This window comes from Halomonas sp. (assembly GCF_052095695.1).
In the GTDB taxonomy this organism is placed as follows: domain Bacteria; phylum Pseudomonadota; class Gammaproteobacteria; order Pseudomonadales; family Halomonadaceae; genus Vreelandella.
Window position 1 is genome coordinate 1 of sequence record NZ_JBQDLQ010000011.1, and the last position, 55,545, is coordinate 55,545.

59 protein-coding genes and 1 pseudogene (1 of these 60 only partly in view) are annotated in these 55,545 nt (G+C 53.2%); 23 read left to right on the forward strand and 37 right to left on the reverse strand.

The genetic code is table 11. The annotated features are described in order from the left end of the window. Positions 1-140: 140 nt before the first annotated feature. The 5 genes from cysP to ACTH5D_RS03545 are packed head-to-tail and all read left to right on the forward strand — an operon-like array spanning position 141 to position 4,604. On the forward strand, positions 141-1,151 hold the full coding sequence (gene cysP / locus ACTH5D_RS03525) for a thiosulfate ABC transporter substrate-binding protein CysP (RefSeq protein ID WP_441668441.1): 1,011 nt from the start codon (positions 141-143) through the stop codon (positions 1,149-1,151). Between the two features lie 26 nt (positions 1,152-1,177). Beyond that, positions 1,178-2,032, forward strand: coding sequence for a sulfate ABC transporter permease subunit CysT (gene cysT, locus ACTH5D_RS03530; RefSeq protein ID WP_441668443.1), 855 nt, complete (start codon positions 1,178-1,180; stop codon positions 2,030-2,032). Continuing rightward, complete coding sequence (gene cysW, locus ACTH5D_RS03535) at positions 2,032-2,859, forward strand: sulfate ABC transporter permease subunit CysW (protein WP_441668445.1); 828 nt, start codon at positions 2,032-2,034, stop codon at positions 2,857-2,859. Before cysT ends, cysW begins: the two co-directional genes overlap by 1 nt. Then, positions 2,856-3,950, forward strand: a complete 1,095-nt coding sequence (locus tag ACTH5D_RS03540; protein ID WP_441668447.1) for a sulfate/molybdate ABC transporter ATP-binding protein — start codon at positions 2,856-2,858, stop codon at positions 3,948-3,950. The genes cysW and ACTH5D_RS03540 overlap by 4 nt, the downstream gene beginning before the upstream one ends. Positions 3,951-4,010: 60 nt before the next feature. Continuing rightward, entirely contained in the window at positions 4,011-4,604 is a 594-nt protein-coding gene (locus ACTH5D_RS03545) for a YajG family lipoprotein (protein ID WP_096279100.1), read from the forward strand. Positions 4,605-4,645: 41 nt separating this feature from the next. Here the strand turns inward: ACTH5D_RS03545 and ACTH5D_RS03550 are convergent, their stop codons facing one another. The 3 genes from ACTH5D_RS03550 to ACTH5D_RS03560 form a co-directional block, all read right to left on the reverse strand. Beyond that, the gene (locus ACTH5D_RS03550; RefSeq protein WP_441668449.1) at positions 4,646-5,278 is read right to left on the reverse strand and encodes a thiopurine S-methyltransferase; all 633 of its coding nucleotides are present in this window, start codon (positions 5,276-5,278) and stop codon (positions 4,646-4,648) included. Between the two features lie 51 nt (positions 5,279-5,329). Beyond that, complete coding sequence (locus ACTH5D_RS03555; protein ID WP_441668451.1) at positions 5,330-5,965, reverse strand: TIGR04211 family SH3 domain-containing protein; 636 nt, start codon at positions 5,963-5,965, stop codon at positions 5,330-5,332. A gap of 85 nt (positions 5,966-6,050) precedes the next feature. Further along, positions 6,051-6,380: a DUF1820 family protein gene (locus ACTH5D_RS03560; protein ID WP_441668453.1), complete on the reverse strand. Its 330-nt coding sequence runs from the start codon at positions 6,378-6,380 to the stop codon at positions 6,051-6,053. A gap of 219 nt (positions 6,381-6,599) precedes the next feature. Here ACTH5D_RS03560 and ACTH5D_RS03565 point away from each other — a divergent pair, with 219 nt between their 5' ends. The 3 genes from ACTH5D_RS03565 to ACTH5D_RS03575 are packed head-to-tail and all read left to right on the forward strand — an operon-like array spanning position 6,600 to position 10,702. Continuing rightward, positions 6,600-7,823: an ATP-grasp domain-containing protein gene (locus ACTH5D_RS03565; protein ID WP_441668455.1), complete on the forward strand. Its 1,224-nt coding sequence runs from the start codon at positions 6,600-6,602 to the stop codon at positions 7,821-7,823. Positions 7,824-7,853: 30 nt separating this feature from the next. Beyond that, on the forward strand, positions 7,854-9,902 hold the full coding sequence (locus ACTH5D_RS03570; protein ID WP_441668457.1) for a hypothetical protein: 2,049 nt from the start codon (positions 7,854-7,856) through the stop codon (positions 9,900-9,902). Positions 9,903-9,943: 41 nt separating this feature from the next. Next, positions 9,944-10,702: a TlyA family RNA methyltransferase gene (locus ACTH5D_RS03575; protein ID WP_441668459.1), complete on the forward strand. Its 759-nt coding sequence runs from the start codon at positions 9,944-9,946 to the stop codon at positions 10,700-10,702. Here ACTH5D_RS03575 and mscK read toward each other — a convergent pair. Beyond that, positions 10,699-14,070 (reverse strand): mechanosensitive channel MscK, encoded by a 3,372-nt coding sequence (gene mscK / locus ACTH5D_RS03580; protein WP_441668461.1) that lies wholly within the window; start codon positions 14,068-14,070, stop codon positions 10,699-10,701. The two genes, ACTH5D_RS03575 and mscK, sit on opposite strands and share 4 nt — an antisense overlap. A 155-nt stretch (positions 14,071-14,225) precedes the next feature. Here mscK and ACTH5D_RS03585 point away from each other — a divergent pair, with 155 nt between their 5' ends. The 4 genes from ACTH5D_RS03585 (at position 14,226) to ACTH5D_RS03600 (ending at position 16,371) form a co-directional block, all read left to right on the forward strand. Then, positions 14,226-15,269 carry a phospholipase A gene (locus ACTH5D_RS03585; protein ID WP_441668463.1) on the forward strand — a complete coding sequence of 348 codons (1,044 nt, stop codon included), beginning with the start codon at positions 14,226-14,228 and terminating at the stop codon, positions 15,267-15,269. Positions 15,270-15,348: 79 nt separating this feature from the next. Next, complete coding sequence (locus ACTH5D_RS03590; protein ID WP_441668465.1) at positions 15,349-15,681, forward strand: DUF883 family protein; 333 nt, start codon at positions 15,349-15,351, stop codon at positions 15,679-15,681. Beyond that, a complete protein-coding gene (locus ACTH5D_RS03595) occupies positions 15,681-16,085 on the forward strand; it encodes a phage holin family protein (protein WP_441668467.1) in 405 nt (134 codons plus the stop codon). The genes ACTH5D_RS03590 and ACTH5D_RS03595 overlap by 1 nt, the downstream gene beginning before the upstream one ends. Continuing rightward, positions 16,060-16,371, forward strand: coding sequence for a YqjK family protein (locus tag ACTH5D_RS03600; RefSeq protein ID WP_441668469.1), 312 nt, complete (start codon positions 16,060-16,062; stop codon positions 16,369-16,371). Before ACTH5D_RS03595 ends, ACTH5D_RS03600 begins: the two co-directional genes overlap by 26 nt. Positions 16,372-16,493: 122 nt before the next feature. Here ACTH5D_RS03600 and ACTH5D_RS03605 read toward each other — a convergent pair whose 3' ends face one another. Continuing rightward, the gene (locus ACTH5D_RS03605) at positions 16,494-17,678 is read right to left on the reverse strand and encodes an NAD(P)/FAD-dependent oxidoreductase (RefSeq protein ID WP_441668471.1); all 1,185 of its coding nucleotides are present in this window, start codon (positions 17,676-17,678) and stop codon (positions 16,494-16,496) included. Between the two features lie 94 nt (positions 17,679-17,772). Here ACTH5D_RS03605 and ACTH5D_RS03610 point away from each other — a divergent pair, with 94 nt between their 5' ends. Together ACTH5D_RS03610 and ACTH5D_RS03615 are read left to right on the forward strand one after the other, a co-directional pair. Then, positions 17,773-18,855 carry an efflux RND transporter periplasmic adaptor subunit gene (locus ACTH5D_RS03610; RefSeq protein WP_441668473.1) on the forward strand — a complete coding sequence of 361 codons (1,083 nt, stop codon included), beginning with the start codon at positions 17,773-17,775 and terminating at the stop codon, positions 18,853-18,855. Further along, on the forward strand, positions 18,855-21,977 hold the full coding sequence (locus tag ACTH5D_RS03615; RefSeq protein ID WP_441668475.1) for an efflux RND transporter permease subunit: 3,123 nt from the start codon (positions 18,855-18,857) through the stop codon (positions 21,975-21,977). Before ACTH5D_RS03610 ends, ACTH5D_RS03615 begins: the two co-directional genes overlap by 1 nt. A 146-nt stretch (positions 21,978-22,123) precedes the next feature. Here ACTH5D_RS03615 and ACTH5D_RS03620 read toward each other — a convergent pair whose 3' ends face one another. Beyond that, positions 22,124-22,552: a DUF3617 domain-containing protein gene (locus ACTH5D_RS03620; protein ID WP_441668477.1), complete on the reverse strand. Its 429-nt coding sequence runs from the start codon at positions 22,550-22,552 to the stop codon at positions 22,124-22,126. A 129-nt stretch (positions 22,553-22,681) separates the two neighbouring features. Between ACTH5D_RS03620 and ACTH5D_RS03625 the strand changes: the two genes are divergently transcribed. Further along, on the forward strand, positions 22,682-22,891 hold the full coding sequence (locus ACTH5D_RS03625) for a CPXCG motif-containing cysteine-rich protein (protein ID WP_441668479.1): 210 nt from the start codon (positions 22,682-22,684) through the stop codon (positions 22,889-22,891). Positions 22,892-22,897: 6 nt separating this feature from the next. Here ACTH5D_RS03625 and ACTH5D_RS03630 read toward each other — a convergent pair whose 3' ends face one another. The 4 genes from ACTH5D_RS03630 to ACTH5D_RS03645 form a co-directional block, all read right to left on the reverse strand. Continuing rightward, positions 22,898-23,737 carry an ABC transporter permease subunit gene (locus ACTH5D_RS03630; RefSeq protein WP_441668481.1) on the reverse strand — a complete coding sequence of 280 codons (840 nt, stop codon included), beginning with the start codon at positions 23,735-23,737 and terminating at the stop codon, positions 22,898-22,900. 28 nt (positions 23,738-23,765) lie between these two features. Next, positions 23,766-24,674, reverse strand: a complete 909-nt coding sequence (locus tag ACTH5D_RS03635) for an ABC transporter permease subunit (RefSeq protein ID WP_441668483.1) — start codon at positions 24,672-24,674, stop codon at positions 23,766-23,768. A 35-nt stretch (positions 24,675-24,709) separates the two neighbouring features. Continuing rightward, a complete protein-coding gene (locus ACTH5D_RS03640; protein ID WP_441668485.1) occupies positions 24,710-25,891 on the reverse strand; it encodes an ABC transporter ATP-binding protein in 1,182 nt (393 codons plus the stop codon). A gap of 95 nt (positions 25,892-25,986) precedes the next feature. Continuing rightward, positions 25,987-27,090, reverse strand: a complete 1,104-nt coding sequence (locus ACTH5D_RS03645; protein WP_441668487.1) for a polyamine ABC transporter substrate-binding protein — start codon at positions 27,088-27,090, stop codon at positions 25,987-25,989. A gap of 357 nt (positions 27,091-27,447) precedes the next feature. On the opposite strand from ACTH5D_RS03645, the gene ahpC reads away from it, so the two are divergent. Both ahpC and ahpF read left to right on the forward strand, forming a co-directional pair. Further along, positions 27,448-28,011, forward strand: a complete 564-nt coding sequence (ahpC, locus tag ACTH5D_RS03650) for an alkyl hydroperoxide reductase subunit C (RefSeq protein WP_235039814.1) — start codon at positions 27,448-27,450, stop codon at positions 28,009-28,011. Between the two features lie 118 nt (positions 28,012-28,129). Continuing rightward, positions 28,130-29,686, forward strand: a complete 1,557-nt coding sequence (gene ahpF, locus ACTH5D_RS03655; RefSeq protein WP_441668489.1) for an alkyl hydroperoxide reductase subunit F — start codon at positions 28,130-28,132, stop codon at positions 29,684-29,686. Positions 29,687-29,775: 89 nt separating this feature from the next. Here the strand turns inward: ahpF and phaC are convergent, their stop codons facing one another. The 5 genes from phaC to prmB form a co-directional block, all read right to left on the reverse strand. Beyond that, the gene (gene phaC, locus ACTH5D_RS03660) at positions 29,776-31,695 is read right to left on the reverse strand and encodes a class I poly(R)-hydroxyalkanoic acid synthase (protein ID WP_441668491.1); all 1,920 of its coding nucleotides are present in this window, start codon (positions 31,693-31,695) and stop codon (positions 29,776-29,778) included. A gap of 116 nt (positions 31,696-31,811) precedes the next feature. Further along, positions 31,812-32,222, reverse strand: a complete 411-nt coding sequence (locus tag ACTH5D_RS03665) for a phasin family protein (RefSeq protein ID WP_441668493.1) — start codon at positions 32,220-32,222, stop codon at positions 31,812-31,814. A 169-nt stretch (positions 32,223-32,391) separates the two neighbouring features. Further along, positions 32,392-32,838 (reverse strand): hypothetical protein, encoded by a 447-nt coding sequence (locus tag ACTH5D_RS03670; protein WP_441668495.1) that lies wholly within the window; start codon positions 32,836-32,838, stop codon positions 32,392-32,394. A 107-nt stretch (positions 32,839-32,945) separates the two neighbouring features. Continuing rightward, positions 32,946-34,037 (reverse strand): chorismate synthase, encoded by a 1,092-nt coding sequence (aroC, locus tag ACTH5D_RS03675; protein ID WP_235039819.1) that lies wholly within the window; start codon positions 34,035-34,037, stop codon positions 32,946-32,948. 13 nt (positions 34,038-34,050) lie between these two features. Next, a complete protein-coding gene (gene prmB / locus ACTH5D_RS03680; protein ID WP_441668497.1) occupies positions 34,051-35,010 on the reverse strand; it encodes a 50S ribosomal protein L3 N(5)-glutamine methyltransferase in 960 nt (319 codons plus the stop codon). A gap of 187 nt (positions 35,011-35,197) precedes the next feature. Here prmB and ACTH5D_RS03685 point away from each other — a divergent pair, with 187 nt between their 5' ends. Next, on the forward strand, positions 35,198-35,767 hold the full coding sequence (locus ACTH5D_RS03685; protein ID WP_441668499.1) for a Smr/MutS family protein: 570 nt from the start codon (positions 35,198-35,200) through the stop codon (positions 35,765-35,767). 3 nt (positions 35,768-35,770) lie between these two features. Here ACTH5D_RS03685 and ACTH5D_RS03690 read toward each other — a convergent pair whose 3' ends face one another. From ACTH5D_RS03690 to ACTH5D_RS03705, 4 genes are all read right to left on the reverse strand, one after another. Continuing rightward, positions 35,771-36,778 carry a patatin-like phospholipase family protein gene (locus ACTH5D_RS03690; RefSeq protein WP_441668501.1) on the reverse strand — a complete coding sequence of 336 codons (1,008 nt, stop codon included), beginning with the start codon at positions 36,776-36,778 and terminating at the stop codon, positions 35,771-35,773. Between the two features lie 14 nt (positions 36,779-36,792). After that, a complete protein-coding gene (locus tag ACTH5D_RS03695; RefSeq protein ID WP_441668503.1) occupies positions 36,793-37,698 on the reverse strand; it encodes an alpha/beta fold hydrolase in 906 nt (301 codons plus the stop codon). 235 nt (positions 37,699-37,933) lie between these two features. Continuing rightward, positions 37,934-40,501, reverse strand: coding sequence for an ABC transporter permease (locus ACTH5D_RS03700; protein ID WP_441668505.1), 2,568 nt, complete (start codon positions 40,499-40,501; stop codon positions 37,934-37,936). Next, positions 40,498-41,334 (reverse strand): ABC transporter ATP-binding protein, encoded by an 837-nt coding sequence (locus ACTH5D_RS03705; RefSeq protein ID WP_441668507.1) that lies wholly within the window; start codon positions 41,332-41,334, stop codon positions 40,498-40,500. The genes ACTH5D_RS03700 and ACTH5D_RS03705 overlap by 4 nt, the downstream gene beginning before the upstream one ends. Between ACTH5D_RS03705 and ACTH5D_RS03710 the strand changes: the two genes are divergently transcribed. Continuing rightward, positions 41,333-42,022 carry an arylesterase gene (locus ACTH5D_RS03710; protein WP_441668509.1) on the forward strand — a complete coding sequence of 230 codons (690 nt, stop codon included), beginning with the start codon at positions 41,333-41,335 and terminating at the stop codon, positions 42,020-42,022. The two genes, ACTH5D_RS03705 and ACTH5D_RS03710, sit on opposite strands and share 2 nt — an antisense overlap. A 3-nt stretch (positions 42,023-42,025) precedes the next feature. Here ACTH5D_RS03710 and ACTH5D_RS03715 read toward each other — a convergent pair whose 3' ends face one another. From ACTH5D_RS03715 to ACTH5D_RS03725, 3 genes are all read right to left on the reverse strand, one after another. Continuing rightward, positions 42,026-42,187 (reverse strand): hypothetical protein, encoded by a 162-nt coding sequence (locus tag ACTH5D_RS03715; protein WP_441668511.1) that lies wholly within the window; start codon positions 42,185-42,187, stop codon positions 42,026-42,028. A gap of 74 nt (positions 42,188-42,261) precedes the next feature. Beyond that, the gene (locus ACTH5D_RS03720; protein WP_441668513.1) at positions 42,262-43,149 is read right to left on the reverse strand and encodes a DMT family transporter; all 888 of its coding nucleotides are present in this window, start codon (positions 43,147-43,149) and stop codon (positions 42,262-42,264) included. Further along, positions 43,146-43,415: a SelT/SelW/SelH family protein gene (locus tag ACTH5D_RS03725; RefSeq protein ID WP_096279016.1), complete on the reverse strand. Its 270-nt coding sequence runs from the start codon at positions 43,413-43,415 to the stop codon at positions 43,146-43,148. Before ACTH5D_RS03725 ends, ACTH5D_RS03720 begins: the two co-directional genes overlap by 4 nt. A gap of 18 nt (positions 43,416-43,433) precedes the next feature. Here ACTH5D_RS03725 and ACTH5D_RS03730 point away from each other — a divergent pair. From ACTH5D_RS03730 to ettA, 3 genes and pseudogenes are all read left to right on the forward strand, one after another. Further along, a pseudogene (locus ACTH5D_RS03730) lies at positions 43,434-43,825 on the forward strand (PAS domain-containing protein). Between the two features lie 183 nt (positions 43,826-44,008). Further along, a complete protein-coding gene (locus tag ACTH5D_RS03735) occupies positions 44,009-44,221 on the forward strand; it encodes a PA3496 family putative envelope integrity protein (RefSeq protein ID WP_096279012.1) in 213 nt (70 codons plus the stop codon). Between the two features lie 183 nt (positions 44,222-44,404). After that, complete coding sequence (ettA, locus tag ACTH5D_RS03740; RefSeq protein ID WP_441668515.1) at positions 44,405-46,066, forward strand: energy-dependent translational throttle protein EttA; 1,662 nt, start codon at positions 44,405-44,407, stop codon at positions 46,064-46,066. Between the two features lie 102 nt (positions 46,067-46,168). Here the strand turns inward: ettA and coq7 are convergent, their stop codons facing one another. The 6 genes from coq7 to phaR all read right to left on the reverse strand — a co-directional run bounded on the left by coq7 (position 46,169) and on the right by phaR (position 50,522). Continuing rightward, entirely contained in the window at positions 46,169-46,810 is a 642-nt protein-coding gene (gene coq7 / locus ACTH5D_RS03745) for a 2-polyprenyl-3-methyl-6-methoxy-1,4-benzoquinone monooxygenase (RefSeq protein WP_441668517.1), read from the reverse strand. An 84-nt stretch (positions 46,811-46,894) separates the two neighbouring features. After that, the gene (locus ACTH5D_RS03750) at positions 46,895-47,236 is read right to left on the reverse strand and encodes a histidine triad nucleotide-binding protein (RefSeq protein WP_096279006.1); all 342 of its coding nucleotides are present in this window, start codon (positions 47,234-47,236) and stop codon (positions 46,895-46,897) included. Between the two features lie 30 nt (positions 47,237-47,266). Next, positions 47,267-48,139 carry a phosphoribulokinase gene (locus ACTH5D_RS03755; protein ID WP_441668519.1) on the reverse strand — a complete coding sequence of 291 codons (873 nt, stop codon included), beginning with the start codon at positions 48,137-48,139 and terminating at the stop codon, positions 47,267-47,269. Then, the gene (locus ACTH5D_RS03760; RefSeq protein ID WP_441668521.1) at positions 48,139-48,579 is read right to left on the reverse strand and encodes an acyl-CoA thioesterase; all 441 of its coding nucleotides are present in this window, start codon (positions 48,577-48,579) and stop codon (positions 48,139-48,141) included. Before ACTH5D_RS03760 ends, ACTH5D_RS03755 begins: the two co-directional genes overlap by 1 nt. A 56-nt stretch (positions 48,580-48,635) precedes the next feature. Then, a complete protein-coding gene (purD, locus tag ACTH5D_RS03765; RefSeq protein ID WP_441668523.1) occupies positions 48,636-49,922 on the reverse strand; it encodes a phosphoribosylamine--glycine ligase in 1,287 nt (428 codons plus the stop codon). A 66-nt stretch (positions 49,923-49,988) separates the two neighbouring features. Then, positions 49,989-50,522 carry a polyhydroxyalkanoate synthesis repressor PhaR gene (phaR, locus tag ACTH5D_RS03770; RefSeq protein WP_441668525.1) on the reverse strand — a complete coding sequence of 178 codons (534 nt, stop codon included), beginning with the start codon at positions 50,520-50,522 and terminating at the stop codon, positions 49,989-49,991. 151 nt (positions 50,523-50,673) lie between these two features. Between phaR and ACTH5D_RS03775 the strand changes: the two genes are divergently transcribed. Further along, positions 50,674-51,387: a 16S rRNA (uracil(1498)-N(3))-methyltransferase gene (locus ACTH5D_RS03775; protein ID WP_441668527.1), complete on the forward strand. Its 714-nt coding sequence runs from the start codon at positions 50,674-50,676 to the stop codon at positions 51,385-51,387. Between the two features lie 9 nt (positions 51,388-51,396). Here ACTH5D_RS03775 and rloA3 read toward each other — a convergent pair whose 3' ends face one another. From rloA3 to ACTH5D_RS03820, 9 genes are all read right to left on the reverse strand, one after another. After that, positions 51,397-51,951, reverse strand: coding sequence for a retropepsin-like aspartic peptidase RloA3 (rloA3, locus tag ACTH5D_RS03780; protein ID WP_441668529.1), 555 nt, complete (start codon positions 51,949-51,951; stop codon positions 51,397-51,399). A 42-nt stretch (positions 51,952-51,993) separates the two neighbouring features. Next, a complete protein-coding gene (locus ACTH5D_RS03785) occupies positions 51,994-53,262 on the reverse strand; it encodes a lytic murein transglycosylase (protein WP_441668531.1) in 1,269 nt (422 codons plus the stop codon). A 92-nt stretch (positions 53,263-53,354) separates the two neighbouring features. Next, positions 53,355-53,603 carry an FAD-binding domain-containing protein gene (locus tag ACTH5D_RS03790; protein ID WP_441668533.1) on the reverse strand — a complete coding sequence of 83 codons (249 nt, stop codon included), beginning with the start codon at positions 53,601-53,603 and terminating at the stop codon, positions 53,355-53,357. Then, complete coding sequence (locus tag ACTH5D_RS03795; protein ID WP_441668535.1) at positions 53,509-53,898, reverse strand: deoxyribodipyrimidine photo-lyase; 390 nt, start codon at positions 53,896-53,898, stop codon at positions 53,509-53,511. The genes ACTH5D_RS03790 and ACTH5D_RS03795 overlap by 95 nt, the downstream gene beginning before the upstream one ends. Further along, a complete protein-coding gene (locus tag ACTH5D_RS03800) occupies positions 53,882-54,058 on the reverse strand; it encodes a DUF2256 domain-containing protein (RefSeq protein WP_441668555.1) in 177 nt (58 codons plus the stop codon). The genes ACTH5D_RS03795 and ACTH5D_RS03800 overlap by 17 nt, the downstream gene beginning before the upstream one ends. A 188-nt stretch (positions 54,059-54,246) precedes the next feature. Beyond that, positions 54,247-54,651, reverse strand: coding sequence for a monovalent cation/H(+) antiporter subunit G (gene mnhG / locus ACTH5D_RS03805; RefSeq protein ID WP_441668537.1), 405 nt, complete (start codon positions 54,649-54,651; stop codon positions 54,247-54,249). After that, the gene (locus ACTH5D_RS03810; protein WP_441668539.1) at positions 54,644-54,913 is read right to left on the reverse strand and encodes a monovalent cation/H+ antiporter complex subunit F; all 270 of its coding nucleotides are present in this window, start codon (positions 54,911-54,913) and stop codon (positions 54,644-54,646) included. Before ACTH5D_RS03810 ends, mnhG begins: the two co-directional genes overlap by 8 nt. Further along, positions 54,913-55,386: a Na+/H+ antiporter subunit E gene (locus tag ACTH5D_RS03815; protein WP_441668541.1), complete on the reverse strand. Its 474-nt coding sequence runs from the start codon at positions 55,384-55,386 to the stop codon at positions 54,913-54,915. The genes ACTH5D_RS03810 and ACTH5D_RS03815 overlap by 1 nt, the downstream gene beginning before the upstream one ends. Then, on the reverse strand, positions 55,383-55,545 hold the 3' portion of the coding sequence (locus tag ACTH5D_RS03820) for a Na+/H+ antiporter subunit D (protein WP_441668543.1). It continues 1,436 nt past the right edge of the window; only the last 163 of its 1,599 coding nucleotides appear in the window; its start codon lies off the right edge, out of view; it ends in the stop codon at positions 55,383-55,385. The genes ACTH5D_RS03815 and ACTH5D_RS03820 overlap by 4 nt, the downstream gene beginning before the upstream one ends.

Here is a 55,545-nt window from a genome sequence, read left to right on the forward strand (position 1 = left end):
CCACTCACTAAGCAGCCGTATAGGCCGCCAGGCATATATTCTTAAATAGAATATAAAACATGATTGTAATTCCACATTGATAGATTTAATCTTGCCAATATTGCGCTGCTAAGCGCCTACCGCTCGATAGGAGTTTGTCCATGTCAATGCCAGCCATTTTCAGCCGCAGCCTGATTGCCATCGCGCTAGGCGTCACCGTCAGTGGTGCTGCAGCAGCGCAAGAGCGTGAACTGCTTAACTCATCGTTCGATGTGGCTCGAGAACTGTTTGCAGCCATCAACCCAGAGTTTCAAGCGAAGTGGCAAGAAGAGCACGGCGAAGAAATTGAGATTAGCCAGTCGCACGGCGGCTCTTCTGCCCAGGCTCGTGCCATCCTGCAAGGTTTACGTGCCGATGTAGTCACGTTTAACCAAGTAACCGATGTGCAGGTGCTCGCGGATGCCGGGCTCGTCGCAGAAAATTGGCAGCAGGCCTTCGAAAACAATGCGTCGCCCTATTATTCCACGACGGCTTTCTTGGTTCGCAAAGGCAATCCCAAAGGGATTGAAAGCTGGGACGATTTGGTAAAAGAAGACGTATCAATGGTCTTTCCGAACCCCAAAACGTCCGGCAATGGTCGTTACACTTATTTAGCAGCATGGGGTTTTGCCGATAACGAGTTCGACGGCGATGAAGAACAGATTGAAGATTTCATGCGCACGTTCTTGGCTAATGTCGACGTATTCGACACCGGCGGTCGTGGCGCAACTACTAGCTTTATCGAACGCAACATTGGCGATGTGCTAATTAGCTTCGAGTCCGAGGTCAACAATATTCGGCGTGAATATGGTAGCGACGATTACGAAGTGATCGTACCGCCGATCAGTGTTTTAGCTGAATTTCCGGTCGCCGTGGTAGAAGAAAACGCCGAGCGTAATGGTAACAGCGACTTAGCACAAAGCTACTTGGACTACTTGTACACGGAAGAGGCGCAGCGCCTGCTAGCGGGCTTCAATTACCGCGTGCATAACGAGACTGTGGTAGAAGAATTCGCTGATCAATTCCCGGAAATTGAGTTATTAAAAGTAGAAGACGTGTTTGGTAGCTGGGAGGACGTTATGAATACTCACTTTGGTAGTGGTGGCATTCTTGAACAGCTACAGCGTCGCTAAAAACTCTCTATGAATAAGCCTCAACTATGAGTCAACTCGCATCTTGGCGAACCGGCAGCACACGCGTACTGCCGGGCTTTGGTCTGTCTATGGGTATCAGCGTGCTGTTCATATCGCTGGTGCTGCTGCTACCGATTACCGGCCTGTTCGGCCAGTTAGCAAAGCTTAGCCTTGCCGAGTACTGGGCCATCATTACGGAAGGTCGCGTGGTGGCAAGCTACATGGTCACCATTGGCGCAGCTGCAGTGGCGGCGCTGATTAACGCCGTGTTTGGGCTGTTATTGGCATGGGTGCTGGTACGCTATGAGTTTCCCGGCAAGCGCTTACTAGACGCGCTGATGGATCTGCCCTTTGCGCTACCGACTGCTGTTGCCGGCATTACGCTGGCCACGCTTTACGCCAGCAGCGGCTGGATGGGCCGATTACTTGAACCACTGGGCTTTCAAGTCGCCTACACCTGGGTAGGCATTGCGCTCGCCATGGCGTTTACCAGTATTCCGTTTGTTGTCCGTACCGTACAGCCTGTGCTGGAAGATTTGCCCATTGAAGTCGATGAAGCCGCTATGTCGCTGGGCGCAACCGATGCGGTCGCCTTTCGTCGCGTCATCATGCCCCACCTTTGGCCTGCGCTAGTGACCGGCACGGGGCTTGCCTTTGTACGCTCGCTAGGCGAGTTCGGTGCCATTATTTTTATCGCTGGCAATATGCCTTACGAAACAGAAATCACCGCGCTGATGATCTTCGTCAAACTGCAAGAATATGATTATGCAGGCGCATCAGCGATTGCGTCGGTGGTGCTATTTGTATCGCTGGCCCTGCTGCTGGCTATTAATATTTGGCAGGGCCGTTTTGTGCGCCGCCTGCACGGAGGTAAAGGGTAATGCGTCGAATTGGGGATTCACCATTTATCCGGCGCCTATTAGTGGGCGCGGCCCTACTGCTATCAGCACTTTTTTTGCTATTGCCATTGATTGCCATTTTTGCCCAGGCGTTTTCGCAAGGTGTGATGGTGTTCTGGGCGAATGTCGGCAACACCTTTACCCTGCATGCGATTGGCCTCACTCTGATGATTGCGCTGTTAACCATTCCAGTCTGCTTAGTGTTTGGGGTTGCGCTGGCCTGGCTGGTCACTCGGTTCAGTTTTCCTGGGCGGCGCATTCTGCAAACGTTAATCGACATTCCCTTTGCAGTATCGCCAGTGGTCGCCGGGCTTATTTATCTGCTGCTTTATGGCCGCAACGGCTGGATCGGTAGCTGGCTCGATACTCACGACATTCAATTGATGTTCGCGTGGCCCGGTATTTTGATGGTGACCATTTTTGTCACCTGCCCTTTCGTTGCCCGGGAGCTTATTCCACTCATGCAGGCGCAGGGCTCTCGTGAAGAAGAAGCGGCCGTCACGCTTGGCGCTTCAGGTTGGACCACCTTTCTCCGCGTCACGCTGCCCAATATTCGCTGGGCGCTGCTTTACGGCGTCATTCTTACCAACGCCCGTGCAGTCGGCGAATTTGGGGCCGTCTCCGTGGTCTCAGGCGCTATTCGCGGCAAAACGAATACCCTGCCACTGCATCTTGAGCAGCTCTATCAGGATTACAACGCCGTGGGAGCATTTGCCTGCGCAGCGTTACTCGCATTCATTGCCCTACTCACGCTCGCGGCCAAAGCTGGGCTGGAATGGCGCGCATCGCGCCGGGAGGCATTTGCATGAGCATCCGTTTACATAATATTGCCAAGCATTTTGGCAGCACCCAGGCCTTAGAGCCTATCAATTTAGATATTCATGAAGGCGAACTGGTCGGCCTGCTGGGACCATCAGGGTCAGGAAAAACCACCTTGCTGCGCATTATTGCAGGCTTGGAAAATGCCGATCACGCTGTACAGCCGGGTAAAATTCTGTTTGGCGAACGCGACGTAACCAATGTGCATGTGCGCGATAGGCGCATCGGCTTTGTGTTTCAGCACTATGCGCTGTTTCGTCATATGAGTGTGTATGACAACGTTGCGTTTGGGCTTACCGTTCTGCCTCGCAAACGCCGCCCTAGCAGCGGCGAGATTCGCGCCCGGGCGTTTAGATTGCTGGAAATGGTCAAATTGGAGCATCTAGCAAACCGCTACCCTGCCCAGCTTTCAGGTGGCCAGCAACAACGCGTTTCGCTGGCTCGCGCCCTGGCGGTCGAGCCTGAAGTACTACTGCTAGATGAGCCGTTTGGCGCTCTTGACGCCAAGGTGCGCCAAGAGCTTCGTCGCTGGCTGCGCCATTTGCACGATGAACTCAACTTCACCAGCGTATTTGTGACCCACGATCAGGAAGAAGCGTTGGAGTTGTCTGACCGCGTCGTGGTCATGAGCAACGGCCGTATCGAGCAGATTGATACGCCTGATGAGCTTTATCGCGCCCCTAAAAATCGCTTTGTGTTTGAGTTCCTAGGCGAGGTCAATCACCTAGAAGGTAGCGTCAGCAATGGCGTATTAACCTGCGGCGACGCCTATTGGCACGTTGACCTGCCGGATGGACATGAGGAACTACTGCTACGGCCCCACGAAGTGCGCCTAACCGAGCAGCCCACATCAGAAAGCCACCTGCCGGTCACCATCACCGCGATTTCGCCCGTCGGAGCTGAAGTGCGCGTAGAGTTGGAGGCAGATTGGCTAGCCCAGCCATGGCTGGCCACCGTGCGCCATACTGACTTTGAACACTTGGCGCTTCGCCGCGGGCAGCGCCTATTCGCCCACCCGCGCCACTGGCGACGCTTCCCTAAGGCGGCGTTGAATACAGCGGCACAAACACACCTCGCTTGAGCATACCGCCAACGTTCAGGGCGCGTTATACTGGTATTTTAGCCACCGTGGAGGAAGACCATGCTTCGGCGTCAATTTATACGCATGTCAGGTGTACTGCTTGCCAGTGCATGGCTAGCCGGCTGTGCTAGCCCGCAATATTTGCAGCTCAGCCCTGAGCGCAACGCTGATGTGCCGCAAACCGGCTCAGGCCAACAGGTCACGGTGATTGCTCAAGATGGACGCGATAGCGACATTATCGGCAACCGTGCAGGCGGCAATATGTCGACGGCGCAGATTACGGTTAGCAGCCACGAGCTGATTCCACGTTTGCAGGAAGAGGCCGAGCGCGCCGTGCGAGACATGGGCTTTAGCCCGACCACCGAGCCGGCCAACGGGCGCCCGAGCCTAACGCTAGAACTGGCCAACCTGAACTACGCTCGAGGCGAGAGCGGCCAGCCGTTAGTCGATGAAGCGCGCCTGGAAGGCGTATTCCGCGCTATCGCAAAAAACAAAGGCACCACCTACACCGGTACCTATACATCACGCCGCACCCAGGGGTACGCGCTTAAGCCTGACGCCGACAGCAATGCGCGTATGCTGAGCGATCTACTCAGTGATGGAATGAATCGTGCCTTTAGCGACCCTGAGCTAGGTCGACTGCTGGCTCGCTAATCTGCTTATCTTGCCTAGTGTTATTGATACGGGCCACGCCGCTATAGGCGTGGCCCACGTCGTTCCAGCGCCCATATACTTTCCGTTCGGCCACGCTCATCCGGGCTACCTTCCTCCAAAAACGTTAGCGTGAAGTTAGCTTTGAACAGGTTTGCAATCTCGCGGGCCGGCACACTGTAGGGTGGCCCAGCCCCCTCTTCGCTGTGTGACAAACTAATCAACAGGCCTTTGGCACCTGGCGGCACCAATTGAGCAAGATGAAACGCATAGCGCTGACGCGTCGCTGGCGGCAGCGCAATCAGCGACGCGCGATCATAAAACGCGCCAATCTCAGCGGCCTGTTGAATGTGCAGATGAAAGAAGTCGCCACACCATAGTTCGACGTTGCCTTGCCGGGAAACGGTAAAACCAGCCTGGCTATAGCGTGATACCGCCGTACTGCGCTGTAGCAAAAACTGCTCAATCGCCTCAGGCGCAAACTCAATACCCAGAACTGGATGGCCTATATCGGCCAACCAACGCATATCGACACTCTTACCACACAGCGGCACCAGCACTTTAGTGTCGACATCAACATTCAGCGAGGCCCAATGACGCAGCAACGCCGGATGCGCTTGCTGCAGATGAAAACCAATACGCCCTTCCTGCCAGCGCTTGCGCCATTGCTCGCTCATTATCTAACCGCCTTGCCGCTTGTGATCACTCAAACGCTCATTCGTAGCGAATTAGAACCAACGGTCACGCTTTTTACGCCGACGCGGCAAGTGTGGAACAATCAGCCCCACCAGCAAGCCCGCGCCCGCGACACCGCCTCCATACATAAAGTAACGCATCAGAAGGTCTTCTTCCTGCGTTTCTAAGCGCGCCTGAAGCCCCCTCACCTGCTGGCGGGACGTTTCTGATTGGCTATCGAGCTCTTGGTTGCTGACTTCAAGCTCCGCGATCCGACGCTCGCGCACGTCTAGCGTTTCAGTCATTGAAGAAACCCGCTGCTCCCAGGCGTCGTTAATTCCATCAAGTTCAGCGGTTAATTCTTCTACCTGCGCTTCTAACGCGGGCAGCTGTTCGACCGCACTAGGGGTTTGCTGAAGCTCATCGCTCAAAACCCAAACCGCATTGCCATCACCGTTGCGAACCCGCGTGTAATTGCCGCTGGTCTCCAGCACATTGACCTGTTCACCGGCATTAAGCGTACCAATAATGCGGTAGCCATCGGTCGGACCGCTACGCACGTAGGTGCTAAGCTCATCGGTTACCCATGCCTGATTATCAGACTGGGCAGTAGCATTAATACTCGCCACACTGAGCAAAACACCGGCCGCAGCGGCGTAATAATGAGTACGAATTTTATTTACGTGCATGACATCATGTCCTGGTTAAAACGCTGCGAGGCGGACGAAGCCAACAGCGCTTATCGCTTAACTTAGCGGTGCGCTTCTTATACGTTTACCCTTCTCCGCGCGGTGGCAACGGAAAGGGACGGGGAAACTCTGCTATCCGCGCATCGGTTTTGACTGCTTTTAAAGGGCCTTCACGTTCTACTTCATCGATGCGAACAATAGCATTCAACGGCAGATAACTTCGCTTAACGCTCTCGAAAGTTCGCTGTAGCTTCTCAGTCGTAGGATCAACCACTACGCGGCTAGCATCATCAAAGACAAACTCCTCGACTTCAATAAAGCCCCAGAGTTCGCTTTGAAAGATTTCTCTGACGTATAAATCCCATATTTCACCCTGCTGGTGAACCACTACACGGTAGATCGGCTTGGCCGCCATCTTGGCCTATTCCTCTTGCCACTTATACATGAAGTTGAACCGCCTAGCTTACCATAGACACCCCTTTACGCCTTTAGCTATCCCAGCGTTAATGATTTAAATCGCCCGTTGCGTTTGCACTACGGACAACCCTCTCATTAGCCGAGCCTAGCTGCCGTCGTGTATGGTGATGTAAATAGTCTGGCAATTCTGTTCGTTCACCAAGTAGGAGTCATCAACATGCAAAAGGATCCAAATAAGGGCTATATCGCCCTGTTAGGCTGGAGCCTCAATGCGATTGAAGCGGCCGACAACTTTGACCGTCGCTACATTGTCGTTGCACCTGATTGGGCTGAAGAGTATTGCCAACAACACAATATTCCCTACATGCCCTGGAACTTTGAACGCCTCAATGATCGCTCCATAGAGATCGCCCAGACGCTCAAAGAAAAAGGCGTTGATGTCGCCATTCCTCTCTACGAAGAAACCGTTGAGTGGGCGGGCGCTATCAACTCTGTGCTGCTTGATAATCCGCGCATTTACGGCCAGTCGCTACTGCTACGCGACAAGGCACTCATGAAGCGCCGCGCACAGCTAGGCGGTATCCGCGTAGGTATCTTTGAAGAAGCCCACGACAAGGAAGACGTTGTGCGCTTTCTCAAGCGGGTTAACCAAACGCTGCTTAAGCTTGATGGTGACCCCAACGACCCGATCCACCTCAAGGCCTTTGATAAAGCAGGCTGCCTAGGCCACCGCGTTATTCGTACGCCGGATGAAGTAGATACCATCCCCGACGAAGAGTTCCCGGTGCTGATGGAATCACACCTGGACGGCTGGGAATTTGCCGTCGAAGCGTGGATTCACGATGGTAAAATCGCCTTCCTGAACATCTCTGAATACGTGACGTTGGGTTACTCAGTGTTTGTGCCCGCGTCTCCAGAGCTTGAAAAATACCGCGAACAAATTACTCAACAAATCGAAAAACTTATCAAAGCCTTTGACATTGAGTTTGGCTTGATTCATCCGGAATACTTTGTCACTAGCGATGGTGAAATGTACTTTGGCGAGGTTGCCTACCGCCCGCCGGGCTTCAAAGTATTTGAACTGCTTGAGCGGGTTTACGGCTTCAATGCCTATCAAGCCTCTATGCTGGTATTTGACCCGAAAAGCAGCAAAGAAGAAGTAGCAAACTTCTTCCCGAAAGAAGTAGTCGATGCCAATGGCTTTGCCGGTTGCTTTGGCGTTTACCCACGTCGCCGAGTGGTCAGCCGACTGGAAATCCCGGAAGAAACGGAAGATCACCCGTACTTTGAGTCTCATGAGTTAACCTCACCGGTAGAAGAAACCGTGACCAAGCGCACCGCGTTTGGTACCCACTGGGGTCTGATCTACTTTAAAGGCGAGGATGCACATACGATTCGCGATCTACTAAAACGCCAAGAAGATCTCGACTTCTATGTATAATCCCCGCTAATGCTGGGATAAGGAGTCACCGTGAAGACAGATCAACTCGCGTCTTCTCAGGAAGATAGTAAGCTCAGTGCACTATTGAGCAAATTTGATGATGCTGTGCGCCTGCTTTCGCAGGCGCCCGCGTTCTCAAAGCCCGCTAAGCTGCCGCGCGTACTCGACACTGCGCGGCGCGTGCTATTACAGAATGGCGGCTGTGATGGGCTAGAATCTCGCGCGAAAGCGTATGAGGATGCTGGCGTATTCTTAGGCTCAGATTGGGAAACACCTCAATATTTAGTGCCTACGCTGACAACCTTCGCGCTAAAAAGCGCGGATGCCAATGTCCTCGTGATTGAGGCATTAAGCGAACTAAGGCTCCTCGCTGTGGCCAAGGGCGATGTCGAACATTCGCTCATTTCCAAAGAGAATGCCCACCATTATCTGACGCAAGTCATGGCCATCAATCTATGGCTGCTTTTTTTGGCGCCGAGCGAAGCGGAGCGCGAAACCCAAGGCCGGCTGGCCACTATTCCCCGCCAGCTTTTCCAGCATTTAGCCGACAGAATTGGCTACGAACACATCATTGATCAACTGATTGAAGAGATTTGGCGCATTTTGAAGCAGCGTCCGATCCAAGTTGATTCGATCAAACAGATGATTACCCAGATTGCACTGTGCCAGGCTAATCCCGCGATTGATCTTGGCATTAGCGGCCAAGGCGCTGATCGACTGGTCAGTTCTCTCTATGGCACCACCCAAACCTGTCGCGAAGATCCCGGTGTCGACGTTTATCGCGAACGACTTGAACACATGGATCAAGCCGCTTTACAGGCTGAATCCACCGGCTTTGCCCGAGCGATGCATGATACCGGGCTAGTATCGCCTTACCATACCGTGCTGCTCAGGCATTTGCTGGAAGAAGGCGACCACTTGCTTTCTGAAGCGCTGGGCCTTTCATCTACCGGCCGCGACTGCCTGCTGTGCTATCGCGAACTGGTCCAGGCGCTGATTCGTGGCGGCGTTTATCCTACTACAGCACAGGCGGTCTATGGGCTTGCGCTAATGTTGGAGCGAGGCATTCTTTACCAGCCGCCGGTCGCGCCAGCAATGTGGCGCCAGCTGAACTTGCCGCTATCTGAGTGGGCGCAGTCTCGGCTTAATCTCGCTTACGGCGACAGCGTTTCTCCTCGAGCGCGCCTCATTGAGGGCGTGCTGTGCATGCTGGGATTGCCGCTGGGGGTTGGCCAGGGTAACAACCCCACCTGCCAATCTGCCCGCGCACTTTCGATGTGGGCCTATAACGACCCCGACTATTTGCTACAGATGGTGGCGTGGGCAGCACGCGATGACGAAATCATTATGCATTTTGAGGGGCAGGCCATCTCATCAATGGAAAGCCTGTCTGGCGTTGCTACTGAGCTGCCGATGGACCTCGATCCAGTGTCGCTGATTGTGGTGCCCCACCTGGATCGTATTTATGCAGAAATGGGTCGTCGCTGCATTGGCCGAGAAGGCGACCCCCACCGTTGGGTAAACCCTGAGTTCCACGGCTGGTGGTCGGGGCGTGGTTTTCGAATTAATGTCGATGTAGCGACGGGTCAGCTAATCGATGTGGATGATTTCGTGCGCCATTTCTACGCCTGCTATCATCCTTATTACAATGGCGATCAGCCGCTGATTCATCCACAGCCTGCGGGTATTGCCATTACCGATAGCGCAGCACGCTTCATCGGCTGGCATGCGATTACTATATTGCGTGCGTCTCTCGATCCTTCAGACGTCATGCGGGTTTATTTCTATAATCCCAACAATGACAGTGGGCAGGACTGGGGTAACGGCGTTCTCGTCAGTACGTCTGGCAACGGTGAGCGCTTTGGCGAAGCATCGCTACCTTTTGAGCGCTTCGTCTCGCGGCTGTATATTTATCACTATGACCCTCTAGAGCGTGGTGAAATAGTCTCAGTGACGAGCGAGGAGCTTGAAAGCGTTAAACACTACCTGCACCGTAGCTGGGGCGCTGCGCGCTTGCCGCCTACCGAACTCCAGGCAGATGCTGGACCAAATGTACCTTTAGCCCCCAATGCACCCTAGGCATGGGATAACCGAGCCGCTTAACGACACCCCATATACTCATGATACGACTTGATCAACTGTTGGTCAGCCTAGGGCTGGCCAACTCACGTACGCGCGCCCAACGACTGATTCGCCATGGCCGGGTCAGCCTAGCTAACAGTGGCAGAGTACTCACTAAAGTGTCTGAAAAATGGCCCGACACTACTCGCTTTATCGTTGAAGATGACCCCGAGGAGCGCTATGTATCCCGCGCAGGCTTGAAACTGGAAGGAGTGCTTACAGCGCTTGGCCTTCGCTTTGACGGCTGCGTTGTTTTGGATATTGGCCAGTCGACCGGTGGCTTTACTGACTGTGCGCTACGGTTCGGCGCTCGCCATGTCATTGGCGTGGAGGTCGGCCATGGCCAGCTTGCAGAAAAGCTGCGCACTGACACACGCGTTACTTGCCTGGAAGGCCTCAACGCACGGCACATGAGCAGCGCAACGGCGCTCACTCATGCTCTTGCGGAGCAGCCAATACACGTTGCCATAATGGACGTTTCGTTTATATCCCAAACGCTAATTTTGCCCGAGATTGCCGCGCTATTACCGCCTGACGGGCAGTTAATCTCACTGGTTAAACCGCAGTTTGAGTTAAGCCCCGGCGCGTTGGACAAACGCGGCGTAGTGCGCGATGCAACACTCTTTGCCGATGTAGAGGCTAGCATTCGAGGCGCCTGTCACGACTGCGGGCTCACCATACGCCACTGGCAGGAGAGCCCTATCACCGGCAGCGACGGAAATCGCGAGTTTCTTTTACATGCAGCGACAAAAGCTTAGGTTGGATCAGGGCGCAGCACGTCTGAGGACGGCCGCGCTGCAGACTGTACCTTAACCGCATCGCTCCGGTCTCGGTGTAGCCACACATCCATCTGCTCAAACGCTATGCGAACATTTTCTTCACGGAACAGCTCATCTACCCGACAGTTGACTTCATCGGCGGCAAACAGGCGGTCGACCAAGTCATTAACAAAAATACGCAGCTCAAAATTAAGGCTGTGCTGTCCGTAGTTTAAACAAAACACCTGAGGCTCAGGGTCGGTTAACACTCGGTGGTTTTCATCAGCAGCCTGGCGCAACAGCTGGTGCACCTTGGGCATATCCGAGCCATGAGCCACGCCATAGGTGAGCACCACGCGCGTCACGTTATCCGACAACGACCAGTTAATCAGCTGGTCGGTTACAAATGTCTTATTAGGAATAATGATCTCTTTGCGATCAAAATCGGTAACCGTGGTCGCACGGATACGAATACGGCTGACAGTACCATGTAGATTACCTAGCGTGATGGTGTCGCCTATCCGTATTGGGCGCTCAAACAAAATGATAAGCCCAGAAATAAAGTTGGCGAAAATCTCCTGCAGGCCAAAGCCCAACCCCACACTCAATGCTGCCACGAGCCACTGCAGTTTGTCCCAAGACACGCCTAGCGTGGCTAGCCCCATCACCACGCCAGTGCCCACGATGGTATAAGAGAGCAGCGAGCTAATCGCATAGGCGCTACCCTGCTTCAACGACAGCCTGGATAGCACCATCACTTCCAGCAGGCCGGGTAGATTTCGCGCCATAATAAAGGTAATCGCGACGACCAGCAGCGCAGCAAAGACGTCCGAAATGGATAGCACGCTGTCGACTAAATCGCCCTCTTGAGATTCCCAAAGTGATACATGGTCTAAATAGCCAAGCACTGACAATAAGTCAGCCCACACTAAATAGAGCAGTGCACTGAAGCCAATTAGCACAATCAACTTGGAAAGCCGTAATGACTGGCTATTAATTTGCTCCATATCGAGCGGCGGCTCTTCGACTACTTCAAGCCCGCCTTCCGCACCCTCCTGCACCTGAGCGCGACGGCGAGCCAGCGCACGGCGATAAGCGAGGCGCCGAGCAGCAACGGCCAAGCTTCTCACCAGCGTCGCTTCCACCACCACCCATAATCCCAACAGATAAAGCGTAATAGCAAACCTGCCCACTAAGCGCAGCGCGGTATATTCGTACCCCCACACCACCAGCCCAAGCAACATCAGCGGCACCGCTGCCATCGCAAGCCCCAGCAATAAACGAAATAGCCGCACGCCAAATACAGGGATATGTGCCAGTATTAACTGCGCTAGCCACCAGCTCATGGCTAACAAGCCACACGACAAGAGTGCAAAGGCAACGGGGCGCAGCGCTAACGGCGTTTCCATTTCATCCGACATCGTCGCAATCGCAATGACCGGCACCAGAGCAACGCCTAATCCTCCCAGAAGTTGACGCAACCGCGCGGTATATTGCGGCGACCAGGTAAAGTGGCGCTCAGCGACGCCATCCGCCACCAGCAGCCTGCGTACCCATGCCACCACGCTCCAGCTTAAGGCCAGTTGAAGTAATCCAGGCGCAACGCTAGTGGCTAACGGCCCAGCCGCTTCAAGCAGCCCGATACCAATGCCGGCTAGCGCGAGCGGACCTGGAAGTGCCAGCAATGCATTAAACAGCACTGCTTTGGGAGTATGCAGCTGAGTGTCGCTTTTCAGCCGACCAATTTGCGAATGTATATCGGCCAGCCGCGTTTTGATCTTGCGTCGTAACCCCATTAGCACGAGGCCAAGTAAGAAAACTGGCGCTCCCTTTAATACTTTCCAAGAAAGGCCCTGCCAGTGGGTAGGCAAAATAGCGCGCCACTCACCTTCACTCCACTCTACCAACAAATTGTGCGGCAATTGCCGCAACCAGTTAAAGTCCAGTGGGCGGCTATTGGCAACCCAGAAAAGCTGCTCATCAATCGTTTCACGAAGTTCGCTGGTGGTAATAAACAGCTGCTGCTGATTAAGCTGAAGCTCAATCGCCGCGCTTAGCAGACTTCCATAGGATTGCTCTAACTGCTCAACCAGCTCACGACGCGACTGATACAACCGAGAAAGTGAGTCTACCAACCCCGGAGTTGCCTCTATGCCCGCCTCTTCTAAGCGCGTCTCGGCAAACTGTGCGCTCTGACGAAGCTGGTCTCGCTGACGCACCAAATCAAACTGCTTTAAACGCAGGTCCGCTATTTCATCCTGCAAGCCTCGCCGCACTGATAGCGGCGGCAGCGACTGGCGCTGTTCGCGCAGAATGCGCGACAGCAGTTGGCTGCCGCGTATCGCATCAATCTGCTCATTGAGGCTGCGTTGCAGCTGTCGCACATGCTCAAGCTGGCGCTGGGCCTCTATGTTTTCGCGCACAATGCTGTTAGCACGATCCGTTGCACGCAATAGCTCTTGGCTTAAGGTTTGATTGGTTTTCTGTACTTGCAGCACCACCGGATGCCCGGCAGCAATTAACGGGTCGTCGCGCGCGGCGTCAGCGATGGCCTGTTCAGAAGCCAGGCGACGCTGCTGATCTATCACACCTTGAAGCATGCCCAACTGCTGTTCTTGGTAATCGATCTGCAGCATCAGTACATCGCGACGCTGTTGAGCTAACTCACGTAGCCGACTATTAGCACTTAACTCACGCTGGTTAAAGCTCACTTCACGATCGGCCAGCATTCGCTCAATACGTAGCTGAATCAGCGCCGCATCATTCAATGCAGAAAGCTGTCGATCTGCTAACAAAGCCTCGCGCTCATCGTGCTGTCGGCGTAAACTCTCCGCGCGTTGAAGCATTTCAGCAATATTTTTCTGAGCGCGCTCCGGGAGCGTCTGGGCAGCGAGTAGCTGTGAGTTCACTTCGGCTAACTGGCTTTGCAGTTGCTGAAGTTCGACCACTGCCTGCGTTTGCATTGTTTCTAGCTCGTTTAGCGGCCGATCGCTTAAATTAGCCACTGAAAGCTGCTGCGAGGCTTCTTGAGCATCGCTTAAATCACGCTGTAAGCTTGCCAGCAGCTCTGGAGCCTGTTCAACACGTGAATCTAAGGCATTTAATCGCTCATCGACAGACGCCAGCCTCTCGTACGCATCTAATGCCGCCTCTAAGGCTTTTTTATCGCTGGCCTGCTGGTTCGTTAACGCTCCTTCATTTGATTCTAATTGAGCGAGCCTTGAGGCCAGTTCAGCTTGCTCGGGCACGCCATCCAGCGCATCGGTCTGAAGCGAGGCATAAGCTTGACAAATAGCAGTGCTGCTGATGGCCAGCACAAACAAACACGTTACTAACCATTTACCGGCGTATCTAACCACGTTACTCATGCCTCGTTGACATCGAAAGCTCCGTATACACGGATTATGAACCTATTGTCAGGCGTTCTGATAGCCAGCGCAATCAGAGGTATTGACTTCACGATGTAGCGTGATAGAAACAATCTTGGCATTTGCCTTTTTCAATCATTTTGCGAGCCACCTTGATGGTCATCCGAAAACAGTCGTTGCGAAAATTTATCACGCTGCTCAGCCTCGCCACTGCTGTGAGCGCCGCGAGTGCAAATGCCTTTGCTGAATCACAGGCTGAAATTGAGGCACGCATTAATACTCTAAATACCGAACTGTATCAGCTTCGCCAGCAGCTTCAGCAAGTAAAAAGCCCCGAAGACGCAGCGCTTGGATTACCAGCGGAACCGCTGCCCCAGGAAGCCGCACTGGAAGATTTAAACGAGCGCCGCCAGCTTGAACAGGAGTCGAGCCGCAATCCGTTTTCGATTACAACGCACCATACCAACTACCTGTTCCCAGTCAGCTATAACGGCAACCAAAACCGCGAAAACTTCCGCAATATCTCGGAAGATGGCTCGGTGGATAGCGTGGAATTGAAATTCCAGTTCAGCGCCAAGGTTAATCTCGCCGAGCAGGTGTTTGGTGATCGTGGCGATGTCTTTTTTGGTTACACTCAGCGCAGCTGGTGGCAGGCCTATAACACAGAGGCGTCATCACCCTTTCGGGAAACCAACTACGAGCCCGAAATATTTGTCGACTTCGATAACACCTGGAGCGCGTTCGGATGGGTGAACACTCTCAATCGCGTTTCGTTTAATCATCAGTCTAACGGCCGCTCGGACCCACTTTCGCGTAGCTGGAACCGCGTCTATCTTGAAAGTACCTTTCAGAGCGGTGACTGGGCCTTCACCTTAGCGCCGCACTGGCGGATACCGGAGTCGCAAGAAGACGACGACAATCCGGACATCGAACGCTTTATGGGTTACGGCGACATCCGCTTAGCGAAACGTCTTAATAATAATCATGAAATGAGCGGCCTGCTGCGCGGCAATCCAAGTGCAGGCAACTATGGCACCCAAATTGATTATAGCTGGCCCGCGTTTAATACACTGAGGGCGCATGTGCAGTATTACTACGGCTATGGTGAAAGCCTGATAGATTATGACAACCGTGTTCATCGTCTGAGTATTGGTTTTAGCTTAAATCCATTATTTAGTGCGACAGGGTTGAAACGATAGCAGCATTTACTTGTCTCTTATGATGTGGCTGCTATGCTTACAGCAGCCTTAATCATTCACTCGTCAAAGGAAAGACACCATGGCTAAACGTCAACTCCCCTTCTCTTCTCAGTCAGATCAACTTAAAGACGACCTGCGTCATTTGAGTGAAACGGTTGAAGAACTTATGAACGCGACGGCAAAGGATGCCAGCGGTGAGATGAACGATCTTCGCTCACGTGCCGAGCGCCGCCTTAAAGATACTCGCGCTCGTTTGGAAGCCCGCGGTGAGCGTATCTATGATGAAACACGCGACTCACTGACTCATCAAGCCGATGCTTGCGATCGTTACGTCCATGACAACCCCTGGACAAGTATTGGTATTGGCGCAGCGGCAGGCCTAGTTGTGGGTATGCTGCTCGGTCGTCGCTAATGGCCTTGGGACCAACCCAACGCGTCTTCTCTGCCGCCAAACGCCTGCTGAACTCGCTTATTGCTAATAGCGAAACCCGCCTGCGTTTGGCGGTACTTGAACTAGAAGAAGAGCGCGCTCGCTTAGTGGTGTTGTTTCTTTTGACGGGGGCAAGTCTGGTTCTGCTGTTATTAGGCATTGCCACGCTTACGACACTAGTCGTCGTACTATTTTGGGACACCTATCGCTTAACGGCTATTGCCGTTAGTGCCGCCGTATTGATAGGCGCCAGCGTGCTATTTGCTGTTATTGCGATTCGCCAATCTAAGCGCCACTCGCTCTTGAAAGAAACGCTTAAACAGCTTACGGCTGATAGAGCACTGCTTGAGGAGCCAGGGGATGAAACCATCCGCAAAAACAGCTGAACCGCCTGCCGAGCCCTTGAGTCGCGCTCAGCGCAAAGCACAGTTACTTGCTGAGCTGGAACAACAGCGCGTGGACATCTTGATAGAAAGTGCATTTTTACAGCAGGCAACGTCACCGCTGGATAAAAGCTGGAAAAGCTTCAAGCTGCCGCTGTATTTCATCGGCGGCGTTGCTGCGCTAAAGCTGGTACGCCACCCAGGGGGCGCTCTGGCGGCAGGCAGGAAAGCTCTTGCGGGCTATATGCTGCTCAAAAAGCTAAAACTATTAGCCAAAGTGGCCACTTAAAACGATAGCGAGCAGCTGATCGGCGTGAACCGCTGCCAATGCTTCGTTAACTGACTGATAAACGAGACCTTGGCAGCGACTTTATCATTCGATGGCTTTGGTGCAGTTAATCTAGTCAGGCCCTAGCAAGATTGCCCACAGGCTACTCCACTGGCCCACGCCCACTGAAAGTTGTACCCCCCCAGTTCGCCCGTTACATCCAAGACTTCACCGATAAAACGCAGTTGCGGTAAGTCCTTAACTGCAAAGGTCTTTGACGACAGCTGATCGGTGTCAACCCCTCCCATTGTCACCTCTGCAGTACGCCATCCTTCGGTGCCAGATGGTTTTAATTGCCAGGCATTTAATCGTTGCGCCCACGCATCCAAGTCCTGATTGGAATAGTGAGCCAAGGGCCGTGCAGCAGCATCCTCGGGATACCACTCTAATAGTGCTTGGGCCAAGCGCTTAGGCAAGCGTTCGCCCAGCCATGTGGAAAGCTGACGTTTGGGGGTATGCTGGCGAGCATCGCGAAGGGTGCTTGCCGCGTTTTCTCTCGGGAGTAGATCAACACTAATGCCTTTCCCTGGCTGCCAAACACTGGATATCTGGAGCATCCCAGGACCGGATAAACCGCGGTGAGTAAATAACATGGGTTCTACAAAACAACGATCACCGGCACTTGCCGCTACCGGTACACTGACGCCTGACAGTTGAGCCGCGCGGTCTTTCCAGGTATCGCTGAGCGTAAAAGGCACGAGCCCTGGCCGTGTCGCTAAAACCTCTAAACCAAACTGGCGAGCTAAGTCGTAGCCAAACCCAGTCGCGCCCATGGTTGGAATCGAAAGCCCTCCGGTTGCCACCACGACCACCCCAGCATCAATCGCTCCCGCCGACGTGCTAAGCCGCATAGCATCGCCTTTTCGCTCTACGGCGCTAATGTGTGTACTCAACTGGATATCGACCCCTGCCCATTCGCACTCAGTTATCAGTGTGCGCACTATTTCTTTAGCCGAGACAGCGCAAAATAATTGGCCTGGTGCTTTCTCAACGTACTCCACGCCGTGTCGTTCTATCAACTCAACAAAGTGCTCAGGACGATAACGTTGAAGCGCCGAAATGCAAAAGTACGGATTTAACGAGTAAAAGTGCTGTGGTGTAGTGCCAAGATTGGTAAAGTTGCAACGGCCGCCGCCGGACATCAAGATCTTTTTACCCACTTTATTCGCATGATCTAGTACTAAGGTACGTTTGCCGGCATAGCCCGCTTGAGCAGCACACATCAATCCAGCCGCTCCAGCACCGATAACGACAACGTCATAAATCATAAGAAACTGCTCATAAAAGGGCCACTTAACTCTGTAAAAACAAACAGTCTAACAGGGTCATGCCTTAAAATTATCGACTAACACAGAGATAACTATGCATTTCCTCTTTCGCCGACGGCTATTTTCGCGACTCATACTAGTTACTCTCACTCTGTTGCTATCCAGTCTAACGTTTGCTCAATTACTGCCCTCTGTCATCGGCACGCGTGCAGTTATGACCACATGGTCTGATCCTTTTGAGGCGCTAGGAACGCTCAGTGCGGAGGAAAGTGTCGTGCTCTCCACCACGGTGACTGAGATCGTGGCCCAGATCAATTTTGAAGACGGTGAGCAGGTTGAAGAGGGACAGCTACTCATCCGCTTAGATGATACCGAAGAACAGGCTCAACTAAGATCCTCTCAGGCATTACGCGATGAAAGACGTAATGCCTCAAACCGCGCCTTTCAATTACAAGAACGTAACCTAGCGGCCAGAGCCGACGTTGAAGATAGCCAATCGAGGCTGCGCCAAGCAGAAGCCGATATTCAAGCCATAGAAGCCCAGCTGGCAAATTATCGGCTGCGCGCGCCCTTCAGCGGCCGCGTTGGGTTTCGCAATATCAGCATCGGCGCACTGGTAACACCAGGAATGGACTTGGTGACGCTCGATAAACTGGATGTAATGAAGCTCGACTTCAGTGTGCCGGAAGTGTTTCTTGGCCGAATATCCCCAGGCCTAATACTACATACCACCACCGCCACCTACCCTGACGATATTTTTAACGGCCAAATCGCCACCATTGGTACGCGCGTTGACCCCGTTACGCGTAGCGTTAATGTGCGAGCGTTACTCGACAACGCCGATGGCCGGCTGCGGCCAGGAATGTTAATGCAAGTTATTGTTCAGCAGCGAGTTCGCGACGCGGTGGTGATTCCTGAAGCCGCCATTGAGCCCAGCGGTGACCGCCACTCAATCATGCTTATCGAGCAAAGCGAAGATAGCACGCGCCTAGCTAAGCGAATTGTTTCGATTGGGGAAAGACGCTATGGCGAAGTAGAAATTTTGGAAGGCCTAGCCGCTGGCGAACTCGTGGTAGTTCACGGACTTCAGTTGGCCCGAGACGGCCAGGAGGCACGCCTGCTTGGTATCGTTGACGACCAAACTAGCATTCGAGCGCTGCTAGAGGCTGACCGCTAATGCGATTATCGGATATTTCCGTTCAGCGTCCGGTACTGGCAATGGTGATCGCAGCGCTCATTATTGCCTTTGGTTTAATGGCACTTAATCGCCTACCGCTACAAGAATATCCGACCATTGCCCCACCCGTGGTCACGATTGATACTCGCTATCCTGGCGCGTCCGCAAGCGTCGTTGAAACGCGCATAACCCAGGTGCTTGAAGACCGCATTGCCGGGGTGGAAGGCATTGATCTAATTACCTCGCAAAGCGAGGATGGCCGCTCTCGGATTGAAATAGAATTCTCGCTAGACATGCATATCGATGCCGCCGCCAATGATATCCGCGACCGCATTTCCGGGGCGCTACGCAACCTGCCCGATGATGCTGACAACCCCGAAGTCACCAAAGCCGACAGTAGCGAAGAAATCGTTGTGTGGATGAGCCTTTCTGGCGAAGACTACTCGATTACTGAACTGACCGACTACGCTAACCGCTTCTTGGTCGACAGCCTCTCCGTTCAGCCAGGCGTGGCACGCGTTCGTGTGGGTGGCGGCAGCGACTATGCCATGCGGGTGTGGCTTAATCGCAATGCGCTGGCCGCGCGAGGATTAACCGTCAGCGATATTGAAGATTCACTACGGGCAGAAAATGTCGAGCTGCCGGCAGGCTCGATTGAATCACAGGATCGTCAGTTTATTGTTCGCCTTCCACGCAGCTTTGAGAGTGCCGAAGACTTTCAGCGTCTAGCGCTCACTCAAGGTGACAATGGCTATCTTGTGCGCCTTGCTGACGTTGCGCGCGTTGAAGTTGGCGCCGTTGAAGATCGCACGGTATTCCGCTCCAACGGAGTTCCCATGGTAGGCCTTGGCATGATCATGCAATCGACAGCCAATGTCATTGAGCTATCGGATGCGGTAAAAATAGAGCTTGAACGCTTACAAGGCACTCTGCCAGAAGGCATGTCGCTGAGTTTAGATTACGACGCTTCGCTATTCGTCTCCGGTGCCATCGATCAGGTTGTCATGACGCTTTTTATTGCCATGGCCCTAGTTGTAGTCGTGATTTTTCTTTTTTTAGGTAATCTACGCACGACCTTGGTGCCCGCCGTCACCCTACCTATTGCGGTTATTGGGGCATTTACCGCCCTTGCCGCGATGAACTTCTCGATCAATCTACTCACCCTGCTTGCTCTGGTGCTGGCGATTGGCCTGATTGTAGATGATGCCATCGTGGTGCTTGAGAACATCAATCGCCGTATGCACGACTACGGTGAAACGCCCCTCGTCGCAGCCTTTCGCGGCACTCGGCAAATTGCCTTTGCGGTGATTGCCACCACGCTCGTACTGGTAGCCGTTTTCGTGCCCCTCAGCATGCTGCAAGGTGATATTGGGCGGCTGTTTTCCGAATTTGCGCTCACCATGGCCGCGGCGGTCGTGATCTCTACGCTATTAGCGCTGACGCTAACGCCAATGATGGCCTCAAAAATTCTTAAGCCCGGCATGCACGATAGCCGTATTGGTAAGTCGGTACAGTGTTTGCTTAACGGCACACAGCGCCGCTATAAAAAATCCTTGGAGTGGATGCTTAGGATGCGCTGGCTGGTCGTGACTATGTTTATCCTACTGATTGCCGCCACCGCTTGGCTCGCCACGGCGCTGCCGAATGAGTACACGCCACAAGAAGATCGCGGCAACTTCATCGTGTTAGTGAACGGACCCGAAGGCGCTACCTTCAGCTACATGATGGATTACATGGATGAAATAGAGGCCCGGCTGGCGCCACTGGTCGCCAGTGGTGAACTGGAACGCGTGGTAGTACGTGCCCCACGCGGCTACGGCAATATTGAGAACTTCAATAGCGGCTTTATTATTGTCAACATGGCCGACTGGGGAAGTCGACGCAGTGCGTGGGAAATTATGGCCGAGGTGCGCCAAACCCTCAGCACGCTGCCGGGCGTACAGGCCTTTCCGGTCATGCGCCAAGGCTTTGGGCAGCGCACTCAAAAACCGGTGCAGTTTGTGCTGGGAGGCGGTACTTACGAGCAGCTTGCCCGCTGGCGCGATACGCTGATCAACCACGTGCGTGAAAACAATCCGAACTTAATGGCGCTAGAGAGCAATTACAACGAAACACAGCCTCAGCTGCGCGTGGATATTAATTACCCGCGAGCCGCTGCGCTCGGCGTAACCGTCACTGAAATAGGCCGAACACTAGAAGTATTGCTGGGTGGGCGCAATGTCACCCGCTATGTTGACAATGGTGAAGAGTACGATGTGATCTTGGAGGGTGATCGCAGCAGCCAAAACAGCCCACGCGCGCTGGATAACATTCAGGTGCGCTCGGCACGCTCAGGCGCACTTATCCCGCTGGCCAGCCTTGTTACGCTCTCTGACTTTGCGGGCGCAAGCGCGTTGAATCGCTTTGACCGCATTCGATCAATCACCATTGAAGCCAACCTAGCCGACGGATATCCCTTGGGCGAGGCGCTAGCGTACCTGGAAGAAAGCGCTGCTGAGCTGCTGCCAGCCGAGGCGCAAACCAATGTGGCAGGCGCCTCGCGCGACTTCCAACAGGCCAGAGGCGCCACTGCCTTTCTGCTGATACTCGGTGCGCTGGTAGTCTTTTTAGTGTTAGCGGCGCAGTTTGAAAGCCTGATTCACCCGTTTGTAATCATGCTCACGGTGCCATTAGCCATGAGTGGCGCGTTGCTTGCCCTACTGCTAAGCGGCCAGTCGTTAAATATTTACAGCCAGGTGGGGCTAGTGTTGCTGATTGGCTTGGCGGCTAAAAACGGTATTTTAATTGTCGAGTTTGCCAACCAGCTCCGCGATGAAGGCGTTGCGTTTAGAGCGGCGCTAATTGAAGCTTCCGTGACGCGCCTGAGGCCTATTTTGATGACCGCAGTGACCACAATGGCCGGCGCTATTCCGCTGATAATTTCAACCGGGCCGGGCGCAGAATCGCGTCTTGTTATCGGCACCGTGATCATGGCGGGCGTAGGCTCTGCTACGCTGTTTACACTCTTTGTCGTTCCCGTGGCTTATGACCTGTTGGCACGCTATACAGGCTCGCCAGGGGCAGTCAAACGCCAGCTAGAGGATGAGATCGTCGGCACACCGCCCCCCCCTGAACTCAACTAGTCAGTTACAAAGCGAGCCGCTGGAACGTTAACAGGCGCCGAAAAAAGGGCGTCCCTTAACGGACCGCCCTTGATGCTAAGCACTTCAAGACTGAGGCACTTCAAGACTGAGGCACTTCAAGACTGATGGCACTTCAAGCCTGGCGGTTATTCACACTCACCGACATGCTCGCCTTCAATGACCGTATTCATGCTCAGCTCACCCATTGGAGACTGGGTAAGGATATCGACGTTGCCTTCAATCAGCTCGCCCATAAAACGCATTTCGCCATCAATCGTGGCTTCACCGCCTTCAGCACGGCATACCATGCTATACGTTAGACCATCGGCGTTCATATCTTGGTCAAGTAACTCACAGCCTTCTTCTTCTTCGATAAAGCCAAACTCTGAGCCTTCAAGCTCTTCTTGAGTAATGCACTGACGCTCGGTTTCCGTTTGATCCGGGATGTCCATTTCGCCACTAATACTGGTGGTGCTCACAAATTCCCACTCACCAGGCTTCACGTTGGGGGTCTCAGCCAATGCGACCATCGGAAAGGCCACCAGGGCCGCTACTGCCATGTTACGTAACATCATCGCTACTCTCACTGCGTTGCTTTAGGAACCTGCGAATATCCTACCTGATTCCATTCGTCGATGCCTCACCTAGCCATCAGACTGCTACACTTACGCGCTTTGATACATCCGCTTAAAAGGTAGTTAACGATGCATGACGATGCACTGATTAATTATGACTTACACTGCCCTTACTGCGATTCACCGCTGACCTTCGTAATTGATGTTTCTCAGGGTAGCCACGACACTTGGGAAGATTGTCATCAGTGCTGCTCACCTATCCAGCTGCAGATTATCGTCTCCCCTATGAATGGCGGACTTGAAAGCGTTGTGGCGGGCCGCGATGACGACGTTATGTAATGATAGCTAAGCCGCATCGCCCTGCTTAACGGCCTGTTTGCGTTTAGTTTCACTGCGCCGCATAAAGAACCACGCCAATAAGGTCGCAAGCGACACTACCAAAATAATCAACGTCGCCAGCGCATTAATCTTCGGCGACACGCCTAGACGCACCGATGAAAACACCACCATCGGTAGCGTGTTTGCCCCAGGGCCGGAGACAAAGCTGGCAATCACCAAATCATCGAGCGACAGCGTAAAGGCCAATAGCCAGCCTGCAGCCAGCGCAGGCGCAATAATCGGCAGCGTGATGAAAAAAAACGTTTTCAACGGCGGTGAGCCTAAATCCATGGCGGCTTCTTCAATTGAACGATCCACTTCTCGCAGCCGAGCGGCCACCACAACTGCCACATAGGCACTGCAAAAGGTCGTATGGGCAATCCAGATAGTCGCCATACCCCGATCGGCAGGCCATCCGGTAATCTGCGCCATTTGCACGAACAGCAACAGCAACGACAGACCGGTAATCACCTCCGGCATCACCAGCGGCGCGGTGACCATACTGGAAAGCGCCGTTTTACCTCTAAAGTGTCCATAGCGCGTCATTACAAAAGCCGCTACTGTGCCCAAGCAAACTGCCATACTCGCCGCGAAAAAGGCTATTTTCAGGCTTGTCCACACGGCCGACAAGATCTGCTGATCCCGAAACAGCTCGCCATACCATTTCGCTGAAAAGCCAGACCATACCGTGACGAGCTTGGATTCATTAAACGAATAGACGACCAGCACCACCATCGGCAGATAGAGAAACAGCAGCCCAAGCACTAGCATGACCGTCGAAAAGTTAATTCGCCGCACCAACCTCATTCCTCATGGCTCATTATGCAAACATCCACTATTCAAGTTCGCGCGACTGATAGCGATGGAACCAAACGATTGGCACCAACAGCAGCAATAACATGACAATGGCTAACGCCGAAGCGACAGGCCAATCCCGATTAAGGAAAAACTCTTCCCACAATACTTTGCCAATCATTAACGTATCGGGGCCGCCAAGCAGCTCAGGAATGACAAACTCGCCTACTGCCGGTATAAACACCAGCATTGAGCCTGCCACAATACCGCCCACCGAAAGCGGCAGGGTCACTTTGATGAAGGTATTCAGCTTACGCGAACCAAGGTCGGCGGCGGCTTCAAGCAGCGAGTTATCCATCCGCGTGAGATGAGCATACAGTGGCAACACCATAAACGGCAGGTAGGCATACACAATGCCGATAGTGACCGCAAACTGGGTATTCATCATGCGCAATGGCGATTCGATGAGCCCAAGCCCCATCAGCAAATTATTAATGAGACCGCTGTTACTTAAAATACCCATCCAGGCATAGACGCGAATCAAAAATGAGGTCCATGACGGTAGCATCACGAGCAGCAATAAAAGCAGTTGCCAGCGAGCTGACGCCCGCGACATTGCATAGGCCATCGGATAGCCAATCAGCAAGCAGGCAGCTGTGGATATAAAAGCGGTTTTTACTGAGCCCCAATAAGCAGCAATATACAGCGAATCGGAGGACAGAAAAATATAATTACCCACATTCAGAAATACATGCAGGGTCTGATCAGCGTATGCCAGTAACGGGCCATACGGTGGAATGGCCACCGCCGCGTCAGACAGACTGATTTTGAGCACCAGCGCAAAAGGCAGTAAGAAAAACAGTGCCAACCAAACTAGCGGCAACGCAATCACCGCCCGACGCCCCAGCTGCCAGCGTTTGAGCAGCACTGAAGAACGAGATGGCTTCATTTAGGCAATCCCCTCGCAGTTAAAAAGGCGCCCATCTAGCGATTCAACACAATAATGCTGTGGTCTTCCCAGTAGACATACACGCGGTCTTCCCAGGTAGGCCGATCACCGTGACGCTCGGTATTAGCCATACTGACCTTGATCATCTGGCCGGAAGGTGTGCGCACGTAATACAGCGAGAACCCACCTAGGTAAGCAATATCGTCCACCCTACCTTCTGCCCAGTTATATTCCGTCGTAGGCTTTTCACGCGTTAACCAAATTTTTTCAGGGCGCAGTGCAACCCACACGCGCCGGTCCATCGCCTGGGTGGTAATACCATGATCGATATAAATAGGCCGCTCGAGCGCGGGGGCAGTAATTCGGCAATGATCGGCGGCATCTTCGATGATTTCGCCTTCAAAGACATTCACCGTGCCGACGAATTCAGCCACCATGCGGCTAACCGGACTTTCATAAATATCCACCGGAGAGCCCACTTGCTCAATCCAACCATCGGCCATAATCGCTACGCGATCCGCCATGGTCATGGCCTCTTCTTGGTCGTGAGTCACCATAATGCAGGTAACGCCTACCTGCTCGATAATCTCGACGACCTCTAGCTGCATCTCAGTACGCAGCTTTTTATCCAGTGCGCCCATGGGCTCATCTAGCAATAAAATTTTGGGCCGTTTAGCCAGCGAGCGCGCCAACGCCACCCGCTGACGCTGACCACCCGACAAATGGTGTGGCTTGCGCTTGGCAAAGCGCTCCATATGCACCAGCTTTAGCATTTGCGCTACGCGGACATCAATATCCGCTTTAGAAAGCTTGTCCTGCTTCAAACCAAAAGCGATGTTTTGCGCTACCGTCATATGCGGAAACAGTGCATAAGACTGAAACATCATGTTAATAGGCCGCTTGTGCGGCGGCATCGCGGTGATATTGTCACCGTCTAATAAAATGCGGCCTTCGGTAGGTGTCTCAAAACCTGCGAGCATTCGCAGCAGCGTTGATTTACCCGACCCAGAACCACCTAGTAGCGCGAAAATTTCACCGCGTTTAACCTGCAAATTGACATCATCCACCGCCAGCGCATCATCAAAGCGCTTGCTTAAGCGTTTAACTTCCAGCACGACATCTTCAGCAAATCGCGGGGTCTTGCCCTGGGCGCGTGGTGCCGTCGTGCTGATAGATGCGGTGGATGAAGCCTCGTTCGACAGGGGCGTAGTGACCATTCGCCACTCCCATCAAAAAGCCCGAAAACCCGAGCGTTTAAAGACAAACAGCGAGACAAGCACGATGCTTGTCTCGCCGCCAGACGATGCAATTATTAATGACCTGATTTAACGCGGTTCCAGGTGCGCGTCAGGACGCGCTGAACGTTTTGCGGCTTTTCCAAGGGTACAAATGAATTCTGTAACACCTCGGCTTCCGGATAGATAGCCGGATCATTAATGATCTCGTCAGAGAGATAGTCATTCGCCGCCAAGTTTGGGTTGGCGTAGCGAACGTATTCAGTAATTTCAGCCGCTATCTCGGGGTCAAGAATAAAGTTGATAAATGCGTGCGCGTTCTCAGCATTGGGTGCGTCAGCAGGTATCGCCATCATGTCAAACCACAGCTCAGAGCCTTCCTTGGGAATGCTATAAGCGACCGTGAAATCACGCCCCGCCTCTTGTGCTCGCTCGGCGGCCTGAAAGATATCGCCCGAATAGCCAGCTGCAACGCAAATATCGCCATTCGCTAGATCGGCAATGTAACGTGAGGAATGAAAGTAGGTAATGTCGTCGCGAATGCCGGTTATCACCTCGCCTGCGGCTTCCAGGTCGTCGCTAGCATTACTTTGTGGGTCGAGCCCCAGGTAGGACAGCGCTGCTGGCAGCATTTCGATACCAGAATCCATTAGCGAGATACCGCAGCCCGCAGCACTCAGCGCAGCGGTAATTTCTGGATCAAACAAAAGCGCCCAGCTGTCGACAGGGGTTTCTTCGCCAAGAATTTCTTCGACACGATCGACGTTATAGCCGATACCGTTGGTTCCCCACATATAAGGGACGGCATACTCATTCGTTCCGTCGACGCTTCCCAGATTAGCCATCAAATCTGGATCAAGGTTACCAAGGTTGCTCAACAGCTCATGGTCAAGGGGCTGATAAACGCCCGCACTCAACTGGCGTGTAAAATATTGGCTAGAAGGCACCACCACATCATAGCCAGAACGGCCAGCAAGCAAGGCGGCATCAAGCGTTTCGTTACTATCGTAAACATCATAGGTCACGTCAATGCCGGTGCGCTCGGTAAATTTTTCAAGCGTTTCCGGAGCAATGTAATCTGACCAGTTAAACACCCGCACTTCATTGGCGTAGGTAGTGCTAGCCGCTGCGACGAACGAGATGGCCGCAACGGCCGCGGAAAGTTTGTGAATGTTCCCCATATGACTGCTCCTATTATCTATATCCATCTAGCTACGCGATCTTTTCAACACGATTCTAAGCGATTATTGTGCCATGTATTCCCGCTGGCGAGCTGTCTTCTACTCAGACAGCGTAGGCCATAATTCTGGCCGTGCGAATTTTGCGGTGCGTGAGCCCCTATCGCAAGACAATGTGAAAAATTCTTGTATTTCGCACCATTGACCCCACTTAACAACAGTACGGTGGCACTGACCAACCAATAAATAGCTAAATACTATCAACCAGATGGCTATTCTTAATTTTATTCATTAGTGGTTAGTCCTTAGTATAATCATCACTTCTCAACCATTCGTTCATCAATCGCGGAGATTACCTGAATGTCTTTAATCAACACTGAAGTTAAGCCATTTAAAGCAACAGCTTATGTTAACGGCGAATTTGTCGATGTGACTGAAGCCGATATGCAAGGCCAATGGTCTATCTTTTTCTTCTACCCCGCTGACTTCACCTTTGTATGCCCAACCGAGCTTGGTGATCTAGCCGATCACTACGCTGAGTTCAAAAAGCTGGGCGTTGAAATCTACAGTGTTTCTACTGACACTCATTTCACGCACAAAGCATGGCACGACAGCTCTGACACCATCGGCAAGCTGCAGTACCCCATGATTGCTGATCCGACGCTGCGCATTTCACGCAACTTTGAGGTACTGATCGAAGACGCTGGCCTTGCTGAGCGCGGTACCTTTGTTGTCGATCCTGACGGCAAAATCCAGATTGTCGAAATCAATGCCGGCAACATTGGCCGTAATGCCGAAGAGCTACTGCGTAAAGTGAAAGCCGCTCAGTACGTTCGCGCTAACCCGAACGAAGTTTGCCCGGCTAAATGGAAAGAAGGCGAAGAAACGCTGGCGCCTTCTTTGGATCTGGTAGGCAAAATCTAAACCGCCTATCGATCTAACCGGCCGCCAAGCTCAGCTTTGGCGGCTAGTGATACCTCAGCACCCGGGTCCTGCCCGGGTGTTCTGTTTCTACTCAGAGTACTGCGAGGAAGCTACTGTCATGCTGGACGCCAATTTAAAATCCCAGTTGAAAACGTATCTGGAGAAAGTGACTCAGCCGTTCGAGATCGTTGCGTCCCTCGATGACGGTGCCAAGTCACAAGAATTGCTGGGCCTGCTGCAAGATATCAGCAGCCTAAGCGATAAGATTACTCTGCACAGCGACGGACAAGATGCCCGCACGCCGTCGTTTGCGATTAACCGCCCCGGCGAAGATACCGGCGTCGTTTTCGCAGGCATCCCGATGGGCCACGAATTTACCTCGCTGGTTCTCGCGCTACTGCAAGTAGGCGGCCATCCGCCTAAAACCTCTGACAAACTGCTGGATCAAATCAGGGCTCTTGACGGCGAAATGCTGTTTGAGACCTACTACTCACTTTCCTGCCAGAACTGCCCAGACGTTGTTCAGGCACTGAATCTAATGGCTATCTTTAATCCCAACGTTCATCACGTTGCGATTGACGGCGCGCTGTTTCAGGATGAAGTTGAGTCTCGTGAAATCATGTCGGTGCCGAGCGTATATTTGAACGGCAAGCCGTTTGATCAGGGCCGCATGACGCTTGAGCAGATTTTAGCCAAGGTCGACACCGGCGCGGTTGAACGCGATGCCAAAAAGCTCAGCGAAAAAGCGGCCTTTGACACACTCGTGATTGGCGGTGGCCCCGCGGGTGCGGCGGCAGCGATCTATTCAGCCCGTAAAGGCATTAACACCGGCATGGCCGCGGGACGCTTTGGCGGCCAGGTGGCCGATACCATGGGTATTGAAAACTTCATCTCCGTTTCGCATACCGAAGGCCCAAAGCTTGTCAGTGCACTTGAAGAGCACGTGAAAGATTATGAAGTCGATGTCATGAACCTGCAGCTCGCCACTAGCTTTAAAGCAGCAGAGGCTCAAGGCGGCCTGCATGAAGTGTCGTTTGATTCCGGCGCGACACTTAAGAGTAAAACGCTCGTGCTCGCGACCGGTGCTCGTTGGCGCGAAATGAACGTTCCCGGCGAGCAGCAGTACCGTAACAAAGGCGTTGCCTACTGCCCTCACTGCGATGGCCCACTGTTCAAGGGCAAACGCGTTGCCGTTATTGGCGGCGGCAACTCTGGCGTTGAAGCAGCTATCGACTTAGCGGGCATCGTCGGCCACGTGACGCTGATTGAGTTTATGGGCGAGATGCGTGCCGATGCAGTGCTACAGAAAAAGCTTAAGAGCCTGACCAACGTCGATATTATTCTTAATGCACAGAGCACTGAAGTCACTGGCGACGGCAGCCGGGTCAACGGTTTGATCTACAAAGATCGCACCAACGATGAAAGCAAATCCATCGCGTTGGAAGGTATTTTTGTACAAATTGGACTGGTGCCCAATACCGAATGGCTGAAAGACTCGCCGATTGAAATGACACCACGCGGGGAGATCATCGTCGATGCACACGGAATGACATCCGTACCCGGCGTTTTCGCCGCTGGCGATGTGACCACCGTGCCCTACAAGCAAATCATTATTGCCATGGGTGAAGGTGCTAAAGCATCGCTCGGCGCGTTTGACTATCTCATTCGCAATTAACGCTTGAGAAATCCAAAAAAAGCCCGCTGGGTTGAACTGTTGAGGGTCAGCTCAACGTCAGCGGGCTTTCTTATGATCATCAGCAGCACTTACAGCGTCGTTGGTATGTCACCTAACACCTCAGGAATGGTCATCTTGACATAGCGCCCTGGTGCCGGCTCGATGATGGAAAGTGCGCCATCGCCAGGTTGGCGCACAGGCACCATTTTCCCACTGTCGGCATAACCATTGTCAGTTATCCACGCCTGCCAATGAGGCCACCATGAGCCCTCATGCTCACTAGCGCCTTCCAGCCACGCTTGATGGTCTTCCGGCAATGCATCGTTGGTCCAGTATCCATACTTGTTCTTACTCGGCGGATTAACAATACCCGCAATGTGCCCCGAACCGCCGAGCACAAAGGTTGCCGGCCCCTTAGGCAGCAATGCCCCGTAGTAAGTGCTGTTCCATTTAGCGATATGGTCTTCTTTCGTGGATACAAAATAGCTGGGCGCTGAGATTTTGCGCAAATCAATCTTCACGCCATCTAATTCAATGCCGTTTGGCTCAACTAAGCGATTCTCCAAATACATATGGCGCAAGTACCATGCATGGGTACCTGCAGCCAAATTGGTGCCATCGGTATTCCAGTAAAGCAGGTCAAAAACGGCAGGCGTTTCACCCTTCAAATAGTTATTGATATAGAACGACCAAAACAAATCATTTTCACGCAGTAAATTAAAGGTGTAGGCCATTGAACGGCCATCCAAATAACCTTTCAGCTGTAACGTTTGCTCAATACCTTTAACCACACGCTCGTTGAGAAAGACGCCGATATCGCCAGGATCGCGGAAGTCTTGCAGCGTTGCCATATAGGTCACCGACTTTACTTTCCGCCCACGCCGAGTGCTCGTAAGGTAGGCCACCGTTGAAGCCGTTAGCGTGCCGCCAACACAATAGCTAAGTAGGTTCACCGACTTCTCACCACAGGCTTGCTCGATGGCATCCATTGCACTAATGGGCCCCATCTGCATATAGTCAGCCCACGTGATATCACGCTGCTCAGGGCCGGGATTACGCCAGGAAATCAAAAAGACCGTATGCCCTTGCCCTACTAGCCACTTGACCATGGAGTTATCGTCACGCAGATCAAGGATGTAATACTTATTGATCCACGGCGGCACCATCAGCAGCGGCGTTTTAAACGTTTTCTCTGTGGCTGGGGTGTACTGAATTAATTGGATCAATTCATTTTCATACACCACTGCACCGGGCGTCACCGCAATGTTGTGGCCCATACCAAAAGCGCCGCGGTCAGCCATGCGGACATTGATTCCCTCGGCGGAATTGGCCAAATCTTCACGTAAGCTCGCTAAACCATCAACCAAGTTCTGACCGCGCGTTTCCAGCGTTTTACGCATGACTTCGGGGTTAGTGGTCATAAAATTCGTCGGCGCCATCGCATTCACCAACTGGCGCGCGTAAAACATCAAATTTCGCTTATGAGTTTCATCCAAGCCGCTCAAGCTTTCAACCAGCTCTTCAACGGCCTGCGAAAACAGTAAATACTGCTGCATGATCGCCATGTAATAAGGCTCTTGGGTCCACGCACTGTCTTTAAAGCGACGATCATTTTTCGCTGGGCTTATCAGTGGTGAGACTTGTTCGCCGGCCATGCCTCGCATCGCCTGCTGACACAACAGCCACTGGTCTTGTAGTAAACGTGTTTGGGTTTCAAACAACAGAGCAGGATTTTGCATCAGCGACTGCGCCCCAGCCTCAAAGCTTTCACGCATATCGGCATAGATAGAGTCGGCAACATCGCTGGGTGCAATACGGGAAAGTAAATCCTGCATCAGCCCCTGATACTGGTCGCTAATATCGCTAAGCTGGACAGTCCAAGCATCGGCTTCCGCTTGAGAAAGTCCTTGAGAAAGTCCTTGAGAAAGTCCTTGAGAAAGCCCTTGAGAAAGCCCTTCAGAGAGTTTTTGAGATATAGCCTGAAACGGATTATGCCACGCTGACTGCATACTTACCCCCCCCTACGCCCGCTCTCGGGCGCACCAAACGCTGTCGATCGGCTTGGCCATGAATCAGGATCATAAAAGCATCGCGGCGCCCTAAGACGCCACGATGATCATCTCACTCAGCTTTTACGCGATGCCTGACTAGAGGCTTTGGCAGATTGCGTGCCTTTGGTCGCAGCCTTGGCTTGCTCCGACTTGTGCTGCCCGGCTTCGCTAAACATCTTTTCCATTTCAGATTTGAACTGCTGGCTCATCTCACTCATTGCCCGCGCATCTTCCTGCATCTGCTGGGACACTTCGTTCATCATTTCTGCTTGCTTAGTACTAAAATCGCGCAGCCCTTCGGCATCTTTGATTTCAGTAGCACTGCGCATACGCTCGGTGCCCATCTGGCTGTAGCGTTTCATTGCTTCCAACTGATACTGGGTCATCTTTTCCATATTGTTGAGCATCAGCGAATTGATTTTGCGCATAGGCTCAAACATTTGACGCGTTTGTGCGTTAAAGGCGTCCGTCGTATTGTCTTGCATAGTGTCTGCTCCTCTCGGTGGATCCTTGGCATGAGCCTTAGGCTACACATGTAAAACGCCTGGAGTGACTCATGGTGGCGTAGCATTGCTGCACTGTAAAAACGCACTATAAAACGAGTAGCCGCTGACATACGGGGTTGCAAACGACCCTAGAAAGTATCCTTACCTTCTATCCTTTCGCTCGAGAGCGCGAAGAAGCGGCTGTTTTAGCCTTCGCACCCTTCTCGCTTGAACTGCCTGAGCCCGGCGCTCCTGTCGACGGTGTGTCTTTACGCGATGCACCTGTGCTGGCCTCTTCATCCGCAGTAAAGGAATTATCAGACGCAGCAGCATTACCTGCTTGACGCAGCATATCCAGCATCATTTGCTGGTAGGTGCCAAAGTTCGCTAATCCTTGGGAAAGCCCCTTTGAGAGTCCTTCTGAAAGCCCTTGCTGCATCATCGGCTGTTGTAGGAAAGGCCGCATCAGGCTCATAGGGTCATAGCCTTCAACACCGGATTCCATTTGCCGCTGAATATTTTCTAGCAGATGCTTTTGGAATTCCTCTACATCAGGCAGCCCTAGTGATTGGCGAAACTCATCAGGGGTAAGATCAAACTCAACGTTAATCTTCATAGGCGGCTCCTGCCAAGCTTTACCGACACTCACTTTATCGATACTAATTTCACCGACACCAGGGTTTTGTCTGAGTGTAGCAGCGATAAGCCAACTTCACCGTGGCTTTAACGCTGCGTTAAACGCGGTGTATCAACGCTAACGTCACCATTCTGGCCTCGTTGGCGCAACCAGTGGTCCAGCAACGTTATGGCCATCATAGCTTCGGCAATAGGAGTCGCGCGAATACCCACGCAGGGGTCGTGTCGCCCTTTCGTGATCACTTCAACCGCTTGGCCATGCACATCAATAGAGCGGCCCGGCGTGGTAATGCTCGACGTCGGCTTTAGCGCCAAACGTGCAACAATTGGCTGGCCGCTGGAAATACCGCCGAGCACGCCGCCGGCATGGTTTGACAGAAATCCTTCGGGCGTCATCTCATCGCGATGTTCGCTGCCGCGTTGGGCAATGCATCCAAAGCCTGCGCCGATTTCAATGCCTTTTACGGCATTGATGCTCATCAAACCATGCGCAAGCTCAGCGTCTAGGCGGTCAAATACCGGTTCACCCAGCCCCACGGGAACCCCTTCAGCAATCACAGTAATTTCAGCACCTACCGAGTCTTGATCACGCCGCAGTTGATCCATATAGGCTTCAAGCTCAGCTACTCGCTCTGGGTCAGGGCAGAAAAACGCATTTTGCCCTACCGACTCCCACTGTTTGAAGTCAATTTTGATCGGCCCTAGCTGACTCATATAGCCACGAATCTGCACCCCTTGAGCCGCCAAATATTTCTTGGCGATGGCCCCGGCGGCTACCCGCATAGCGGTTTCTCGAGCGCTGGAGCGCCCGCCGCCCCGATAGTCTCGGTGGCCATATTTATGATGATAGGTGTAGTCCGCATGCGCGGGCCGGAACTGATCTTTAATTTTCGAATAATCGTTAGAGCGCTGATCGGTGTTTTCAATCAGTAAACCAATCGACGTGCCGGTCGTTTTACCTTCAAAAACGCCCGACAGAATGCGCACCTGATCCGGCTCTTTGCGCTGGGTCGTATGTCGCGAGCTTCCCGGCCGGCGGCGATCCAAGTCGTGCTGCAGGTCCGCCTCGCAAAGCGGAAGCCCTGGCGGGCAGCCATCAACGATTGCGCCAAGCGCGGTGCCGTGGCTTTCACCAAAGGTTGTGACACTGAATAATTTGCCAAACGTATTGCCAGACATGGCCGTTAATTCCTTACACGAAAGACGCCGCATGGGCGTCGAGTTCAGCGGCGCTCAGGACAAACACGCCCTGGCCGCCACGCTCGAATTCTAGCCACAAAAAAGGAACATTCGGAAATGCTGCTTTCACATGGCAATCTGAGTTACCGACCTCAACGATCAGCCAGCCCTCATCGGTCAAATGTTGCCGAGCTTCTCGCAGTATACGCCGCACAATATCCAAGCCGTCACTACCGGCACCCAGTGCCAACGACGGCTCATGGCGAAACTCAGCGGGCATCAACGCAAGATCACGCGCATCCACGTAGGGCGGATTAGAGACAATCAAATCAAAGCGCTGGCCTTCCAGGCTATTAAAGACATCCGACTCCAGCGCGCGCACGCGATTGCCCACATCGTGGCGGGTTATATTTTGCCGCGACACGGCTAAGGCATCTTGGCTAATATCCGCCAGCGCTACTTCGCAGGTGGGCAAATACAGCGCCGTGGCAATACCAATACACCCAGAGCCCGTGCATAGGTCTAACACCTTAGCGGGAGGCTCTTCTGGAAACCAAGCTGCAAAGCCATCTTCAATTAATTCGGCAATCGGTGAACGTGGAATCAGCACGCGCTCATCAACGTTAAACGGATGGCCGGCAAAAAAACTTTCACCCAGCAAATAGGGCAGCGGCCGACGCGTGGTAATGCGTTCGCGCGCTATGCCAATGATACGCAGGCGCTCAACGGGCAGCAGCCGCGCCTCTAATACTCCGGGGTCAACGCTCCACGGCAAATGCAAAGCGCCCAAACAGAGCGCGACAGCCTCATCCCAGGCGGAGTCGGTACCATGGCCATAATGCAAACCAGCCAGATAAAACTCACTGGATACCCAGCGCAGGTAGTCGCGCAGAGTGAAAAGTTCGCTCACCAGCGCCGACTCTGGCAGGGAAAGGGTTGAGTGAGAATGCTCAGCGTTGAGATGCGTGGTCACAGCGACTCCTGGGTTAACGATAATCTTGGATGCAGCCAGGCCGTGCCTGATAACGCTTTATCCACATGACGAATAAAAGATTGTACCTTTCACGCCGCCCGGTTCACAGCAACGCTCAGCCCGCTATACTGTGCTTCTTTATGCTGATGCACCGTTTTGACACCTATTTTTCACACCTGAGCTTGCCATGACGCGACGCCGCAACCTTCCCAATGATGATGATATCAGTGCCTTCCGTGAAGCGTTAACAGCGGCGGGCGTACGCCGTATCGCGAACAACCAGGCCGACCCTGGCAAACCTAAACAAGATAAAAAGGCACATGAGGCGCGCCGCCACGCGGCGGTACAAAGCGATGCGAAGCAGGTCAGCAGGCGCACGTCGGATGGTCGCGTGGAGGCCGTACGCCCGTCGGAATATCTGGAATTCAGCGTTGTTGACCTGCCGCTGCGTACCTTTAGCCAGCTAAAGCGCGGCCAAACCGCGTGGCAGTCGGGGTTGGATTTACATGGCTATACGCTAGAAGAGGCGCGTGCGGAGCTTGAGAGTTTTCTACGCGATTCAGCCCGCCAAGGCCTACGCTGCGTACTCGTGGTGCACGGCAAAGCATGGGGCGCGACGTCTGATTTCCCCGTACTCAAAAGCCACACCAATACATGGCTACGCGAATGGCCGGGGGTGCTGGCATTCTGCTCGGCGGCGCCTGTCGATGGTGGCACCGGCGCCGTGTATATCCTGCTACGTAAACGTAGCCTTTAGCCGTTACTCAGCGGCATCCGAGGCAATACTCGGCATTCGCCGCTCTAACGCCTGATCCGCCAAGTGACGACCTAAACGGATCAAGTCTCTACCGCGATGAAATTCATAGGTGCTACAGACGGTCTTGGGTATTTCAATAAGCACATCGGGTGGGTAGCCCGCCACTTTATATTTAGCCAGCGCCGCCTGGGTAATATCAAACGATTCCAAGATCATATCCAGCTTGCTCCACTCACGCTTACCGCGGGCTTCAGTGGTCTCATCAGGCTCTTCATCCCCGTTGGCGCCCAGCCCACCCCAAAGTTTACGCGTCGCCGCACGAATATCACCAATCCACTTACTCATACTTTGGTCACGCTCGCGTTCATTGTCACTACGGCTATCAGTGGCCTCTTCTTCTTTGGGAAGCAGTTCCTCTAACGTCACCGGCAGCGGGCTGTGCGCAGTGACGTTGACCGCCACGACAAAATCCGCTTGATGGGCAGCGACCACGGGCATAATGGGTAAAGGATTGAGCAGCCCGCCGTCGACCAAGACTTGCTCACCAAGATGAACAGGGGTAATAACACCCGGCACTGCGATAGAGGCGCGAATAGCGCGCAAAAGAGAACCCTTTTGAAACCACACCTCGCGTTGGCGCACTAAGTCAGTCGCTACGGTTGTCACTGGAATCGACAGATCTTCAATCAGAATATTGCCTACCAGCGCCTCTAGTTTACTCATCACTTTGCTGGCCCGCATCGCGCCCATAGGGCTCCACGTCACATCAACCAGCTTGAGTACATCAAAGTAATCCAGGTTACATACCCATTCGCGGTACTCCGGCAGCTTACCCGCGGCGTAAATACCGCCGATCAGCGCGCCCATTGAGCAACCGGACACGGCAATAATCTCAAAACCACGGGCTTCTAATGCCTCAATAACACCAATGTGCGCGTAGCCACGGGCACCGCCGCTACCCAGCACCAAGGCAACTTTGTTGCCACTGGCCAAGTGAGCCAATTCATTCATGCTAACGTCCTTCTTTAGCGATTATCGGTATTGTTCCAGTGACCACCAATCACTGTAGCGACTTGCGCCACTGCACAAGGCTCCAGGTGCAAATGATGGCCGCCAATGAGCACGTGGCGGTGTAAATCTTTGACCGCCTGCCGCGCTTGAGCGGCCCACTCACGTTCGCCCAGAATGCCGCTATCGCCTTCAATCAAGAGAACCGGAGCATTAATATCTGCCAGCAATGACAGCACTTGCTCCGGCGTAAAACGCACCAACGATGGCTTCAGTAGACGGCCGTCAGTACGCATTTGTACATGGCCATCGGCGGTTGACTGCGTATTGCGCTCCACAAGCGGCGCGGCCGTTATACTATCTAGCGGCGTCACACCGCCCGCCACGCGCGCAGCGACCGCGCTTTCTATATCCGCATAGCGTGGCGCCCGAGAAAGCGGCCGTCGATAAGCTGCCAGCCCTTTGCGCAGTTGGCTGGCGGTATCTTCCAGCGGCGTATTAAGTGCGCCTAATCCGTCAATCAAGGTTAAGCGCACTACCCGCTCAGGCAACGCCGCGGCCACCAGACATGCCACTGCCGCGCCCATTGAGTGGGCCAGCAGGCTGGCTTGCTCTAATCCAAGCGTGTCCATGATATCTAACACGTCGTGACAATAGTCCCACAATGCATAATCGGTGCCTTCAGGTACATGGGAAGAGTGCCCATGCCCTCGAAAATCCACTGCTACAATGCGAATATTTAGTGCCTCAACCAGCAGCGGTGCCAAGCGTGAAAAGCTGGCTGCATTATCTAGCCAGCCATGCAGAGCCAGCCACGTGGGAGCATCCGAGCGCCCCCAGCTCAGCGCGGCAAGGCGACTGTCGGCAAGCAAAAGTGGCTGCGGCGCAAAAACGCGGGAAGCCGTTAGATCAGAGTGGTACATAAGCTAAAAGTCCTGGGCCAATAACGCCGCGTGAAGACAGCCAAGATGACGACGCGGGCAACAAACGGTACCATGCCCGGCGTAATACTTTTGCTGCTTTTCTCTCCACGCTTATTTTGGTGTTGCCATGAAACCACGCCGCGATACTCGCGCCCGTAATCTTGTCTTTCTCATTGCTGTTATCAGCGCCACCGTAGTCGGCTTTTGGCTCGCACGCTGATACGCAGCGATACCGCTACGCCTCCCCGAGAAGCCCTAAACTGGCCGCCGGGGCTTGGCGACGCAAACCACGTGATAGCGCGTGGCCAATCACGCCAATCAGCACAGCCCCGCCGAGTGGCAATAATAGCCATAGCCCTAGGTGGAAGGTTGGCGTGAGATCTAGCCAATAAATATACAGTGCCGCCGTGGCAAACTCTGCCAATACCGCCCCCATCAAACCACTGGCAAAGCCTAGCAGCGCATACTCGGCTCCCTGTACGCGTGAAATCATCCGACTGCCTGCCCCAAAGACACGCAGCAAACCGCTTTCATGGGCGCGCACCGGAAGGCTTGCGGTTAACGCCGCATAAAGCACGCTAACCCCGGCCAAAAGCACCAGCGCCAGCACCAACTCCACGGCCCGCGTCACTTGGCTAAGCACGTCATGCACTTGGCCTAAGATGGCATCCACGTTGAGCAACGACACACCGGAAAAATCGGTAATCAGCTCTCTAATCAGGCCACTTTCCGCTTCAGGCAAATGAAAGGCTGTAATGTAGCTGTGGCCAAATTGCTCAAGCACGCCCGGCGGAAAGATAACGAAAAAATTCGGCTGAAAGCTGTCCCAGTGAAGGCTACGCAGGCTGGTAATTTGTGTCGCTATCTCGTCGCTACCGACTGAGAACGTGATCTCATCGCCAATGCCTAGGCCTAACCTTCCAGCCAGCCCATCCTCCATCGAAATAGGCACTGGGGTTGCTTGCGGCGTTGCCTCAACCGCACTCATCCATCCTTGGCTGACGTCGCTTGCTTGCGCTGTCGCAAACCATTCTCCGGCGACTAACTCGTTACCATCGGGCAGTTCTGCTTGCCATGTGAGGTTTAGCTCACGGCGTAGCGAACCATCGCCACGCGCATCCTGCGGTACGGCACCCTCTGGGGGCTGATTATTAATAGCGATAACGCGACCGCGCACCATTGGGTACAGGGTGCTTTGAGTTTCTACACGCTGTGAAACGACCGCTTTAAAAGGATCTCGCTCGGAGGGTTGAATGTTGATCGCGAAATAATTAGGGGTATTTTCAGGCAGCTGATCTTGCCAGGTGCTCAACAGATCACCGCGCACTAATACAATCATCGCCATCGCAAAGAACGTCACCGAAAATGCTAGCAGCTGACCCAGGCCTGCCTGGCGTCTGCGAGCCAACTGACGACCGCCTAATCGTAGCGCCTGCGACCACTCATTGCTTCCCGTTACTCGTTGCACACCGCGCAATAAAGCGCTGAGTAAAAAGGCGCTTATCAGCCACAGCAAACCGAGCAGCATCGCCCCGCCAATTAATAGCGCAATTGCTAGCCCCAGACTACCTGAGTAAAGCCATAGCAATCCGCCAAACACAATGCTCGCCCCCCCCACCACTAGCCATGCAGAAGGCGGCAACGGATCCAGCTCGCGGCGCAGCACTTTCAAAGCGCTAACTTGTTTAATACGCAGCAAGGTTGGCCCAGCAAACCCAACTAACACTGCAATCGCTGTGAAAACGCCCAGCCCTAGCGGCATTAGCCCCGGTGGCGGGAGCGTCATGGGCAGAAAGCTCACCAGCACCCGGAGTAAAACAGCTTGTCCAACAAGCCCAAGCAGCGCCCCAATCACCGCTGCGACCAGGGCTAGCCCGAGTAGTTGAAGAGTAAAAATTGATACTAACTGGCGCTGACTGGCGCCAAAGCAGCGCAACAGCGCGGCAGTGTCTAAGTGACGTTCGACGTAGCGCCGGGTCGACATCGCGACCGCCACGCCTGCCAGCAGTACGGCGGCTAGCCCAGCAAGTCCTAGATAGCTTTCAGCGCGCTGTAAAGCGTTCCCCAGTTGAGGCCGATCGACTCGCACATCGCGAACCTCGACGCCGTCGCGGCGGAGCTCCGCCAGCAGGTCTTGAACCCGTTCGAGTGCCGCTGGCGAGCCTGCCGCTAATATTTCAAACTCTATGCGCGAGCCAGGCTGGATTAGCCCGGTCGCTTCAACATCCGCGGTATTAATCATTAAGCGCGGGTTAAAGTTGCTGAATCCAGCGGACTGGTCTGCTTCACGCTCCACAATGCCCGTCACGGTAAGCTCGGTTTGGCCTACCTGTACTTGATCACCGAGCTGTATCTCGACTAACTGCATTAGCCGCGGGTCAGCCCATGCTTCGCCGGGCGCGGGGCCTGATGCAGCCTCCTCAGTGCCATTGCCAAAATCGACGTGTGATACGCCGTAATGAGGATAAACATCATCGACAGCTTTGAGACTCGCGGGCTGAAAGCGCTCGCCGCGGCTAATCATGGAAACGAGATCAACCTGGTCACTTAACGTAAAGCCGGCATTTTCCAGAGTGGCCCGCAGCTCTTCGGAAAAAGGATCGCGCTGCTCTAACACTAAGTCGCCGCCCAGCATTTGGCTTGCTTGACGCTCCAAGCCACGTTCTAAACGGTCCAAAAAGAAAGCGATCATCGTCGATGCCGCAACGGCCAGCACCAGAGCGATAAACAGAGCGCGCACGTCAGCAGCGCGAAGGTCTCGTTTTAGACTGCGCATCGCTAAGCGCCAATTCACATCGCTCATTGCGCCCCCTCACCTACCGAGACGGTTACTGGCACAAAAGGTTCTAACTTGCCTTGATCCAGGCGCAGACAGCGGTCGCAGCGACGAGCCAGAGCGTGATCATGGGTAACCAAAATGAGCGTCGTGCCTGCTTCACGGTTCAACGTAAAAAGCAGATCAATGATTTGAGCGCCGGTATCCGAGTCAAGATTGCCGGTTGGTTCATCGGCAAACACCAGCTCAGGGTCAGTGACGAAAGCGCGAGCCACCGCCACCCGCTGCTGCTCGCCACCAGACAGCTGCTTAGGGAGGTGATCGACGCGCTCGCCAAGCCCCACGCGCGCTAACCACTTAGTCGCGGTTTGTGTTTCTCCGGCACGGGGGGAAAGCTCTAATGGCAGCATGACGTTTTCCAGCGCACTCAACGTGGGTAATAACTGAAAATTTTGAAACACGAAACCCACTCGCCCCGCCCTTAGTGCCGCACGTCCATCCTCATCTAACCGGCTGAGCGCTTGACCGAAGAGCATAAGCTCACCATCACTGGGTGTATCCAGACCCGCCAACAGCCCCAACAACGTTGATTTACCCGCACCGCTTTTACCTAAAATCGCAACACTTTCACCCGCTTCTACGCTTAGCGACAGGTCGTGTAAAATAGTCAGCGAGCGCTCTCCGCTGGTGACTTTTTTCGAGAGCCTGTCGGCATGTAGAACGGGGTGTCCGGCAACGCCATGAGGAACGTTATGCGCCACGGGGGTGTCTGTAAGAGGGCGGCGGGCACCATTTGAGTGTTCATTCGTTAACGAGGCGTGTGCCGCTGAGTTTTCAGTTGGATCAGAGGAGTAAGGCATGAAGCATGGCATCCCTAAAGCTTGGTGTGGGCTGAACCGTATGGTAACCGTATGGGTACTAGTACTGGTAGCCACCTGGACCTCAACCTCAGTCAACGCAGAACCTGCCAGTGAAGACACGCGCCCCACCCTACTAGTAATGGGCGACAGCCTAAGCGCCGCTTACGGCATTGAGCGTGAAGAAGGCTGGGTGAGCTTACTGGCCGAGCGCCTAGACGATAAAGCACAGGTTATCAATGCCAGCATTAGCGGTGAAACAACGTCTGGGGGGCTACAAAGGTTCACTGACATTATCGGACAACGACAGCCCGATATTGTTCTACTTGAACTGGGCGGTAATGACGGCTTGCGCGGCTTGGCACCTAATCAAATGCAGGCAAACCTAGCCAACATGATTGAGCAGAGTCAAGAAGCCGGGGCGCAGGTGCTGCTGCTGGGCATTGATATTCCGCCGAACTATGGCCAAGGGTACCGCGATGCGTTTACGGGCGTATTTCACTCATTGGCGGAGGAGTACGACGTGGCGCTAGTGCCCTTCTTACTTGAAGACATCGCCTTGGATGCACAGCTGATGCAAAGCGACGGCATTCACCCTACTGCTGAAGCACAGCCGATTATTTTAGACAATGTATGGCCTGAGGTTGAGTCGCTTCTTGAAGAATTCTCAGTCGATGCCCATCTGTCCTAAATCCTAACGCATGTCCTCAGCCATATGCGCCAAAAGCAAAAGCGTCGCTGAAAAATAACCATCTTCTGCTTGGGGCGTCGCGCTGGGTAGTTTTTCGCCGCTCGCATAGGCCCTAATCGCACCCACGCCGCGTGAAATTGAGTATTCCGCACGCTCGTCACTCACTACATCAACCCATACCGAAAGGGACAGATTTATCCCGGCTCACGCAAGAAGAGCTGGATGCTATTGCGCGCTACCTAGACTACCCCCTCATTAGCCTGCTTCTGCAGGGTCTGCATCCCTAACCCCAAAAGTATTAACACCAGCCCCACCAAGGTTGATGGCAAAATAGGTTCTCCAACCACTAAAAAGAGCAGCATCAGCGATACCGGAGGTGAGAGAAAAATAAGGTTAGAAACCTTTGCAGTGCGCGATACCTTGTGAACGGCCATCTGCCATAAAATGAATGCTATGCCCATTTCAAACAGCCCGACGTAAACGCCTGCTCCTAATGCTCCCCAGCCGTGCCACTGAAAGCCAGGGCCCAGCAATAACAGGATGGTTAGCACCGGTAAACCCACCGTGAAATTTTGCCATTGGCCCACTAATGCCGAGCGCGAGTCGCGCGCATTAAGCAGCCAATAAAGCGCCCACAGCAATGTTGAAGCGAGTGCCAGAACAACCCCTAGCGGATCAGCAAAAGAGACATTGAGCACCGCGCCACGCGTCGCAATCACCCACACCCCGGCATACGCAATCAGGCCAGCGACGATATCCATGCGCGTTAAGCGTTGCCCCAGCAAGGGCACGGCTAAGAATGCCATCGCCAACGCCCAAGTGTAGTTTAGCGCCATCGCCTCCTGCCCGGGAAGTCGGTCATAAGCCGCAAAGAGCACCAAATAGTAAGCGACGGGGTTCATTAACCCCGCCCACGCGGCAGTCTTCCAACCGGTGCGCAGCGCCGTAGCAAGATTGCCCTGCTTTATAACCAGCGCCCCCATTAATGCCCAGGACACTAACACTGCGAGCCACATCAATTCTAATGGGCTCATCCAAGCAAGAGCCACTTTGAACGCCGTCGCTACGGTCGACCACAGCGCAACGGCTCCTAGCCCATACAGGATGGCTTGGCGATCCTGATTCATCGGTCGATATGTCCTAAATCACGCCCAGGCTCTAGCTGGTCACGCACACTTTGTTTGAGGCGCTTGATATCCGGAAAACCACCGTCGCGTTTGCGCTCCCATAGCAGCACATCTTCATACCAAATCTCAAAAGTGCCGCCATGAGATGGCATCAGCGCCACTTCATCTAAACCTTCCCCGAAGGTCGAAAGCAGTTCCTGTGCATACCAAGCACTGCGCAGCAGCCATTGGCACTGCGTGCAATAGCGAATTTGAACACGTGACATTTCTAATCTTCCCGTCAGATTAATAGGGTCTCTTTAAGCGCCATTCTGTCATGTCGAGTTAGCTTGAAACAGGAAGGGGATGAAAACATCCTCATCTACGTCAATAAGGCTTTGAGCGTTTGACGGGCTACAGCGCAGACGAAATTTTATATCGCGACTGTCGTTTTTTACAAAACGAAGACCGCGATCAAGATGCGCTTGCCGCCATTAGAAAAGCGCTAAAAGCAGGCCGGCCGTCTCGTGAAGTGCTACGCAACTATCGAAAAGACGGCACCATGTTTTGGAATGAACTTTCCATTACCCCCGTCTACGACGAAGCGGATAAGCTGATGTATTACATTGGTGTACAGAAGGATGTCACGGAACGTATCGAGGCACAGCTTGCCCTGGCAGAATTACAAAAGCAGTAAGAAGCCTGATAAAAATTAACTTTTTCACGCAAAAAAGCCAGCAAGGCTTGAACTTCAGCCCAACTGGCGTTATATAGCGGCAAGGCGCTTGAACTGCGCTAGGCGCTTCACTTTGTAGACTAACCGAGTTTACCTGTGAAGCCGTTGTGATGCCGGTACGCCGGCTGGGTTGGAGGGCATATCATGAGCCGTGACCCCTTAAGTCGTGAAACCTTTACTACCGATAGCGTCGACTCAGATGAGTTCGAAAGCTTAGATGCTGTTAATGATGACCATTACAGCAAAAGCAAACCAAGTAAGGCCGACAGTTTGCGCTCTCGACGCCAAGTTGAAGCTTGGTTAGAAGAACGCCGATTGCAGCGCGTCATTGAAGATGACTGGGATGAAGAAGAGTAGCCATTTGCTTCTCCCGTTTGCCAGCACTGCCATCAACCAGCTTAGCCTTCTCGCTCGATGGGTAGGCTTAGCTAGCAGTACACTTCTCACAGCCTAGCCTTTCCCGGCGCAGACCTCTATCATCAGTGCATAGCTAGCCGCATGCGGCTATTGCTTTTTCTTTCATCAACCTAACGGATCTCCATGGCGCAATACGTTTTCACCATGAATAGGGTTGGCAAAGTAGTGCCGCCCAAAAAGCAAATTCTTAAGAATATTTCGTTATCGTTTTTCCCAGGTGCCAAAATTGGCGTGCTGGGCCTCAACGGTTCGGGTAAATCCACACTGCTGCGTATTATGGCCGGTGTCGATAAAGAGTTTGAAGGTGAAGCTCGTCCGATGCCCGGCATCAATGTTGGCTACCTCCCTCAGGAGCCGCAGTTAGATGACGAGAAAAACGTTCGTGACACCGTTGAGGAAGCGCTCGGTGCCATCAAAGAGGCGCAGGAAAAGCTCGATGCGGTTTACTCTGCCTACGCAGAGCCAGACGCAGACTTTGATGCGCTCGCTAGCGAACAGGCACGTCTTGAGAATATTATTGAAGCGGCCGATGCGCACAACTTAGAACGTAAGCTTGAAGTTGCCGCTGAAGCCCTTCGTCTGCCCCCTTGGGATGCCAAGGTAGGTAATCTATCGGGCGGTGAACGTCGCCGCGTAGCGCTATGCCGCCTACTGCTTTCCAGTCCCGACATGCTGCTGCTCGACGAGCCCACCAACCACCTTGACGCTGAATCCGTGGCTTGGCTTGAACGCTTCCTGCATGACTATAACGGCACCGTGGTCGCGATTACTCACGACCGCTACTTCCTGGATAATGTTGCAGGCTGGATACTCGAACTTGATCGTGGGCAAGGTATCCCGTTCGAGGGTAACTACTCGCAGTGGTTAGAGCAGAAAGATGAGCGCCTGGGCCAAGAAGCTAAGCAAGAGGCTTCGCGCCAGAAAGCCATTAAGCAAGAGCTTGAATGGGTGCGCAGCAACGCCAAAGGCCGCCAAGCTAAAAGCAAAGCACGCCTTAACCGCTTCGAAGAAATGCAGTCCGGCGACTTCCAAAAGCGTAATGAAACTAACGAAATTTATATTCCGCCGGGGCCGCGCCTGGGCGATAACGTTATTGAGTTTCGCAATGTCGCCAAGCGCTTTGAGGACAAGTTACTTTATCAAGACCTCTCCTTCACCATTCCTCATGGTGCGATTGTAGGTATTGTCGGTGGTAACGGTGCGGGCAAGTCGACCTTATTTAAACTGATAACGGGTAAAGAACAGCCTGATGTAGGTGACGTAGTGATTGGCGAGACGGTCGATATTGCTTACGTTGAGCAGCTACGCGATGCACTTGATGACAAACAGACCGTGTGGGAAGCCGTTTCTGGTGGCCAGGACATCCTCAACATCAACGGCTATGAAGTGTCATCACGCGCGTACGTTGGTCGTTTTAACTTTAAAGGCAACGACCAGCAGAAGCGCTTAGCAGAACTGTCTGGCGGTGAACGTGGCCGCCTGCAGCTCGCACAAACGTTGCAACAAGGGGCAAACGTTTTGCTGCTTGATGAGCCCTCTAACGACCTGGATATCGAAACGCTGCGGGCATTGGAAGAAGCACTGTTAGCATTCCCAGGCTGTGCCATGGTGATTTCACACGATCGTTGGTTCCTTGATCGTATCGCCACCCACGTGATGGCATTTGAGGGTGATTCTGAGGTCGTCTTATTCGAAGGCAACTATGCAGAATATGAAGCAGACCATAGAAAGCGTGTGGGCAATGACACACCGAAACGCATGAAATATAAGCGTATCGATGCTTAATTAAAAAGAATATGTTGTCACTAAAAAGGCTCCGCTTTGCGGAGCCTTTTTATTTCCAAAGAATGTCACCTGTAGGCATCAGGAGCTTTGCAACCCTGCATTTTAAGAGTGATGGACACCCTTAGTCACCATTTTAGCGCCCAAATGCATTAGCCACCTAATTGGCCCTGGAAAGCGTAACCCTCCTGCCTCTAAAGCGATATGCGATTGATGCGCTGCATCAATCGCCATTTGGCGCAGTATAGCGCGCGAACAGGCATCACTTTCGGGCAACGATTGCTGATGTAGGTCAAGAGACTTACCTGCCTGCTCTTCAGCCGCGGCCAAAAAGCCCAGGCTCACGCGGTCACTTACCGCACCCGTCGCCGCACCTACTCCAAACCCGGTGATATAAAAAAGCGGATTTAAATAGCTGGCTCGGCTGTGTAACTGCTCAAGGCGCTCGTCACACCAAGCGAGATGATCGATTTTCTCGAGCGTCGACTGCTCCATTTGCTTGCGTGCATGGGGCAGCTGTGCAGTGATCCCCTGCCCTTGATACAGTCCTTGCAAACACACCTCACCGGTGTGATGAATTCGCATTAAGCCAGCGACATGACGGCGCTCGTGATCGTCCAGTCTTTCTCCGGTGACATCCTTGGCGGGGCTGACACGCTGCGGAGATGTCGCATGAGGGGCAAGAGTACGCAAAACGGTATCAAACTGGTGAATCAGTCTGTCGGCTCCACTCTGTTGACGATCCATAGGAACACTCCGTTGCCTTGCTAAGCTTAAAGACTAAAGCGTACTTAATTACCAAATCGTACTTATCTTGCTCACACGTCATTACTAACCGGGGGGCCAAGTGAAGATCCGCCCGCCCATTAGATGCATGTGAATATGATAGACCGTCTGCCCACCCATTTCGTTGCAGTTCATCACCACACGGTACCCATCTTCATCAAAACCCTGCTCACGGGCGAGCTTAGCGGCGGTGAGCTGAAGGCGGCCAACGGTTGCTAGATCGGCTTCTTCAATATCATTCAGCGTCGAGATATGCTTTTTAGGGATAATTAGCTGATGGGTGGGTGCCTGAGGGCCAATGTCGTTAAAAGCCAGAACATGCTCATCTTCGTAAACAATATCGGCCGGGATTTCACGATTGATGATTTTACAAAAGAGGCATTCCATAGATTACTCCATTACTTTTATCAGCAAGGATTAGCGAAAACGTCGCTGTGCCAGCAAATGGCGAACTAAAGGAGCGAGGATTAACTCCATCGCCAATGACATCAATGCCCCGGGCACTACTAGCGTGTGGGGGCGAGTCATAAAGGAGTCTTTAATCATGGCCAGCAGCCAGGGAAAGTCAACGGTGGATGGGTCCCTAAAGCGGATGACCACTAACGACTCAGCGTCAGTAGGAATGTCCTGGACCTCAAAGGGGTTAGAGGTATCAACCGTAGGCACGCGCTGAAAGTTAATGTGGGTGCGCGAGAATTGCGGCTGAATGTAGCGCACATAGTCATCCATTCTGCCTAAAATCGTATCGATCACCGCCTCTTGTGAATAACCGCGCAGCTTTGTGTCACGATCAATCTTTTGGATCCATTCAAGGTTCATGGTCGGCGCAACGCCGACTAAAAGATCAACATGACGCGCAATATCAAAGTCTTCAGTTACCAGCCCGCCGTGCAAACCTTCATAGAAAAGCAGGTCAGTACCACAAGGCAGCGATTGCCACTCGGTAAAGGTGCCTACACGGCAGCCGGCTTCAATTTTCTGCTTATCTTCGGCGTGAATATAGTGCCGAAAAGTACCGGAGCCATGCTCGCCGTACTCACCGAACAGCCCTTCTAGCCTATCCAGCAAGTTAGCCTCAACGGCAAAATGGGAGAGCTCGTTCTTACGCTCAGGCTCTTCACGGAAAATACGGTGCAAATCGTCGCGCGTGTAGCGATGAAAAGCATCGCCATCGACGATTGCTGCATGCACATCTTCACGCAAAAACATACGCTCGAAGCTGCGCCTTACGGTCGTTGTGCCAGCCCCAGAGGAGCCGGTCACGGCAATTACCGGGTACTCTCGTGACATTAGCCACTCCTCGCAAGAGAAAGTGCATGTTTCACTTCAGCGGGCACATCCACAGGGGCTCCTGTGTTTAAATCAATCAGCAGCTGGTTTACGCGCGCCGTTGCTACGATCTTCTGGGATTCACTCTGGCGAATGCGCTGATAAATCGTCAACGCTTTGCCTTGAGGCGCCGGCACGGCGGTTTCAATGATTAACGCATCAGGCCAGCGCGCTTCACTGAGATACTGTATCGCCAAATCAGCCACCAAGCTGGGGTACCCGCATATGTCCCACTCAGGCAAATTAAGTGCCGCAAAAGCCTGCACACGAGCCTCGTGAAGCAGCGACACTATCGCGTCATGCCCTAAGTGGCGGCCGTAATTCATATCGGTTACACGCACCGTCAAGGGGTGGCAGTGAATAACCGTTTCAGCGGGAAAGTCCAGCTTGACACGCTCCATGCCTGCATCCTCGACGGTGTTGGATAGGAATGACGCTGTATAGGCGCAAATGTTTTTTAGGCCTCGCGAGAGATTGCTCTAAAGGCGATATCACGACGGTATTCAGCACCGTCCCAGTGAATCGATTTAACGCCTTGATACGCTAACTGCTGTGCCTTTGAAACCGTCGTACCCAACGCCGTTACACACAGCACGCGCCCGCCATGAGTAGTAATTTCGCCTTGAGTATTCTGCGCGGTGCCAGCATGAAATACTTTACAGCCGTCTTGCTCCGCCGCGGCCAGGCCATGAATCACATCACCCTTCCGATAGTCACCAGGATAACCACCCGCCGCAATCACCACGCCGACCGCCGCACGCGGATCCCATTCACAGCGATGTCCTGCTAATGCTCCCTGTGCGCCGGCTAAGCAGAGCTCAGCGAAATCAGACACTAGCCGCATCATAATCGGCTGGGTTTCAGGATCACCAAAACGACAGTTATATTCAATCACTTTGGGATTGCCTGCGGCGTCAATCATCAAGCCTGCGTACAAAAATCCGGTGTAGGCATTTCCCTCTGCAGCCATGCCGCGCACGGTAGGCCAAATAACCTGCTCCATAATACGCGCGTCAATCTCGTCAGTAACCACGGGGGCCGGAGAGTATGCCCCCATGCCGCCAGTATTAGGGCCGGTGTCGCCGTCATAAGCGCGCTTATGGTCTTGGCTAGTCGCCATGGTAACAACGTTCTCCCCATCCACCATGACAATAAAGCTGGCCTCTTCGCCTTCTAAAAACTCTTCAATGACCACGCGTGCGCCAGCATCACCAAACGCATTAGCTTCCAGCATGTCACGAATGGCGTCGGCTGCTTCTGTTTCGCTCATTGCGACAATAACGCCTTTGCCAGCTGCAAGGCCATCCGCTTTGATGACAATGGGTGCACCCATTTTACTCAGATAGGCAAGTGCAAGCTCAACCTCAGTAAATGTTTGGTAGTCTGCTGACGGAATATCATGGCGTGCTAAGAAGTCTTTGGTGAAGGACTTCGACCCCTCAAGCTGAGCAGCGGCTTGATTAGGGCCAAAAATCGTCAACCCGGCCGCTTGAAAACGATCAACGACACCTCCTACCAGCGGCGCTTCCGGGCCAACCACTGTCAAGCCAATCTGCTCATCACGGGCAAATGCTACCAGGCTATCGATATCCGTTGCTGCAATCGCGACGTTGGTGACCTTCACTTCCGTCGCCGTACCAGCATTGCCCGGTGCAACGAAGACTTGTTCAACGCGGCTCGACTGAGCCAATTTCCAAGCTAAAGCGTGCTCACGACCACCGCCGCCAATCATCAAAACCTTCATGTTCATCCTTCTCAAACGGGAGAGCGTTATTGGCGGCATTATGCCACAGCGCGGCCCCAAGTGGGGTCAGGTGGTTTTGTCCTGTTTCTTTTTATTATTGCTTCCGGCATCGTCATCAGGCTTAACGCTGCTCTCTGGCGCTTGATGATCGTCAGCGTCAGCTTCATCGCTTTGCGCAGATTGATGCAGCGTCTTTTGCCAAAAGCGCATATTCTCTTCGCCTAACTCGCGCATGAAGTCCAGTGGCGTGTTACGCATGGCTTGCTTCCATTGGCTTTGTAGGCGCTTTTGCTGTTCCAGCATCAGCTGCGTACCCTGCTCAAGATAACGCGACAGCGGCAGTGGTGATGTCATGTCATAAACGCGGATCAGCTGCGCTAACAAATCGTTGGAGAACACCTGAGACTCACCGTTTGCCTGCTCTTGCTCAATGATGATTGATAGCAAAATAGTGCGGGTCAGGTCTTCACCGCTTTTGGCATCTTCAACGCGAAAAGGCGCTTCGTCGATGATTAAGCGACGCAGGTCTTCTAACGTTACGTAGCGGCTTTGCTGTGTATCATACAGCCTGCGGTTAGCATACTTGCGAATCACGCGCACGGCGCATCTCCTTAAAAGCGATAGGGACTTTAAAAGCGATAGGGGCTTTTTCCCGTTGCTGGTATTGTGCCTGCACCACGCGCCCATGCAAGCGGCTTTGATCGATTAGATAGACGCAACACGCCTATTCTGTGACCAATAGACTCTCATTATGAACTTGATTTTACTCAGCCTCGATGATCTTACCGGCGATAACCGCGCCTGCATCAGCGACCCGCGCAGACTGGGCCATCTGCATAACGTTCATCGCTCCACGCCTGGAGACCTGCTTACCGTCGGAATACAAGGGGGGGCGATGGGCAAAGCGCGGCTTACTGAACTCACCGCTGAACGTGCTTACTTCACGCTGGAAACGATGGACGAGCCACCGCCAGCGCCACTACCGGTACATTTGGCATTAGCACTGCCAAGGCCACGTATGCTAGCACGCACTCTGGAGCACGTGACCGCGCTAGGCGTGAAAGAGATCACCCTGCTGCATACCAAGCGGGTAGAAAAAAGCTACTGGCAGTCCCCCGAGTTACGCGCGGAAAAAATTCACCAGCACCTAATATTAGGTTTAGAGCAAGCCCGCGACACCCAGCTCCCCAACGTTACGCTGAGTAAGGGGTTTAGGCCTTTCTTGGAAGAGCGGCTTCCCAGCCTACTCAAACAATACCGCGGACTGTTAGCGCATCCTGGCATGCCACACGCTTGCCCAAGAGATGTTAAGCACCCAACGCTCTTATTGGTTGGCCCAGAAGGCGGTTTTATCGCTTGGGAAGTAGAGCAACTGCTTGCAGCAGGCTGTGAGGGAATGCACCTTGGGCCGCGAATTTTACGAGTAGAAACAGCCGTGACGGCACTGCTGTCACGGCTATTTTAAGCGTTTACGTTAAGACTGATCATCTTCCGGGTCGTGCGGCACGACCTGGGAGTTCTCATCGCAGCCAGGCTCTTGCAGGAAGCTATTACGCACATCGAGCAAGCCAAGGTGGCTGATCGTGCTGCGGCCAAGTAACATTGGATAAATCATCTCTTCGCGATCACGCAGACTGAACTGCTCTTCGTAGATGGTATCGCCCATGCACACTTCCATCAGAATAACGGGGCGGTCATCGCTACCACCCGCGCCGCGCACGGTTTGCTCACGATACAGCGGGCGCTCAATTTCATCACTGAATACTTCGCCACTATCCTGATTTTCAAGCTTGAGACGAAAACGCACCCACTCTTCATTATCTTGCTCGAACATCTCAATGTCACGAGCATCGAGCGACGATGTTAATGCCCCGCTGTCGAGCTTTGCCTTAACCGTAATATCCCATGGCTGAAGCGTCGCATTTTCTACCCATCCAAATACCTGATCGTCGTCTGCCATCGCGGTGGAAGTAGATAGCAATGCACCAATAATAGTGCTGCCTATTAACGTTTTTCCTAGCACTCGCATAGCATCATCCTTGGTAAGTTCAAACTGTCAATAAAACGTTGCCTACTCAGCACGGTTTCGCAATTGCTCTAATAGGGTCTGAGTTGCAAAGCCGTCTGGTATTAACCCTTGATCACGCTGGAAGTTCCGTAATCCTTGCCGCGTATTGGGCCCCATGACACCGTCAGCGCTTCCCGCTGAGTAGCCGGTGCGGTTTAACTCGCGCTGGAGTTCTTTCACATCATCGCGAGTCAGAGGCGTTTCCTCTCGCGGCCATTCATTCTGGATGCCCTCTCGCCCGGCAATAGCATCGCCCAATGTGGCCACGGCGAGGGCGTAACTGGTGGCATTGTTATAACGTAAAATGGCGCGGAAATTAGCCCCCACCAGAAAAGCGGGGCCTTGAGCACCGGCAGGTACCACGACAGACGCGCTATCGAAATTTGGCAGCTCGCCCTGCTGCGCTCGAACGCCCTGATTACGCCACTCGGCACTACTGCGTCGGTCGGTCTGAGTATAATCAAACCCTTCTGGTAGCCGTATTTCTACACCCCAAGGCTGACCCGTTTGCCAACCAGCTCGCGCTAAGTAATTTGCCGTCGATGCCATTACATCGGGAATACTTCCCCAGATATCACGCCGACCATCACCATCGCCATCGACGGCATAAGCTTCAAAGCTGCTGGGAATAAATTGGGTATGACCCATCGCGCCGGCCCATGACCCCTTCATTTGATCTGCGGCTATATCACCCTCGTCAATGATACGCAGCGCAGCGAGCAACTCACCTCTAGCAAAATCACGGCGGCGGCCATCGAAAGCAAGCGTAGCAAGGGACTCTAACGTTGAGAAATCACCAAAATTGCTGCCGTAGTTACTCTCGATGCCCCAGATAGCGACAATAATTTCGGCGGGTACGCCAAAGCGCTGCTGCATTTCCAGCGCGGTATCGCGGTGGGCCGCTAACTTTTCTCGCCCGGTATTAACACGCGTCGATGAAACTGCGGTATCCAGATATTCCCAAATAGGTCTGACAAATTCGGGTTGATAGCCATCGAGCTCAATGACGCGATCAAGGTGGCGTATACCATCGAAGGCTTCGCTCAATGTCGCTTCGCTAATACCTTCACCGGCGGCATAGCGACGAAACTCATCTAGCCATTGCTGAAAATTAGCGTAGTTAACCTGTGTAGCAGCACGCGCATCGACTTCAGTCATCAGTTGCTGATTTGCGCGTGCTGCGCCTCCAATGAAGGGGGTGCTCAACGCTATCGCTAGCGAGGCACACAGTAAGGGGCGGTAACGCCGCCCTTCAGGCAAATTAATAGACATCGTTTATATCCTTAGGCAGTCCTTGGCATGCCTAGAATGATGGCCTAGAAAAGTAGTAGATACTAGACGCTGAGACTGATTAGAGAGCGCAATTATCTTTCAAGCGATGTTATCCAGTGGGCAACATAACGCCCACGCGGGTCATAATGATTGACCTGCTGTTGCACATCAAAGTAACGATGACGCGCGCCTCTTCCCACGCCGGCAATATAGCGCCAGTTTCCCCAATTGCTGGCAACGTCATAATCAATCAAGCAATGCTCGAACCATAAAGCACCTAAACGCCAGTCTACCTGCAGATCGTTGACCAAGAAGCTGGCGACATTTTGCCTGGCGCGCACTAAGCGACCAGGCCAGCTCAATCACCACATCGCTTGGATTACCGATGCGGACGCGCAAATCACTGCCGCGCTTTAAAAGCTCGCCGCGCAACGCCATTAAGCATTGCCATAGAAAGCGTAAACGCGCCGGGCCTATGCGCGGTGCTGCATCGCCATTTATTAGCGGAGCACACCACCGCTGATCCAACACATAAAGGCACAGCAAATGACTGGGGGGAGTACTAAAGTGCAACAGAGGATTGTCGGCTACACGCAGGTCGTCTTGCAGCCAGACAATGTCAACGGTGGGGTTCATACCCTTGCCTCCCAGAAGCGCTTTGCTGTTTTGCAGTACGTCGGCACCGCTCGCTGCGATAGCGCATCTCATCCCAACAGCGTGCCCACTTCTTTCGCCAGGCAAAGGAGCGCTGGCATAGGGCACACGTTTTTTGAGGCAAGTGTTGTTTGCGTTGCATGCTCACAGGTGCGCGCACTTTTTAATAGCTACATGATTAATCATGAATACATGACCCTACACGGCACAACTGTTGTACATTAATTGTTATCGGCAAGAGATGATAAAATCCAGAGCAGCGAAGCATCATGCATAAAAAAGCCACCCGTAGGTGGCTCAGCGGCAAGACAAAAATTGTTAACTACCGATCTAGTCTGGATCAGTGTCTCGTGGCTGGCGCTTGGCATTTTCTTGGGTCTCCAGGCCACTTTTTAATTCGTGAGTCAAAGGATCATAGTTAGGTCGTAACTCATCTTTTATTGTGCCACTCCAAAGCTTGGAGCCTACGAAGTAGCCAGCACGTCCAATCACATGGGCGGCCACGGGTGCTGTCATTAAAATAAATAATATGATGGCAAAAGAGCGTGCGACGATTCCCACTTCAGCAAAGTGCATTGCCGCCGCCAGCATTATTAAAATCACGCCTAGTGCGGCGGCTTTGGTGGTCGCATGCATACGTGTCAGCAGGTCGGGTAAACGCAGCAGCCCAACAGAGGCAAGCAGCATAAACAGCGCACCGCCAAGCATCAGCGTGCCTTTTATAAAATCAATCATCGCGCGGGCCTCCTCGTTCTAAAAAGCGCGCAAAGCCAATAGCCGCCAAAAAGCCCATGAGTGCGACCACAATCGCGGCGTCGAGGAAACTAGCAACCTCTGTTTTGATCGCATAAACCCCTACCAACCCCACCAAGGTGGTCGAAAAAAGCTCTAACGCTACAACGCGATCGGGTAAGCTCGGGCCGCGTACAACACGCACAAAGGTGATTATGAGCGCGATGCTCATAATCACTTGGCTAATTAAAATAACGGTATCCATCAGCGAAATAGCTCCAGGGCCCGGTGCTCCATCTCTTTTAAATTACGCCGCAGTTCTTCTTCATCGTCTAAAAACATTGCATGGATATACAGCACCTTACGATCATCAGACACATCCAAGCTAAGTGTGCCGGGTGTCAGCGAAATCAAGTTAGCCACCATGGTGATTTCCATTTCCGTGCGAGCCGAAAGTGGCAGCGCAATAACGCCAGGTTTCATATGCCAAGGCGGCGTCAAAATATCGAAAGCCACGCGCAGGTTGGCTTGAATCAGTTCTTTCAGGAAAAAACCGATAAAGCCGACAAACCGCGGCACCCGCGCCGGGTAACCTTTCAATGAATCAAGCTGAGGCTCAATCAAAACAAGCGTGATATAGCCAAATATCAAGCCGATAAGAAGATTCAAACCAGTAAAGTCACCGCTCAACAATACCCATGCCAGACCTAATAGTAAGTTCCAAATCGCTCCTGTCATGGCGCATCCACTCCCGTTGCCGCTTCTTCAGCGTCCGCTGCTGGTGAATTCAGCAACGTGTCTTCTACACTGACCGAAGCGCCCAGAACGGCTTCGATATACCCCGATGGTTCAAGCAACTGACCACCAATGCTCGTCATCACCCACATAATCGGCTCA

Excerpts from the sequence above, each read along its gene's own strand:
- ACTH5D_RS03590 (WP_441668465.1), top strand. The coding sequence starts at position 15,349 with ATGGCTAAACGTCAACTCCCCTTCTCTTCTCAGTCAGATCAACTTAAA.
- ACTH5D_RS03575 (WP_441668459.1), top strand. The coding sequence starts at position 9,944 with ATGATACGACTTGATCAACTGTTGGTCAGCCTAGGGCTGGCCAACTCA.
- cysT (WP_441668443.1), top strand. The coding sequence starts at position 1,178 with ATGAGTCAACTCGCATCTTGGCGAACCGGCAGCACACGCGTACTGCCG.
- ACTH5D_RS03550 (WP_441668449.1), bottom strand. The coding sequence starts at position 5,278 with ATGAGCGAGCAATGGCGCAAGCGCTGGCAGGAAGGGCGTATTGGTTTT.
- ACTH5D_RS03785 (WP_441668531.1), bottom strand. The coding sequence starts at position 53,262 with ATGTCTATTAATTTGCCTGAAGGGCGGCGTTACCGCCCCTTACTGTGT.
- ACTH5D_RS03800 (WP_441668555.1), bottom strand. The coding sequence starts at position 54,058 with ATGCAACGCAAACAACACTTGCCTCAAAAAACGTGTGCCCTATGCCAG.
- ACTH5D_RS03710 (WP_441668509.1), top strand. The coding sequence starts at position 41,333 with ATGAAGCATGGCATCCCTAAAGCTTGGTGTGGGCTGAACCGTATGGTA.
- ACTH5D_RS03600 (WP_441668469.1), top strand. The coding sequence starts at position 16,060 with ATGAAACCATCCGCAAAAACAGCTGAACCGCCTGCCGAGCCCTTGAGT.
- ACTH5D_RS03755 (WP_441668519.1), bottom strand. The coding sequence starts at position 48,139 with ATGTCACGAGAGTACCCGGTAATTGCCGTGACCGGCTCCTCTGGGGCT.
- ACTH5D_RS03645 (WP_441668487.1), bottom strand. The coding sequence starts at position 27,090 with ATGGGGAACATTCACAAACTTTCCGCGGCCGTTGCGGCCATCTCGTTC.
- ACTH5D_RS03555 (WP_441668451.1), bottom strand. The coding sequence starts at position 5,965 with ATGCACGTAAATAAAATTCGTACTCATTATTACGCCGCTGCGGCCGGT.
- ACTH5D_RS03815 (WP_441668541.1), bottom strand. The coding sequence starts at position 55,386 with ATGACAGGAGCGATTTGGAACTTACTATTAGGTCTGGCATGGGTATTG.
- ACTH5D_RS03705 (WP_441668507.1), bottom strand. The coding sequence starts at position 41,334 with ATGCCTTACTCCTCTGATCCAACTGAAAACTCAGCGGCACACGCCTCG.
- ACTH5D_RS03605 (WP_441668471.1), bottom strand. The coding sequence starts at position 17,678 with ATGATTTATGACGTTGTCGTTATCGGTGCTGGAGCGGCTGGATTGATG.
- ACTH5D_RS03585 (WP_441668463.1), top strand. The coding sequence starts at position 14,226 with ATGGTCATCCGAAAACAGTCGTTGCGAAAATTTATCACGCTGCTCAGC.
- ACTH5D_RS03625 (WP_441668479.1), top strand. The coding sequence starts at position 22,682 with ATGCATGACGATGCACTGATTAATTATGACTTACACTGCCCTTACTGC.
- ACTH5D_RS03540 (WP_441668447.1), top strand. The coding sequence starts at position 2,856 with ATGAGCATCCGTTTACATAATATTGCCAAGCATTTTGGCAGCACCCAG.
- ACTH5D_RS03690 (WP_441668501.1), bottom strand. The coding sequence starts at position 36,778 with ATGAATGAATTGGCTCACTTGGCCAGTGGCAACAAAGTTGCCTTGGTG.
- ACTH5D_RS03750 (WP_096279006.1), bottom strand. The coding sequence starts at position 47,236 with ATGGAATGCCTCTTTTGTAAAATCATCAATCGTGAAATCCCGGCCGAT.
- ACTH5D_RS03700 (WP_441668505.1), bottom strand. The coding sequence starts at position 40,501 with ATGAGCGATGTGAATTGGCGCTTAGCGATGCGCAGTCTAAAACGAGAC.
- ACTH5D_RS03630 (WP_441668481.1), bottom strand. The coding sequence starts at position 23,737 with ATGAGGTTGGTGCGGCGAATTAACTTTTCGACGGTCATGCTAGTGCTT.
- ACTH5D_RS03670 (WP_441668495.1), bottom strand. The coding sequence starts at position 32,838 with ATGAAGATTAACGTTGAGTTTGATCTTACCCCTGATGAGTTTCGCCAA.
- ACTH5D_RS03610 (WP_441668473.1), top strand. The coding sequence starts at position 17,773 with ATGCATTTCCTCTTTCGCCGACGGCTATTTTCGCGACTCATACTAGTT.
- ahpC (WP_235039814.1), top strand. The coding sequence starts at position 27,448 with ATGTCTTTAATCAACACTGAAGTTAAGCCATTTAAAGCAACAGCTTAT.
- ACTH5D_RS03760 (WP_441668521.1), bottom strand. The coding sequence starts at position 48,579 with ATGGAGCGTGTCAAGCTGGACTTTCCCGCTGAAACGGTTATTCACTGC.
- ACTH5D_RS03640 (WP_441668485.1), bottom strand. The coding sequence starts at position 25,891 with ATGGTCACTACGCCCCTGTCGAACGAGGCTTCATCCACCGCATCTATC.
- ACTH5D_RS03685 (WP_441668499.1), top strand. The coding sequence starts at position 35,198 with ATGACGCGACGCCGCAACCTTCCCAATGATGATGATATCAGTGCCTTC.
- phaC (WP_441668491.1), bottom strand. The coding sequence starts at position 31,695 with ATGCAGTCAGCGTGGCATAATCCGTTTCAGGCTATATCTCAAAAACTC.
- ACTH5D_RS03810 (WP_441668539.1), bottom strand. The coding sequence starts at position 54,913 with ATGGATACCGTTATTTTAATTAGCCAAGTGATTATGAGCATCGCGCTC.
- ACTH5D_RS03720 (WP_441668513.1), bottom strand. The coding sequence starts at position 43,149 with ATGAATCAGGATCGCCAAGCCATCCTGTATGGGCTAGGAGCCGTTGCG.
- cysW (WP_441668445.1), top strand. The coding sequence starts at position 2,032 with ATGCGTCGAATTGGGGATTCACCATTTATCCGGCGCCTATTAGTGGGC.
- ACTH5D_RS03665 (WP_441668493.1), bottom strand. The coding sequence starts at position 32,222 with ATGCAAGACAATACGACGGACGCCTTTAACGCACAAACGCGTCAAATG.
- ACTH5D_RS03595 (WP_441668467.1), top strand. The coding sequence starts at position 15,681 with ATGGCCTTGGGACCAACCCAACGCGTCTTCTCTGCCGCCAAACGCCTG.
- ACTH5D_RS03775 (WP_441668527.1), top strand. The coding sequence starts at position 50,674 with ATGAACTTGATTTTACTCAGCCTCGATGATCTTACCGGCGATAACCGC.
- ahpF (WP_441668489.1), top strand. The coding sequence starts at position 28,130 with ATGCTGGACGCCAATTTAAAATCCCAGTTGAAAACGTATCTGGAGAAA.
- ACTH5D_RS03565 (WP_441668455.1), top strand. The coding sequence starts at position 6,600 with ATGCAAAAGGATCCAAATAAGGGCTATATCGCCCTGTTAGGCTGGAGC.
- ettA (WP_441668515.1), top strand. The coding sequence starts at position 44,405 with ATGGCGCAATACGTTTTCACCATGAATAGGGTTGGCAAAGTAGTGCCG.
- mscK (WP_441668461.1), bottom strand. The coding sequence starts at position 14,070 with ATGAGTAACGTGGTTAGATACGCCGGTAAATGGTTAGTAACGTGTTTG.
- cysP (WP_441668441.1), top strand. The coding sequence starts at position 141 with ATGTCAATGCCAGCCATTTTCAGCCGCAGCCTGATTGCCATCGCGCTA.
- ACTH5D_RS03725 (WP_096279016.1), bottom strand. The coding sequence starts at position 43,415 with ATGTCACGTGTTCAAATTCGCTATTGCACGCAGTGCCAATGGCTGCTG.
- aroC (WP_235039819.1), bottom strand. The coding sequence starts at position 34,037 with ATGTCTGGCAATACGTTTGGCAAATTATTCAGTGTCACAACCTTTGGT.
- ACTH5D_RS03560 (WP_441668453.1), bottom strand. The coding sequence starts at position 6,380 with ATGGCGGCCAAGCCGATCTACCGTGTAGTGGTTCACCAGCAGGGTGAA.
- ACTH5D_RS03545 (WP_096279100.1), top strand. The coding sequence starts at position 4,011 with ATGCTTCGGCGTCAATTTATACGCATGTCAGGTGTACTGCTTGCCAGT.
- ACTH5D_RS03635 (WP_441668483.1), bottom strand. The coding sequence starts at position 24,674 with ATGAAGCCATCTCGTTCTTCAGTGCTGCTCAAACGCTGGCAGCTGGGG.
- ACTH5D_RS03795 (WP_441668535.1), bottom strand. The coding sequence starts at position 53,898 with ATGAACCCCACCGTTGACATTGTCTGGCTGCAAGACGACCTGCGTGTA.
- ACTH5D_RS03620 (WP_441668477.1), bottom strand. The coding sequence starts at position 22,552 with ATGATGTTACGTAACATGGCAGTAGCGGCCCTGGTGGCCTTTCCGATG.
- rloA3 (WP_441668529.1), bottom strand. The coding sequence starts at position 51,951 with ATGCGAGTGCTAGGAAAAACGTTAATAGGCAGCACTATTATTGGTGCA.
- coq7 (WP_441668517.1), bottom strand. The coding sequence starts at position 46,810 with ATGGATCGTCAACAGAGTGGAGCCGACAGACTGATTCACCAGTTTGAT.
- purD (WP_441668523.1), bottom strand. The coding sequence starts at position 49,922 with ATGAAGGTTTTGATGATTGGCGGCGGTGGTCGTGAGCACGCTTTAGCT.
- ACTH5D_RS03615 (WP_441668475.1), top strand. The coding sequence starts at position 18,855 with ATGCGATTATCGGATATTTCCGTTCAGCGTCCGGTACTGGCAATGGTG.
- ACTH5D_RS03735 (WP_096279012.1), top strand. The coding sequence starts at position 44,009 with ATGAGCCGTGACCCCTTAAGTCGTGAAACCTTTACTACCGATAGCGTC.
- mnhG (WP_441668537.1), bottom strand. The coding sequence starts at position 54,651 with ATGATTGATTTTATAAAAGGCACGCTGATGCTTGGCGGTGCGCTGTTT.
- ACTH5D_RS03695 (WP_441668503.1), bottom strand. The coding sequence starts at position 37,698 with ATGTACCACTCTGATCTAACGGCTTCCCGCGTTTTTGCGCCGCAGCCA.